This is a genomic window from Anaerostipes faecis (assembly GCF_910574135.1).
In the GTDB taxonomy this organism is placed as follows: domain Bacteria; phylum Bacillota; class Clostridia; order Lachnospirales; family Lachnospiraceae; genus Anaerostipes; species Anaerostipes hominis.
In genome coordinates this window covers 1-56,431 of record NZ_CAJSYK010000017.1, presented here as the reverse complement: position 1 = coordinate 56,431, position 56,431 = coordinate 1, and the positions used below count along the sequence as shown (strand labels likewise).

The window sequence follows — 56,431 nt, the reverse complement described above, 5'->3', positions numbered from 1 at the left end:
AATCGTCTCGCTCTATTTGCTTCCGGATTACTATGGAAATGGATATGGCAGACAGCTTTTGCAGGCGGCAGTTGACGGGCTGGCTGAGCTGGGATATACATATGTCTTTCTCTGGGTTTTAGAAGAAAATATGAGAGCCAGAACCTTCTATGAGAAGTTTGGTTTCCAGAACAGTGGAGACTGTCTCACGGATCATATCGGAGGAAAAGATTTAAGAGAACTGCGTTATATCTATAAAATAAAGTCAGAGGTGTGAATATAATGGGATTTTCAGAAAAAGTTAAGGAAGAAGCAAGGAGAAGATCAGGTTTTAGGTGCGTCATCTGTCAGGAACCATTTGTTGAAGTACATCATATCATTCCTCAGAATGAGGGAGATGAAGATACGATTGAGAATGCTGCGCCCCTTTGCTCCAGATGTCACGATCTATATGGAGACAACCCTGCAAAAAGAAAACAGATCCCTCAGATGAGAGACTATTGGTTTGAAGTCATGGAGAAGAGAAATAAAGAAGGTTTGGATGCGTTAGTACCGATCGCGTCCGATCCCGACAGAGTGAATGCCCTGCGGGACAAGGGGATAGCCATCCAGCATACTGTTTTTGCAGAGAGTAAAGGTATAAAGGAATTTATTCTTTTATTTACGATTTCTTTCTTTTTTCTCACACAATACATTTCTATTTATCTTACAGAAAATTTCCATAACAGCAAATTCATAATGGATCAAAGGGCTGAGAAAAGCCCGCTTTTAGTAAACGCAGCTGCGGCAGGGGTCATTGGCCCGGCGACCGAGGAACTTTTATTCCGCAGATTTCTGTACGAAGGATTAAAACCGATGGGGAAAGAAAAGTCGTCTCTGATTTCCAGTGTTATTTTCGGGCTGTGTCACAGACATGTGATCCAGGGGATCTATGCAGCATTGTGGGGGAACGTCTTTTACTTCGTGTATGAGAAGCATCACAGCTTAAAAGCACCTTTTTCAGCTCATATGATCAGCAATCTGCTGTCCTTTTTACCGATCCTTTGGATCAGCCTGAATCATTGTGAAAAAGAGGTATAAGGGATGCATTCTTCCTGTCTTATTTATGCCCGTATCTGTAAATCACTTCTTTAACATTCGCCAAAGCGTACTCCGGCTGATTCCAAGCCTCTTAGCGGCTCGTTCTTTATTTCCGGCTTCCTCCGTAAGCACCATATGGATGATCTGGTCATTGATCTCATTCAGTGTGCCGGTAAGATCCAGACCGGAAATATCAGCAGAAGGATCGGCGGAGGGTTCGTTGTCCAAAATTTCTTTTACGTTTTCATACGTAATATATGGAGTGCGGGTTATAACCACCAATTCTTTGATTATATGGTGCAATTGATCGAGGTTGTTAGGCCATGAAAAAGCAGTCATCAAATCCATAGCTTCCGCCTCAAAGCCGATAATCTGCTTGCCGGTAGCGACATTCATACGATGAATATAAAGCGTGGCAATGCTCGAAAGATCCTGAATGCGATCTCGAAGCGGCAAAAGCTTCAAAGTCATGCAGGATAATTTGTTCTCGAGATAATTTCGACATATTTCCGTCTGATCCTTTTCTGAGGAATTCAGGATCAGCGAAAAAATCAGCCGGTTCCTTCTGGCGAGCTCTGAATTATCAATATAAGAAAAAAGCTTGTCCAATTGATTTTTCGAAAGCGCTCCCGGATTTTTGATATAGATGTTTGTATTCACATTTGCGAATGGCGAATCTGAATTATTGATCAGGGCATTCCATTTTCGTTCCCCCATAAGTTCACAATTGATGATATATAAAGGGGAAGAATTCCCGGAGCTGTTGGAATATAAAAGCTTTGCAACTTTATCTTTCCCTGTTCCGGATTCTCCTATAATCAGTACCGGCTGTGTGCTCTTTGCATACGCTTCGATAATATCGGCCGTACGTCCCACTTGGTGAGAGCCGTTGTATTCATCGGCGAAATCTTCTGAGTTCGAATCCAAATGATTGTAAATAGTAATTACTGAGTCTTCTTCGGAAAAAACGGCATGTTTCTGTTGGATGGTTATTGCTGTATATTTCTGGTCTTCATAGAATAAATGCCGGTTTGTAAGGATGAAGATTTTATCGCGGATCTGTCTGGTGACTGTCTGACCCGAAACTTTCAAAAAAGCCCGAAGATAAGTCTGTACAAGATTCATAAGGACTGTATTGCTGTCGTTATTTGGAAGACTGGAAAACCATAAGGCTCCGGCTGGATTAAAAATCAGAAATTCCCGGTCTTCATTGGTCAGAAGAGCCTGAAACAGATCTTTCTGTTTGTGAACATGAGCAGAAGACGCCACGAGTTTGACGGCTTCATCAATTGCAGAAGTGATACTTTCGCTTCCGGAAGAAAGAAGGATAGAATTCATCCCCAGCTTCCTGGCTGCATTTAAACCTGTCATATCACAAAGAGCCAATGTACAGCCGTTCTGCTGCGCCTTCCTGATTGCCGGCAGAGCATCCGATTCGTTGGTAAACGTTACAATATCAATATCATACTGCAGTAGGTCGCAGAGCACTTTGGCGCAGTTTGTGATCGAAGAAAATCCGGCGATTATAAACTTGCCAGAATAGCTTTCCACAAGTTTAATTGTGCGGAGCACATCATATACGGAAATCGGGATATCGATTACCGGGAGCTCGACGTTAGAACGTATCAATTCGGCAGTTCCGCCTCTTGAAATAATAACGTCATAATTATTATGTGCCAGTTCGAGGGCGATTTTTTTGCCGTTATCCAAATCGCCTGTCTGTACCGTCATGCGGATATCGTCTCTTGTCTGTGCGATTGCAGATATGGCATCCGCCATTCCTTCATAAGGAGCTACTGCAAGTATCTTGGTTTTCTGCATATGGATTTCCCCTTTGTAAAAAATGGATTTTTATCGTTGAGATATTCGCTTTCATATAGATTCATTATATACTTGAATGTATCAAAATGCAACAAAAATTAAGCTGGATGTTTCAAAATAAAACGATAAAATGAAATTGTGCAATTGAATAACGAGGTTTTAAGAAGTAATATGTTAAACAAGAAAAGCAAAGAAACACAAAATATTTCAAAACGAATCAAAGGAGGAAAGAAAATGAGTTATCAGATTAAAATTCCGTCATATATCTGCGGAGGGGAGGGATGCATTGAAAATGTAGCTGCAATCATCGAAAAAGAACATGCAAAGAAGATTATTGTATTTACAGATAAAGGCATCAGACTTACAGGACTTTTGGATATACTGACGAAAATACTTCATAAAACAACGGCCGAATATCAAGTATTTGACAATTTGACTCCGGAACCGGCATATCAGGATGTAGAAAGAGTCATGGATGAGGTCGCGTGCTACAATGGTGATTTTATTATTGCGATTGGCGGCGGAAGCGTTATGGATGCGGCAAAGCTCTGCAGTATATTAAAAGACGCTTCTTATACGATAAAAGATCTTCTGAGAGATCCTGCAATTGCTGAGAAACAGATTAAGACCCTGATGATTCCTACTACTTGCGGAACCGGATCGGAGGCAACATGCAACGCTATCGTAGCCATTCCGGAAGAGCAGTCAAAGAAAGGAATTGTGAACGATAACATGATTCCGGATTACGTATTTCTGGATCCGCAGATGATCAGAAAGCTTCCAAAATCTATCATTGCAGCAACGGGCGTGGATGCGCTTGCCCATGTAGTAGAGTGCTTTACCTCAAAAAAAGCGACTTCGTTTTCCGATACGTATGCAATGGCCGGTGCAAAACTGATCTTTCATAATATCAGAGAAGCTTACAATGATGCAGATCATATGAAAGCAAAGGGTAATATGATGCTTGGCGCGTTCTATGGCGGAGTCGCTATCACAGGAAGCGGTACAACGGCTGTACATGCGCTGTCATATCCATTGGGCGGAAAATACCATATTGCGCATGGCGTATCCAATGCAATCCTTTTTGCACATGTAATGGAATTCAACAAAGACGCCTGCAGGGAAAGACTTGCGGAATTGTGCGACGGAGTGTTCCCGGAGCTTTTCGAAAAAAATGTGGATGAAAAGGCGGACTATATGATCGAACAGATTGTAGACATTGTAAGAGTGACAAACATTCCAACAGACCTGAATGAATTCGGAGTAAAAATGGAAGACCTTGATTTCCTTGTAAAGGCAGGAAGCGATCAAAAAAGACTTTTGGTAAATAACATGAAAGAATTATCACTGGATGATATCAGGGGTATTTACCTGAGAGTTCTGAAATAAAACAATTATCAAAGAAAGGGCAGTAGAAATGGAAAAGAAACCAATTATCGGAATTACAATGGGAGATCCCTCGGGAAATGGATCTGAAATCTCCGTAAAAGCACTTTCAGACCCGGCTGTGTACGAAAGATGTAAGCCAATCATTATTGGAGATGCGAATTGCATGAAAAACGCAGTGGAGTTTCTTGGGAAAGGCAATGAAATCCGGATCCATGCTGTAGAAAATGTAAAAGATGCGGTATTCCAACACGGAACGATCGACGTCTATGATATGAAACTGGTCGATATGAAAAAGCATATATACGGTAAAGTTTCAAAAATGTGTGGGGAAGCCGCATTCCAGTATGTTGTGAAGGTGATCGAGCTTGCAATGAAAAACGAGATTGATGCAACTGTAACTAATGCGATCTGCAAAGAAGCCATTAACATGGCAGGGCATCATTACTCCGGACATACAGAGATTTACGCAGATTATACACATACCGGCAAATACACCATGATGCTCGCCCATGGCGATCTGAGAGTTGTACATGTGTCCACGCATGTTTCTCTTCGTCAGGCATGCGAGAGGGTAAAAAAAGAACGCGTGCTGGAGTGCATCAGAATTGCCAACGATGCATGTAAAGCGATCAGAATTAAAGAGCCGAAGATTGGCGTGGCAGGCCTGAATCCGCACTGCGGGGAGAACGGAATGTTTGGTACGGAAGAGATTGAAGAGATTCAGCCGGCTATTGATGCGGCGCTGGAAGAAGGGATTCATATTCCGGAGAAGAAGCCGACGCCTCCGGATTCCATTTTCTCTAAAGCAATCGGGGGCTGGTATGATATTGTCGTTGCAATGTATCACGATCAGGGACATATACCGCTTAAGGTAGAAGGATTCAAATATAATAAGGAGCAAAAGAAATGGGACGCCGTATCCGGCGTCAATGTAACGCTTGGCATTCCAATCATACGCGTATCTGTAGATCATGGAACCGGATTTGATCTTGCAGGAACAGGAAAATGTAACGAATTAAGCCTTGTAAATTCTATTGATTATGCGATCCGCCTTGCAGAAAACAAATAATAGCGGGAGGAAAACGACGTGGTAAAACTGTTGATTATAGCCGATGATTTTACTGGTGCTTTGGATACAGGAATCCAGTTTAAAAAACGTGGCATCAGTACACAGGTTTTCACAAAAACAAAGTTGGAGAATAGTGAAATCAGACCAGACACAGAGGTTCTTGTGATCGACAGTGAATCAAGGCCAATGCAGAAAGAAGACGCGTATCTGAAAGTAAAAAAGATTACAGAGTGGGCGATTGCCCGCGAAGTACAGATTATTTTCAAAAAAACAGATTCTGCGCTCAGGGGAAACATAGGGGCCGAGGTAAAAGCTGTCGCCGATGCAGCGGGAAACGGCAAAGTGTTCTTCCTTCCCGGTTATCCGGAAATTCACAGAGTTACAAAGAACGGGACTCATTATATAGACGGTGAATTGCTGGAAAACAGTGTATTTGGAAAGGATCCATTTGAACCGGTAAATATGTCGTACATACCGGATATCATCAAAAAAGAGAGCGATGTTGCCGTAGAGGTGTTAAAGAGAAGCGAGAAGATTCCTGAACTGGCAAAAGACCAACCGGAGATTATCGTATGTGATACGGTCAGTACAGAAGACATTGATAACCGACTGGACGAGCTGATTGAGAAGAACGCTCTCGGGCTGTTGGCGGGGTGCGCAGGACTGGCAGATCGTCTGGTAGAAAAAATATCTTTCAACCGGCAAGGAGAGATGGCATTTCACAAGACTGACGGGATGTATGTAGCATGCGGAAGTCTGAACAAGATTACAGAACAGCAGGTTTCGTATGCGGAAAAGAACGGCGGATTTACAAGAATCCATCTGACAATGCATCAGAAACTGATGCCGGAATATTATGGGACGGCGCAGGGAAGATCATTTACACGCGAAATAGCGGGACTCTGCCAGCGCAGGAAGAAAGTGATTGTTGATACATTTGATTCGGATGACAGCAAAGAACAATTTCTGAAAGACCACAAGATAGAACAGGAATCTGTCAGATTCAGAATCTCAGATTCGCATGGCTGCATTGTCAACGAACTGGTAAACCAGGGGCTGGATCTTACGATCCTGATGACGGGCGGGGATACGCTGATGGGATATATGAAGCAAATTGGATGTACGCAGATCGAACCAATATGCGAAATTGAACAAGGCGTTGTTGTATCAAAAATTAAATGCGGAGGCCATTCCATACAGGTAATATCAAAATCAGGTGGATTCGGAACAGTCGATATCCTGTGCCGAATCGCAGAGAAAGTGCTTCATAAAAATTCAAAATTGAAAGGAGAACGCATCATGAAAAAAGTTGAACTGAAGGGAATTATCACACCAATTTTAACACCGATGAAAGCGGATGAAAGTATGAATACAGAGGAACTCCGCGCACAGATTGAACGTCTGATTGACGGCGGTGTGCATGGTATTTTCCCGTTTGGAACCAACGGGGAAGGTTATATCTTAAGCGAGAATGAGAAGGTTGAAGTGCTTGAAGCAACGATCGATCAGGTAAAAGGACGTGTACCTGTATATGCAGGCTCCGGATGCATTTCCACAGCAGATACCATCCGTATGAGCAGGAAAGCGGAGGAGCTTGGGGCAGACGTGCTTTCCATTATTACGCCAAGTTTTGCGGTCGCATCTCAGAAAGAACTGTATGACCATTATGTAGAAGTTGCAAAACATGTGGACACGCCGATTGTACTTTATAATATTCCGGCACGCACAGGCAACAAACTTCTTCCGCAGACGGTCGCCAGGCTCGCCAGAGACGTAGATATTATTGTCGGGGCAAAGGATTCCAGCGGGGACTGGGAGAACCTGAAAGCATATATTCATCAGACTCAGGATCTTGACAAAGATTTCTTCGTATTATCAGGAAATGATTCCCTGATCCTTCCGGCATTAAAAGAAGGGGGAACTGGCGGGATCGCCGGATGCTCCAATGTATATCCTCATGTACTTTCTTCTATTTACAATCTTTTCAAAGAAGGGAAACTGGAAGATGCGCAGGCGGCGCAGGATTCTATCGCAAGTTTCCGCGCAGTGTTCAAATATGGGAATCCGAACACAGTAGTTAAGAAGGCCGTTGCGATGCTTGGATATCCGGTAGGAGACTGCAGAAGGCCATTCAACTATCTGTGCGATGAAGGCGTAGAAGCGCTTAAGAGGGTTTTAAAAGAGAACGCTGATAAGGGTATGAACTAAATAAAAGATTAGAAAGAAGCGAGGAATAGAAGATGAAATTTGTAATGACACAGGCCGTGTGCCCGGAAGGGCTTCAGATGCTGGACGGAATCGCGGATGTTTATGTTGCAGATAATCAGGATCCAAACAATTATCTGGATGAAATGAAGAATGCAGACGCTCTGATCGTAAGGATTGCAAAATGTGACGGACATGCCATCGAGAACAGCCCGAATCTGAAGGTTATCGGGCGTACAGGCGTAGGATATGATTCCGTAGATGTGAAGACAGCTACAGCGCATGGGATCCCTGTAGTTATCACACCGGGAGCCAATAACAGAAGCGTTGCAGAGCATGCGGTGGCGATGATGTTCGCACTTTCCAAAAATCTGGTGGAAGCTCAGACGGAAATGTGCAAAGGCAACTGGGAAATCCGTGGAGCTAAAAAAGCATTTGAGCTGGAAGGTAAGAACGTTGGGATTCTTGGACTTGGGGCAATCGGACGTGAAACTGCAAAGATCTGTGAAGGATGTGGAATGAAAATAGCAGCCTATGATCCGTTTTTGTCAAAAGAACAGGTAGAAGGTTACGGCGCAGAGTACTATGAGAACTATGAAGAGCTTTTGAAAATCAGTGACGTAGTATCCATTCATGTGCCTCTCACCGAGGAAACCAGAAATATGATTTCCAGAAAGCAGCTCTCAGAAATGAAGAAAACGGCACTGATCATTAACTGCAGCCGCGGCGGAATCATCAACGAAGCAGATCTGACAGAGGCGTTGAAAGCAGGTGAAATTGCAGGGGCAGGAACGGACGTATTCTGCAATGAACCTCCAAAGACAGATGATCCGCTTTTGAATTGCCCAAATCTGATTGTAAGCCCTCATTCGGCGGCACAGACAAGAGAAGCGGTCATTAAAATGGCTCAAATGTGTGTGAAAGGCTGTCTGGCAGTAGCAGAGGGAAAGAAATGGCCATTCGTAGCAGACAGGTCGGTATATGATCATCCGAAGTGGAAAGACGCGGAGTATGCAGAAGTATAAGAAGCCATAATAAAGGGCTGAACTCTTATATATGAGTGTATAAAGTTAAGTTACAAGAAAAACTATGTGGGGAAACGGAGAAAAAACTATGAGTTCAAGTATTATAGCAATTATAATTGCAGCAATTACAATTGTACTGTTCATGTGGAATAAATTGCCAATGAGCGTTGTGGCTATGGGAAGTTCCGTAGCAATGGGAATTCTGATTCCGCAGATGGAACTTTCGGAAGTATATGCCGGATTCAGCGCTCCTGGCTGGGCAATGGTCGTCGGGATGTGTATCGTAAGCGCGGCGCTCTTTGAGACCGGCATGGCTCAGAAAATCGGCGACAGAATTGGAAATTCATTTTTAGCAAAGACGGAACGCAGATTTATCGTAACAGCAAGCGCTGTATGCTGTTTGATGTCAGCGTTTATGAGCAATAACGGAACAGTAGCTATCTGGATGCCTCTGATCGCTGTTGTAGCGGCTGGATCAAACGGACGGATCCGATCTAAGATGGTTATTTTCCCGGCGGGAACTGCAGCAGTCATTGGGGGGGCATGTACGCTGGTCGGGTCTACATCACAGCTTGCGGCGAACGCGGTGCTTCAGGGATATGACGGATATAAAGATGGACTTGGAATGTTTGATATGACAAAAATCATGCTTCCGGCATCTATCGTGCAGGTTGTCTTCTGGGGGACGATCGGATATACTTTGCTGAAGAAAGTTCTGAAACCGGAAAGTCCGGACTTCAATGTGGGAAACATGTATGCAGATGCCCCGGCAGTTGAAGAAAAAAGCACAAATGATCCGGCGGATGGCAAGAAAGGAGCTATTTCAGTATTTACAATGCTTCTGTGCATTTTCTTATTCGTGGCGAGTGGATTTGAACCATTTAAAAGCCATTTTACAATCGGCGTTATCGGTATGTTAGGTGCAGTTATCGTTCTTGGAACAAAATGTATTCCGGTCAAGAAAGCTTATGAAGAGCTTCCTTGGGATGTACTGATTACAATCGGCGGTATCGGCGGACTTGGAGCGGGACTTGATAAATCAGGCGGCGGAGCTTTGATCGCAAACGCAGTACTGAATCTTTTCGGAGGGAAAAACGCTTCCGTAGTAGTTCTTACAATTGTAATTGCAGTTTTAACAAGCGTACTGACGAATTTTATGTCGAACAATGCAACGGCGGCTATGATCAGCCCAATTGCTATCGCAATGGCGCTTGGTCTTGGAATCAGTCCGGTTCCGTGGGTTATCGTAATTGCGGCGTGTTCGAATCTGGCAATTGCAACATCTTACGGAACAGCTGTCAACATGCAGATTTTACCGGCCGGATATAAATTCTCCGACTTTGTCAAGATTGGCGGGCCATTGCTGATCATATTGATCGCAGTAGTTACTGTAAGTTCAGTAGCATTCCTCTTCTAAAGTTAAAAAATAAACCGCATAGTAGGAAGTATAGTGGAATTATAGCAGATGTTATAATGAAACTGTACTTCCTGTTGTGCATTGTTTTCGCGAACAGTACATCATACAAATATACTTGCAGATTATACGGCTGCAGACCACCCCACGGGTCTGCGGCTTGTGCCGGCCAGCAGCCGATGGAATTTATATCAGTAAGGAAAAGTAAAATGTCAATAAAATCAGATTATAAGGATTATGAGGAGCATCGGAACAGAATTGCAGGTAAAAAGACGGGAAAATTTTTTATTAATCAGGAATTGCGCTATGTAAAACCATTTCAAATTTATGGAAATTTATACTATGTTGGTGGTAGCTGGGTCTGCGTGCATATTGTGGACACGGGAGAAGGTCTTCTTATGTTTGATGCTGGGAATTGTGGAGCGCAGGCAGTGCTGATACAGTCAATTTGGGAAATGGGTTTTAATCCGGCAGACGTAAAATGGATTATTTTATCGCATGGCCATGTTGATCACTTTGGCGCTGTAAATTTTTTTAAAAACATGTTCGGAACCAAAATCTACATGGGTGAACCGGATGTAAAAATGTTTCGGGAACATCCGGAATTGACTATGATTCAGGAAAGCGGCAATTGCATGGATACATTATTTCATGTGGACGTTGCAGTCAAAGAAGGGGATATACGGACATTTGGCAATACGACCGTTGAATTTTATCTGGTTCCGGGACACACGAAAGGTTGTATCGTGTGTTTCTTCGATATTACGGACGGAAAAGAGAGAAAACGCGCAGGATATTATGGCGGCTTTGGCTTTAACACCCTTCAGTCGGATTATCTGAACGAAATTGGAGATTCTGGATTTCAAGCGAGAAAAGATTATCTGCACTCGCTGGAGAAGGTAAGGAACCAGAAAGTTGATCTGTTTATGGGAAATCATACGTCTAACGTTGATTTGCTGAATAAACACGAATACATGCTGAAACATCCGGATGAAAATCAATTTCTTGACGACAAAGCATGGAAGAATTATCTCGATCAAAAGAAAAAAGAATTAAAGGAATTGTAACAAAAAACAAAGGGGCTGCAGTTTCACAACACTGACCGGATCTGGAAGGTCTACACGGCGACGTTCGCGAATTCGACGGTTATTGATGAGATCGTGCGGCAGGCCGACGAGGAGGTTATGCTCTTTACGTATCATCCGGTTACGCCGATGCCAGGTCTTGTGAATGGATATGCCGAGATCACGGAAGAATATTTGCAGAAGATGAAGGAGCAAGAGTATTTGAGAAATACGATCAAGAGAGATGTCTTGGAATAGAGAAAATGAGCTGTAATAACAGGGCCTTGAGCATCGGATAAAGAAGATGTTTACGAGGTCTGCTGGTGGCAGCGTGAGAATGAGAAACGAAAGACACCGGGACAATTTATTTTGACAATCGGTAAAAATATCTGCCAAAGAAAGCTGTTTGTATGTTATCATATAGGTGCAACTCCTTTTTTGGTGATATTGCTAATTGTTATTTGACATCTCAATTTTACCATAAATCATTGAGGAGTTGTTTTGTAGCAAAAAGAATGCCGTATTTATGCGGATTCCGGCGTTTCGCAAATGCCTATTTGTTATAATAGAAATAGAGGAGTACAATATGACAAAAGACAAATTAGCGTTGGAGATCATAGAGAGGCTGAAAAAGGAGTATCCTGATGTAGGGTGTACTTTGGATTATGACCAGGCATGGAAACTGCTGGTGAGCGTGCGTCTGGCGGCACAGTGTACAGATGCCAGAGTCAATGTGGTTGTTCAGGATTTATATGAAAAATATCCGGATGTGAATGCTCTGGCAGAAGCAGATCCGGCGGACATAGAGGCGATCGTCAGGCCGTGTGGGCTTGGACGAAGTAAGGCGAGAGATATCAGTGCCTGTATGAAAATATTGAGAGACGAATACGGCGGCGGAATTCCGGATAACTTTAAGGCTCTGATGAAACTTCCGGGGGTAGGACGTAAGAGCGCCAACCTTGTGATGGGCGATGTTTTCGGAGAACCTGCAATCGTCACGGATACTCACTGCATCCGGCTGGTGAACCGCATGGGACTGGTGGATCAGATCAAAGATCCAAAAAAAGTAGAGATGGCACTCTGGGAGATCATACCTCCCGAAGAAGGAAGCGACTTCTGCCACAGGCTGGTATTTCTCGGAAGGGATATCTGTACTGCAAGGACAAAGCCACACTGTGAGGTATGCTGTCTGAAGGATATATGCCCCAAAGAAGGATTATAGTGTCGGGACAGAGGACTGGGAGGAGGAGCCGGCATGAAGAAACAAAAGTTATTCAAAACCAATGCTGCAGAAAGGTGTATCGGGAAGGTCTTGTCAAAAATCAGGTTGCCATGTATGCCTTTTTCCTGTTGGATATTGATAACTTTAAGCAGGCCAACGGCCGGTTCGGCCATGTGTTTAGGGATATGGCTATTAAAGAGTTTATAACAGTTATACGAGGGCATATCCGTGAAAATGATATTCTGGGGCGGAACAGACTTTGTCTCGCTGTATAATCATGCGGATGCGGTTCTCTACAAGACAAAGCAGAGAGGAAAAAACGGATATACAATTTCTGGCCGATCATAAACTGTATGGAGAAGGGAGTAAATCGTACTGTGATTTACTCCCTTATTTTAATGCTTTCTTTTGCTCAGAAGAGAAAGAGGAAATCGTTTCCTGAAAAGGGGAAGGGACTTTAACCCCACGGGTTCTGGTTTCCATCTGGCATAGAGCGTGTAATGCTCCGTGCTTCCATGGGGGATCATATTTATCTGTTTTCCGCCGAATGGATCGTCATACCATCCGAGGAAGGCAAGGCCCGGAAGTTCTTCCGGAGGATTCAGGATGAGATCAGGTGAATCTGTCGTATAAAAAACTGGGTTGGTGTTTGAGGATTCCAACAGGTTCTCATAGCGTATCCTGAAACGGACGGGAGCCAGCAGGACAAAAGTTCGGTCAGGATTTAGACGGAATTCCCAGCCGTTAAACCCGTGGGACGGCATCCGAAATTTTTCGGCGTCCGAAGGCTGAAGACCGAAATATTCGGATAAAGGGGCACAGATGACGATTGGATTTCCTTCCTTGTTTGGAGAAATATATTCGGAATTCTCAAGACGGATACATGCATTGGGATGGAGGGTGTTCTGCAGGTAGAGATGAGTATCCGCATCTTTGAGGAAAAAGCCGTCATATAAATTTGGTCCTTCCTCAAGAATAAGAGAACTGCCGCATTCAAGAGAGATACCGACTCCTGCTTTCTTGGCAAGGTTTTGTGAAAGCCGTGTGGTGCCTCTTAAACTTACAATATTGCCAAAGCCATGGGACAGGATACCGCCGCCGTACCCAAAACGAGCCGTATTGTCCTCGATGATACAGTCATATAGGTTTGCATCCGCAGCGCCTTCTTTGGAATCAAGAAAGATTCCTCCGCCTGATCCTGCCTGATTTTTGATAAACTCTGCCGATGTCAGGGAGAGATTTTTTGCTTTAGATGAAGACTCAGACAGAAAGGCCAGCCCGCCGCCGGATTTTTTTGCGGTGTTTCTGGAAAATGAAGTCTGTGACACATTGACAATGCCGCTGCCGGATGAACTCATGGCAATACCGCCGCCGTCAGAAGAAGAAATATTTTCAAAAATCCTGCTGTCTGTAAGATGAAAGGAAAATTCTCCGCTGCCTGCACTAAAAACAATGCCTCCGCCGCAGGAAGCCGCCCGGTTTCCCTTTATATCAGAATTCATCAGTGCCAGGCGGACAGATTTTTTTGAAGAACGATTAGTGAGTGAAATGCCTCCGCCCTGTCCATCGGCTTTGTTTTTGGAAATAGAACATTCATTTACTGTAACTGAGGCACCTGTTTGGGAAACCAGGCAGAGACCTCCCCCGTTTTCTTTTGCACTGTTTTCAGAGAGGACAGAGTCCTTTTCGATATCCAGCTGATCTTCCTCACTGCAGCCGAAGAAGTAAATACCTCCCCCGTAAGCAGAGGCATTTCCGGAGATCCTCACATTACCTGACACTGTGAGGGAAGAAGGTATTTCAGCATCTTCACGGAAGCCTGAGAAATTGATGCCGCCACCGCATCCCAGGGCAATGTTATCAGTTATGGCTGCCGAGTCAGAAACGGTGAGGATGCTTCCCGCCCGCTTTTCAAAAGAGCGAAGATAGATCCCGGCGCCGTGGGCCGCAGTATTGTGGGTGATCAAAGCGCGTCCCAGGATTGAAAGTTTATCATCGGGATGTTTGACAGCGGCCATAACAGCTCCTCCGCAGAGTCTGGAGGAGCAGCCCGAAATCTGCGAATCTTCGGTCATCAGGAAATTGTTTGGAAGGGAACCGATGCCTGAAAAATAAACGCCTCCCCCTTCTGTATAGGAATGGTTGTTTCGGAGAACTGTACCGTGTTTCAGAATGAGCGTACCGCCCGAAATCAATATTAAGGAACGGTTCATAGGATCTCTGCCGGAATGGAGTTCCTTTTGACCGTCTAACACAATGTTTTGAAGGGTGAGGCTGCCTCCTTCTGAAACATGAAACATAGCAGAGGGAAAGGAAGCATCCTTATAAAGGGAGACCGGACATTCATCGGAACAGCCAGTGAGTGTCAGGGAACAGCGGACAGTGATCTGTTTGGAGACTGTGAAATCTGAGACTGCCTGAATGTGAGTTTCTTTGGAAGCCACAGCGTTCAGAAGCTCAGTTTGATTGGAGACTGGAGTCAAAATATCACCTGCTTTTTTCAGTTCAATCTTATATTTAGTATATGCAGAAATAACAGGCAAGGGGAATGGTCAAACTCGCCCAAATTTTCAGGTAAATATACTTTTAATATTCCAATTTCATCTAAGGCCCCTTCAGGAGCATATGAGATATCTGGTGTAAGGATTGCTGATCAGGCCGGTGATTTAAATCAAAAATGTGTCATAAACAATGGAAATAATAGAATAGACATAAAAGATGCCATGATCAATTTCTCCAACAGCAGCTATACCGCAAAGAAGGCTTTCTTTGATGCAATCAAAGGAAAGGATAAAACTATTGTTTTTTCAAATGATGGTATCCTATCCAGCAGGCTGAATCTCTATTATCCATTGAAGAAACTGAAGGCTAAAAAAGATATTATGTAAAAGTCCGCGCATTGAAAAATATAAAGAAAAATGGTGTGCATAGGAAATGGCCATGCATGTACATGACCATTTCCGGCACTTTATTTTAGATATTTCATCTGTCTACTTGACAAGGGGCTGATCACAAACCTAATATTTTGGATGCCGCTTTTCTTAAATAAATTTACTTAAAACATTTTATCCTGTGGGAACAGAGATTTTACATGATCTATTTCTTCCTGAGTGGCAGGTGCTGCAGGAACATAATACTCACGTTCTCTGGCAAGCTTATAAATCTCTTCCTGAGACATTTCACACTGGTTCCTCATCTGTTTTAATGTCTGCTTTAATTCCTGGTTTTCCGACTGGGCGATCATTCCGCCGTACCTTGTCAGCTCTCCGTTTACGCCGGCAAGCGTATCGGCTACCATTGTCTTATCATCTAACATTTTGCTTCCTCCTTACTTAAGAAACTGCATTAATTTTTGTTTACTGTCCATTGCTGACTGAGCGGATTGCTGAAAGAATTTTTTCAGAGCGGGATCTGTCGCCTGGTCTGCATAAGCCTGCATTTTGCAGTGTGTGGTGTCAAAACCGCCGATTAAGTGACGAAGGTTCTGTAAATCTAACATAGATATATTTGCCATTGTAATGCCTCCTTTAAAATTTATTACCTCTTTAGTATCCCAAACAATTTTTATAGTATGCGAAATGAAAGCAGCTGTATAAATTTGATTGATTTTGTAATAAAATTTAATTAAAAAATGAATGAATTTTTTATGGAGGTTTTATTTTGAGGCATATCTATCAATGGGAAAAGGCAGAAGCAGAAAAATTTTCAAAAATTTATGAACTGATGACAGAGGCTTTTCCGCCAAGTGAAATAAGAAATGAAGAAGGTCAGAGAAACCTTCTCGGCCGTTCGGCGTATCAGCTTTATACAGTGAAACAAGAAAGCGAAATCCATGGCCTTCTCGCCGTGTGGGAGTTTGACACATTCGTTTTTATAGAGCATTTTGCGGTTGATGCATCCTTAAGGGGAAATGGAATCGGGGGAATGCTCCTGAATGATTTTTTGAATAATACGGAAAAAACAGTGTTTTTGGAAGTAGAAGAGCCGGGAACAGACTTGGCAAGGAGAAGGATAGGATTTTACGAAAGAGCCGGGTTCTGCCTCAATGATTTTGATTATATACAGCCGGATCTCCAGCAGGGACAATCCTCTCTGCTGCTGAAAAATATGACATATCCAAAGAAGTCATCGAAAGAAGATTTTGAACGGATGAAACAGCAGATTTTTGAGACAGTGTATGAGATACAAGCTTAAAGATCCCCACAGGGCACACCCTCCGAGTATAAGATTGATTCTTTCTTGTGATACTTTATAGGAGTAGATTTTTAACCTACAGTATATAGGGGGGAATGAATTTATGGAATCAGGAAAACATCGTGTGTTTGGATATGTTAGAGTGTCTGCCAAAGACCAGAATATTGACTGGCAGATGGTGGTGATGGAAAAGCTGAAAATACTCAAAAAAAGTCTGCTTTAATCACCAGGCGTTCTTTACGGACAAAAGTACAGGGAGATACAGAGAATGGGAGGATATAGAAGATGGCAGATCAGGGACTGTTGGATTTTTTAGCAGAGAAAAGCAGATGTGCATATCTTTCGGAACTCAGAGACAGGCAGAAAGACAGAGAAATAAGCCGGATTTTGAATAAAATTGATGCGGAAAGCTTCAGTACAAAGGACTGGCAGGATGCATTGGAATATTTTACATATGTCAAAAAAGAGATTCAGGATAAAAAAGTGCAAAAGCGTATTTGGAAGAATATTTTTCAGGAAAATACAGTAAAAAACTTCACAAAATTATATTTCTGCATAATATAAAAGAAAAAGGAACTGTATAAGCATGAGCTTTTGTGAAAATATATGGGATTCGGATCAGGGAGAAACAATCAATATCCAGGGCGGGACCATTGAAAATATCATGCATTCGGGTGACGCAGATTACGTCAAAACAGTGTGCAGACTTCAGAAAGACAGCAGAATTCAGTCCGTCGTTGTAATGATTGTGGATGAGCATACATTGATCCACTGCAGCGACGGGAAAAGAATTACTTCCAGGGATCTGAAGGAAGGCATGACGGTCGATGCCTGGATCTCAAAGGCTATGACAAAAAGTATTCCACCCCAGGCCAGAGCATACAGGATCATTGTGAAAAGCAATCCCTGCGGGACAGCGGTTACCGACGGGAGAGTGGCAGGGGTTGATCTGCACAACGGTTTCCTGTACACAGGAATACCCGGAAAACCGGAAAGCCAGATCCGTTTTGTAGTCACAGAGAATACTCCGATTCTGGACCGCCAGGGAAGCAGAATACGGCTTAGGGACTTAAAACAGGGCGACCGGGTACGGGTAGAACATGCTGATTTTATGACCGCAAGCATTCCGCCTCAGACGACCGCATTTACGATAAAAAAATATTAGCAAATATTAAGAAGCAGACAGCATTTTTCTGTCTGTTTCTTCTTTTTCCGGGCAAAAATCAAGAATCAGTGTTATAATAAAAAGGCTATGGAAAGGAGGCCCGGGGTATGAGAACAAGAAAAGAAGTGATTGAATTCTGCATGTCACTGAAGCAGGTTTATGAAGACTATCCGTTTCATGACAGCAACTGGACACTCATGAGACATGAGATGAATAAAAAGACATTTGCTTTTATTTTTGAACGGAACGGACATATCTGGGTCAATATAAAGTGTGATCCGGAGTGGATCTTGGTATGGAGAGAGACTTATGATTCTGTTGTGCCGGCCTTTCATATGAACAAAAAATATTGGAATTCCATCATTCTTGACGGTTCAGTGCCGGATGAGGATATCAAACGCATGATCGGGGAGAGCTACGATTTGATTCAAGCAGGCATAAGGAGGCAGAAATGAATACGAGAGAAGCAATCAACATAAGATGTTCCAGAAGGACGTACCTTCCGGAATATATAAGGGAAAAAGATGCAAAGCCGTTGTTTCAGATGATCCGGGAAATCAATAAGGAACAGGGGCTCCATCTGCAGCTCATCACAGATGAGGGCAACATTTCCAAGATTAAAATGAGCTACGGCATGTTTAAAAATGTGCATGGATTCATTGCAATGGCGGGCAGAAAAGACGATCCCGATTTAAAAGAAAAGCTGGGCTATTACGGTGAAAAGCTGGTCCTTTTGGCTGCTGCTACCGGACTCGGCACATGCTGGGTGGGCAGTACATATAAGAAGGACAGCTGTGTGTGCGATTTAGAACAGGGAGAGAGCCTTGAGGCGGTCATTACGGTTGGATATGTAGAGGCGGATAAGAGGACGAAAGAAAAGATGATCTCTTCTTTTGTAAAGAAAAAAGGGAAAAAAGCAGATCAGATGCTCAAGACAGAAGAAAAGATTCCGGACTGGATCATGCAGGGGATGGAAGCAGTTGAGAAGGCCCCGTCTGCCCTGAATGCACAGCCGGTGGAATTTCGGTGGAAGGATGGAAAGTTTACAGCCCATGTGAAGGTCAAAAATGGATTTGAAGAGATTGATATGGGGATCGCAAAGCTTCATTTTGAGCTGGGAGCGGAAAAAACAGGATACTGGGAATTAGGAAACGGAGCAGAATTCCGTTATTGACAGAGAATAAAAACAGGATGGATGATCGATGAGCAAGACAAAATTTTCAACGCTGTGTTATATAGAAAAAGATGAGAAATATTTAATGCTTCACCGGACCGTGAAAAAACACGATGTTAATAAGGACAAGTGGATCGGCGTGGGAGGACATTTTGAATACGGAGAAAGCCCGGAGGACTGCCTGTTAAGAGAGGTAAAAGAAGAGACGGGGCTTAAGCTTACGTCCTGGAAGTTTAGAGGTATTCTTACGTTTCTCTGTGACGACTGGCCGATGGAATACATCAGCCTTTTTACGGCAGACGGATTTAAGGGGGAGTTGACCGCCTGCAATGAAGGGGTCTTAGAATGGGTGGATAAGAAGGATATTTTGGACCTGAACCTTTGGGAGGGGGACAAGATTTTTTTTAAGCTGCTGGCTGAGAATGGACCTTTCTTTTCGCTGAAGCTTGTCTATCAGGGGGACTGCCTTAGACAGGCTTGTCTAAACGGCGAAGATATGGAACTTTTTGATATATTGACTTCGGACGGGAAACCTACAGGGATCGTAAAGGAAAGATCAATTGTGCACACGGGCGGTGATCTCCACGGGACTTCCCATATCTGGCTGGTGCGCAGGAAACAAAACGGATTTGATGTCCTGCTGCAAAAGCGCAGCAAAGAAAAGGACGCATTTCCTGGGTATTATGATGTGTCATCAGCAGGCCACATGGCGGCAGGGGATGATTATCTGAACACTGCGGTGCGGGAACTTTCCGAAGAACTGGGAGTAACGGCAGAGCCGGAAGAATTTAAGTTTATAGGAATGAGAGATTCCGTCGTAAAGGATATCTTTCACGGAAAGCCGTTTCATAACCATGAGCTGAGTGCAGTTTACGTATATGAGACAGATCTTGCGGAAGAACAGTTCCGGCTGCAGAAGGAAGAAGTGGATTCTGTTCTCTGGATGGACTTCGGAGAATTTGAAGAAAAAGCCCGGAACGGTGAGATCAGACACTGTATTTTCGCGGATGAGATCAAGATGCTCGGAGAGTTCATGGGGTGTAAATAATAAGAGGAGCGATACTGACAATGGATGAGTCAGTTCCGCTCCTTTTCTAAGTAATAAAAAACGCTCCGCGGGTTGTACACAGATGCGTAAGGAAATTATTTGCCCGCGGCAAATTGCATCTGGCACGCAAAGTTGTCAAGCCCCTCAAAGAGTGAGGGGTTGGGGCGTTGAAGTGGGCTTGCTCACTTTGTTCTTCTAACAGTTTTTTGATCTGTGCCTCCAGGGCACTCTCTTCCATAGCGCCCCTGGCTCCGGAAACAATTTCTCCGTCCCGGTTGATAAAGTAGGTTGTGGGGAGAGACTCTGCCTGATAGTTATAGGCAGCTTCCTGTTCAGTATCATAGTAAACAGGGAAAGTATAACCCTGCTTTCTGATAAAGGAGGAGGCTTTTTTCTTTGTTTCCCTTGCTCCGTCGGTCATGTTGACCATGGCAAAATTGACTTTGTCGGAATATTTCTTATACATGGCCTCAAAACCGGGCATCTCCTGTTTGCACGGCGGACACCAGCTGGCCCAGAAATTTAACACAATGGGTTTTTTGCCGGTGAGAGAAAAGAAGTTTATGGATTTTCCATCGGCGTTCTCTGCGTTGAAGTCCGGGGCAGTGACAGCTTCCTGTTTTTCTGTAGCATCCCCGGAAGATGTTTCTTTGGAAGCGGTATCTGCCTTATATTTTTTGCTCAGATTCTGGTAGAGGACAAAAGCGCCTGCTAAAAGTGCAATGAGTATGACAATGATCCCTATCAGTTTTGTTTGTTGTTTCATAGATCCCTCCTAAAATGTCAAGAATGATAAAAAGCGGTCCATCATTCCGAACATCATCACGCATCCCACGATAATAAGCAGAATTCCGGAAACTTTTGTGATGATGCCGTAGTGTGACTTGATCCAGCTGAAGGCTCCCATCAGTCGCTCAATGAGCACGGCGCTGAGAATGAACGGAATGCCCAGACCCATTGAGTAGAGAAACAGCATGAGGATGCCTTCTGCCATGGAGCCCTGCTGCGACGCCATCATCAGTGCGGAGCCAAGAAACGCCCCTACACATGGGGTCCAGCCGATGGAAAAAACGATCCCGAATAAGAAAGATGATGCAAGGGAATGTTTTTTCATTTCCATAGAGCTGCGTTTTGTACTGTTTAAAAAGCCTGTGTTAAGCGCTCCGGTAAAATTCAGCCCAAAGATGATGACAATCAGGCCGGTAATTATGTTCACGATCATTTTATGTGAGGTGAGCAGCCCTCCAAGAGTGCCCGCGAAGGCGCCCAGAAAGATAAAAATCAGGGTAAAGCCTGCAACAAACGTTATGGCATTGGGCAAAGCTTTGTGCCTTGGGCGGTCCGTTGTCTCTCCTGCAAAATATGAGATATAGATAGGGAGCATCGGCAGCAGACAGGGGGATATAAAGGTTATGATGCCTTCTAAAAATGAAATTAAATACTGCATAAAGTCTCCTGGATATTAAATAAGTCGTTGAGTGCCTCGCTCATGGTCGGATGGGTGTAGATTGTATCTCTCAGCACAGTATAGGGAAGGTGTGCATCCATGGCGAGTTTGATCAGGTTGATAATTTCGTGGGATTCGGCGCAGAACAGATGAGCACCTAAAATCTCGTTTGTCTTCGTATCGATTACGACTTTTAAAAGCCCGGTTTTTTGTCCGAGAACATTTGCCTTAGGGATGGCAGCAGCGGGGAGTTTTGCAATTTTGAATTCATAACCCTGGTCTCTGGCCTCTGACTCGCTCAGTCCGACTCTGGAAAACGGAGGATCTAAAAAGACACTGTACGGCACGGCGCCCCGGTTATTTACGTTTCGTTTTTTATCTCCCAGAATCTGTGATTTCACAATGCGGAAATCATCCAGGGAAATATATGTGAACTGAAGACCTCCGACCACATCACCCATGGCATAGATGCCCGGAACATTTGTCTGAAGAAATTCATCTGTCCTGACAGCACCGCTGGGAGTCAATTCCACACCGGCAGCTTCCAGATTCAGATCGTTTACATTAGGGCGGCGTCCTGTAGCCACAAGAACGGCATCTGCTGAAATTTTTTCATCGCCCTCCGGTGTTTTCACAGACACAATCGTTTTAGCTTCTTCATCGCGGACAGAGTTTATTTTTGTGGAGAGCAGCAGCTTTACTCCGCGTTCTTTTAAGCTCTCTGCAACAGCATCGGCAATATCCCGGTCCTCCCTCGGAAGGAATACTTCCCCGTCCTGGATGACAGTAACCCTGGAGCCGAAGTTCGTGTAGATAGAAGCAAACTCCATGCCGATATAGCCGCCTCCGATGATGACCAAGTGTTTCGGCAGTTCCTCCAAAGAAAGCATGGTCTCACTGATATACGCACGCCGGCTGTCAGAGAGACCCTCAATCGGAGGGATAAACGGGCGAGCTCCCGTATTTATAAAAATCTGATCTGCTTCCAGTTCCAGTGTCTCATCCTGTAACGCCACGGCCACATGCCTGCTGTCTATAAAAGAAGCGGTTCCGTTATAAACATCTGCATTTTCCAGGTCTGCGACCTTATGGTAGTTTTTATCCCGTAATGTATCTGTCAGCTTTGTCTTTTTTTCAACGGCTTCCCGGTACAGCCTTGCCTTTTCTTCAAAAGAAGAATCAAGCTTTGCAGAAAAAGCTGCACTCGCAACAAATGATTTGGATGGGATACATCCAACGTTGATGCAGGTTCCTCCGTACATGTTAGAATCCTTTTCAATAAGAGCGACTTTCCTTCCATTTGTGGCAAGCGTGCCTGCCAGAGTCTTTGCGCCTTTTCCAAAACCAATGATTACTGCGTCATATTTTTTCATTTTTCATTCTCCTTTAATTTGGATGAACCGAAGATCTTTTGATCGATGGTCTGAATGGTTACCTGTTTTAAATAATCTTTGCATAACTGATCCAGGCTGCCGTAAATGTCATCCATAATGCCTGCCATTCCGGAAGCCACCAGACAGGGCAGATCGCTGTTGCCGCTCCGCCAGGAAGACGAGACAAACGGAACATTCAGGGCACTGCTGATATCATAAAGGGTTACCTTGGATGGCTCCAGGTCAAACAGATATCCTCCTACTACCCCTTCTTTTGTAGAAATCAGTCCCTTTTTCTTGAGTTTCCCCATGATCTTCCGGACTCTTGCCGGGTTTGTGCAGATATTAGCGGCCAGCTTGTCGCTGGATACGCTTTCTCCTTTATGGTTTAAAAAAACGAGTGCGTGGACTGCTATCGTAAATTCACTGTTCATAAGTTGATTTCCCCTCTGACTTATTCTATATGTAATAACTTAAGTTACAGTTTATGCTGTAATCGTATCAGTTACATTTGTGAATGTCAAGAAGAAAATATGGAATCTGCTGAAAAACCGTGGTACAATGAACCCAGTGAAAGAACCAGCGATAATGAATGTGACAGGGAGACTGCTTATGATATTGAGTGTCAGCAGAAGGACAGATGTTCCGGCTTTTTATGGTGAATGGTTCATAAACCGGCTTCGGGACGGCTCCGTGCTCGTGAGGAATCCGGTGAATCCAAAACAAGTCAGCAAAATTCTGCTTTCCAGAGAAAATATTGACTGTATCGTGTTCTGGACAAAGAACCCTGAAAATTTCATGAAGTATTTAGGAGAGCTGAAAGAGTATCCGTTTTATTTTCAATTTACACTCAATGGATACGGAAAGGATATAGAGCCGGGAATGCCCGATAAGAAAAAAGAATTGATTCCCCTGTTTCAGGAGCTGTCCGGAAAGATCGGGAAAGAGAGGGTTATATGGCGCTATGATCCTGTGCTGATCAGCAAAGACTATTCTATAGAGTGGCATATTCATACATTTGAGTCCATGGCAGAAGCCCTGGAGGGATATACAAAACAGGCAGTGATCAGTTTTTTAGATATATACCGGAAAATAAAAAGACAGATGGCCCAGGCGGGAATCCGCCGGCCTGCAGAGGAAGAAGTCTTTCAATTTGCACAGAGAGCAGGGACCTCTGCGAGAAATCACGGTATGACCACGGTGACCTGTGCAGAAGGTTATGACCTTTCATGTTTTGGCATCAGGAAGGGCTGCTGTATCGACAGAGAACTTGTGGAAAAGCTCATTGGAATGAAGATTTCTGTGGACAAAGATAAAAATCAAAGGCCGGAGTGTGGATGTGCAAAGAGTTTTGACATCGGAAGTTATGATACCTGCCCGGCAGGCTGTCTTTATTGTTATGCCAGCCACAGCAGAGAAACTGTAAATCAAACTGCGGCACAGTACCGGCCGGATACCACGATGCTCTGCGGAGAGCCGGATCAATTCGATAAGATAACGGAAAGAAAAGCCGAATCCTGTGCCATTGCACAGCTGAGTTTTTTTGAGGAAAGCCTGGCGGACAAATGAGGTGAGTTTCATGGATGCATCGGAAAAAACAAAATATAAACTGGCAGGTGCCGTCAGGGAGCTGATGGCTTTTACGCCTGTGGACCGGATTACGGTAAAGCAGATCGTAGAGCGGTGTGATGTGACAAGACAGACGTTTTACAGGAATTTTAAGGACAAGTATGATCTAATCAACTGGTATTTTGATAAGCTTGCCATTGTATCCTTCCGGCAGATGGGCGTGAGCCTTACACTCAGGGAAGGACTGATCAAGAAATTTGAATTTATCAAAGGAGAACGGTGCTTCTTCACGGCAGCCTTTAAATCTGAGGATCACAATTCACTGCTCCAGCATGATTTTGATTTTATCTATGAATTTTACACCGACATTATAAAAAAGAAATATCAGAGAGAGATTCCGCCGGATATCGAGTTTCTTCTGGAAATGTACTGCCGGGGGTCCATTGCCATGACTGTACAGTGGGTAACCGGTGGGATGAAGCGGAGCACGGAGGATATGGCAGAACTGCTGGTCAGGGCCCTGCCTCCGGAACTTGCAGAGCTTTTGAACGACTTTAAAAAGTGACACTTTTAAGGAAGTGTCACTTTTTTGACATTATGGGAAATGTGTCACTTGTCTGCCTGTTCCGCCGGGAGGTAAACTGATAATGAAAGAATCACGATAAATCAAAGGTATCTCAAGGAGGTTGTTATGGCAAAGCGTATTGTATTGAATGAAACGTCCTATCACGGAAAAGGTGCGGTCCGGGAAATCGCAGCAGAAGTGGGAGCAAGAGGCTTCAAAAAGGCATTCATCTGTTCGGACCCTGACCTGGTAAAGTTCGGCGTTACGAAGAAGGTAACAGATGTATTGGACGAGGCGGGATATGAATATGAGGTTTACTCTAACATTAAACCAAATCCTACTATTGAAAATGTTCAGACAGGTGTCGCTGCATTTAAGGAGTCAGGTGCAGATTATCTGATTGCCATTGGAGGCGGATCTTCTATGGATACTTCCAAGGCTGTCGGAATCATCATTGCAAATCCGGAATTTGAAGATGTGCGGAGTCTGGAAGGCGTGGCGCCGACAAAGAATCCGTCTGTTCCGATCATCGCAGTTCCGACGACCGCGGGAACAGCAGCCGAGGTTACGATCAACTACGTTATCACAGATGTAGAAAAAAGGCGGAAATTCGTCTGTGTAGACACCCATGATATTCCGGTCATTGCCGTTATCGATCCGGACATGATGTCCTCTATGCCGAAGGGCCTGACTGCCGCAACCGGAATGGATGCCCTTACCCATGCGATCGAAGGATATACTACAAAAGATGCATGGGAAATGACAGATATGTTTCATCTGAAGGCGATTGAACTGATCGCACAGAATTTGCGGGGCGCAGTGGAAAACACAGAAGAGGGCAGAGAGGGAATGGCTCTCGGACAGTATGTGGCAGGAATGGGATTCTCAAATGTAGGACTGGGAATCGTACACTCCATGGCTCATTCACTGGGAGCAGTCTATGACACACCTCACGGTGTTGCAAATGCCATTCTTCTTCCGGCTGTCATGGAATATAATGCTGATGCCACAGGGGATAAATATAAGTACATCGCCAAGGCCATGGGTGTGGAAGGCACAAAAGACATGAGTCAGGAAGAATATAGGAAGGCTGCCGTGGACGCGGTGAGACAGCTTTCCATCGATGTGGGAATTCCACAGGATCTGAAAGAAATCGTCAAAGAAGAGGATATTCAGTTCCTTTCAGAGTCAGCGGCGGCAGATGCGTGTGCACCTGGAAATCCAAAAGACGCAGGTTTAGAAGATATTATTGCAATCTATAAATCTTTACTTTAAGAATTTACGTAAACGAAATGAAAGGACTGGCGCACGAAAAAAGTGCGGCAGTCCTTTTTGCAAGATTATTTTCCGTTTTGAATTTTATCAAAGAAATCTTTTGTCTTCAGAGAAAAAGAACATTTTTCTACCTCGGCATTTGTCAGAAAATCTGTATAAACCCCATAGACACCGAGTTTCATATATTCTTTGGCTTCATATACACTGTTGACAGTATGTGTGAAAGAATACAGGCCTGCGTCATTTAGCAGCTTCATCCGGTAATCATTGACACTGCTCACAGGGACAGTGACAGCTTCAATGCCGTTGGCAGTGCAGAACCTGATCATCCTGCTGAATGCCACATCTGTCTGCTGATAAGTGGTATAAAGGAAGTGACGGAACGGATGAACCTGTTTTATGGCATGATACATTGGCTGATTGTAAATCTGTACGATTAACCGGTCCAGAAGGTATTCTTTCTTCATTTCTTTTGCTGTCTTTACAATGACAGAGAAGTCATTTTTTGCGGCTGCGGCATCACTGTCTTTGGTGTCCGTCATAATATATGTATCAGGATATTTGTCCATCAGTTCAAAGAGTTCTTTTAGTGAGACAGGAGTGTATTTGCCGTACAGCTTAATATTTTTAAACTTGGCATAGGAAACAGGTTTGCCTCCCTTGCTCTTCGGATCACTCAAGTCTTTTCCCCAATAATGCCTTGCGACCATGACATGATCCGCAGTCTGCATCAGGTCAGCTTCAAAAACCCTGAAACCATTTTGATAGGAATTTAAAAACGCATCTTTAGAGTTGGTATACTCCTTACCATCGATCTCTCCAAGAGCATGGGCAACCGCGCGGTGTTCATACCACTGCTGTGGTTTCTTCTTTTCCTGCCCGGAATCTTTTTTCTGAGCAGACTGATGTTTGGCTTCATTTGCGGCATTCACTTTTTTCTGCCGATCCTGGTAAAAATGAAACCCAGTAAAAATCATAATCCCAAGAAAGCAAAGAAAAGACAGACGCAGTGTGATTCGTTCAAATACTGCACGGATATATCTCGGTTGATGCTTTGCTTTTTTAACGGCGTTTTTGACAGATTTTGTCTTTATCTTTATCTTGTTCAGCATGAAACCTTCCTTTGTAAAAAAGATGTAATATAATTGTAATAATTATGTTAAAAGTATTATACCATAGGAAGACCAAAAAATCAAAAGTATATCAGCAGTATGCGTGACAAAGTTTTAACATTCAGAGGTGGATTTCCGGCAGAGCTTCATGGTATAGTAAATGTATCGATGCTAGTTAACCTTTCAAATGATTCAGAAGAATCAAAGGATTCAAGGAGGAAATCACTATGGCAAGTATTATCGCAAGTCCAAGCCGTTATATCCAGGGAAAAGGTGAGATGGAAAACCTTTGTACATATGCGGAAAACTATGGAACCAACCTTTTTGTTCTGACAAGTCCGTCCGGAAGAAAAAGAGTGGAGCCTTCCATAGCAAAAGGGCAAAAAGATGCCAAGATTACATATGAAGCTTTTAACGGCGAGTGCTGTATGACAGAGATCAACCGTGTCATGGACATTTGTGAAAAGGCCGGAAGCGAAGTCATCGTCGGAATCGGCGGAGGAAAGATCCATGATACCGCAAAGGCAGTGGCTTATTACATGAAAAAGCCAGTCATCATTGTGCCGACCATTGCGTCTACCGATGCGCCTTGCAGTGCACTGTCTGTGATCTATACGGATGACGGTGTCTTTGAAAAGTACCTGTTTCTGCCGGCAAGCCCGAACATGGTGCTGGTGGACACCGACATTGTCAGCAAAGCTCCGGAACGCCTTTTAGTAGCCGGTATGGGAGATGCTCTGGCAACCTATTTTGAAGCGAGAGCCTGCAAACAGTCTGACGCATCCAACTGTGTGGGAGGAAAGATCACACGCGCGGCCATGGCACTGGCTGAACTTTGCTATGAAACTTTGATTGATGAGGGGATTGATGCGAAACTTGCTGTCCGTGAAAATATCTGCACGAAGGCAGTAGAACATATCATAGAGGCAAATACTTATCTTTCCGGAATCGGATTTGAGAGCGGCGGTCTGGCAGGGGCACATGCGATCCATAACGGCTTAACTGCAATTCCGGAAACCCATGAATTATACCATGGAGAAAAAGTAGCCTTCGGAACGCTGGTACAGCTGGTTCTGGAAGGAGCGGATCAGGATGAGATTCAGGAAGTCCTCGGATTCTGTCAGGAAGCAGAACTCCCGACTACCCTTGCAGACTTGGGAATCAAGGAAGTAAAAGAAGAACAGATCATGGAAGTAGCGCGCCTCGCATGCTCTCCGGATGACACTCTCGGCAACATGCCGTTTGAAGTGACACCGGAGGATGTATATGCGGCCATCATTGCGGCGGACGCGCTGGGAAGATATTATTAAGCTTCCTGCCTTTGGCACAGATGTCTTCCTGCGAGGAAGCAGACGGCACATAACAGAATAAGGACTGCGGCCATCAGCAGGGCGCAGTGAAGAAAGAAGGCATCCGGCAGGATGGTGATGACAGGGTCGAAAGCCTCATCGAAGATCCAGTAATCATTGGAGAAGGCCAGCTCGTGAAAAGTCACGAAGGCCTTGTCCCATCCGGCCGCCCAGACCAGAGCTCCCAAAAGGAGCGGAAGCACGGCGGCAGAGACGGATGCCTTTTTTAAGAAATGGAAATCCTTTTTTTCCCGCTTCCATAAAAGGCCTGCAGGGATTATGATAAATGAGATGATACAGGCGTATTGGAGGCCAGAGAAAATACGCTTTACATCCTGAAAGTGAATCTTTCCTTCCTCAGACATGGGAAGAGAGGGAAACTTCAGGTCTTTTTTATACAATACAGAATTATAATCAATGAGCCGGTCATAGTTTTCTCTGATCTGTTTTTCAGAGAGTCCGGATTCCCGGCTGATATGAAGAAGCTTTATATCGGCATAGTAAAGGGGCCGGAAATTCAGTGTAAATACGACCGAAAATGATATCAGGAAAATAGATAAAGAAACTGTAAGCAGAAATTGTTTCATGATGCACCGCCTTTCATGAAACCCATTATAACACAAGGAAGTACCATGATAGCGATTATTTCACCTGCAAAAAACATGAAAGTCAGGAAAGAAAAACAGCGAAAGCTGACAGAGCCTGTATTTTCAGAAAAGACAGGACAGATTTATGAAGAATTGAAAAAACTGAAGCCGTGGGAGATTGAATCTTTGATGAAGGTAAATGAAAAGATTGCAATTCAGGCTTTTTTAGATATACAGAATTTTGAAAATGGGGACGGAAGTGCGGCCCTCATGACTTATGACGGCCTGGTATTCCAGAACGTGGGCGCAGGAGATTTTACCGGGTGGGATATGAAATATGCCCAGAAGCATGTGAGAATCTTAAGCGGAATGTATGGAGTGCTGAAGCCTTTAGATGCGATTCATCCGTACCGTCTGGAGATGGGATGCAAAGTAGAAACAGCGGGACAGGGTCTGTACCGGTTTTGGGGAGATGCGATATATAAGGAGCTTTATAGAGAACAGGATCTGATCCTTAATCTGGCTTCTGAAGAGTATGCCAAAACTGTGAAAAAATATCTGGATGGGCCGGATCGTTTTGTGGACGTGGAGTTTCTCACCATGAGAGGCGGAAAACTCCGGACCATCGTGGCATGGGCCAAGATGGCCAGAGGGCAGATGGTCCGTCATATTGTAAAGAACAGGATTGACCGGCCGGAGGATATCAAAGAGTTTGACTGGGACGGATACGAGTATGAACCTTCCCTGTCTTCTGAAGCCAAGTATGTATTTATCCGGCGGGAGACTAAGCTTTAGTTGACGATCAGGAATCCAAGGTTTAAAAGCGCCGCAAACAAGCACCAGACAATGTACGGGATCAGAAGAAAAGCAGATTTTTTGCTGTACTTTCGGAATACATAGAACATTAGTGCATTGAGCAGATTCAGAGCCAGAATCCAGACAAAGGAGAAAAAGACCAGTCCGTATTCAAAGAAAATGATGGGCCAGAAGAACAAAAAGAAGGACACGGCGAGAAAAAGCTTGATTCCCTGTTTTTTCTCCTGCTCTGTGATGTCCGAGGTCAGCAGGGTGTAAAGGCTCAGTCCTAGTAAAATATCGAGGATCAGCCATACGACGGAAAAGATCCACGGGGCAGGAACGAATGGAGGCTTATTCAGCTGACGGAAAATCTCATCCATCCGGGGTGTCAGGAGTCTGGAGAGCAGACTGACCAAAATGGGAAAAATGATGCAGAGTTTTAAAAGCTGCTTCGTTGATAATTGTTTCATAACACACACCTGGGGCTTTTTACATAGTCTATGCAGCAAGGGTTGTATATCTTGACAAAAAAAGATATTATAATGAGAAAAGGAGTGATGTGAGATGGAATTAAAGTGTCCTAAAATATATAGAGACGGAAAATATCTGGCTTACGGCGGCAACCAGGAATGGTTTCCAGGCACTTTCCAGCGCCGTGCGGGATGCGGAAGCGTCACCGGCACGAATATCGCCGTCTGTGAAGGTTTATTTTCGGAAGAAGTAGAAAATTCAGAGTTGATACCCCATGAATCATATTTAGAACTTATGGAAGGCATGTATCAGTATATGACGCCCGGCTTCATGGGCTATCCGCTGATCGGAAAGTTTAAAAAAGATTTTTTAAGCTTTGCATCCGACAGGGGAAAAGAATTAAAGGCAAGGAGCATGTTTCTGCCCAGGAATAGGCAGGACTGTCTCGATTTTATTAAGGAAGGGTTATATCACGGGCACCCCACAGCACTGCTGATCTGGCGTCATTCCAGGAAAGAATTCAGAGAAGACAACTGGCACTGGGTGACTATCACAGGATATGATGAGGAACGGGAAATCCTGATCTGGTCCAACTGTGGGGAAAGGGAAGAAATCCCTGTGAAAGTATTGCTGGATGACTCGGCCAGATACTATATCGGCCTGGTCCGGTTTGAAGAAAATAATTAACGAGTTCCGATTTTTACAATTCATATGAAAAGAAAGAGAGTAAACTGTAACCCATCAGCAAGAAACGAAGTAAATAAGAGAGATGGGAACAAAGGCGTTCACCGGATATCCGGGGACGCCTTTCTTTTATGAAAAGGAGTGATATGTATGGAGAATACGAAAAAGTTGGGACTCGGAAGTGCGGTATCTGTCTGTGTAGGGCTGATTGTGGCCACCAGCTGCCTGCTTTCCCTTGGGCAGGGTATGGGCCTTGCAGGCAAAAGTTTTATTATCGCACTGTTTGTCGTATTGATACTGAATGGGTTTTTGGCGTTAAGCTTTCAAGAACTGCATTCCATGATGCCGAAAGCGGAAGGAGGCCTGGGACAGTATACCCTGGTGGGACTGGGGCCAGTGGCTTCCATGGTATCGACCTTGTCCGCCTATGTGATTGTTGATATTCTATCCGGTTCCGTGGAAATCGCCATGTGCGGAACGGTACTGAATCAGATCTTTCTGCCTCAGGTTCCGGCACCGTTGATCAGTGTGATCGTATTGGGAGTTTTATCCTATGTAAACTATAAAGGGGTTGATTTTTTCGCCCGAATCCAGAACATTGTCGTATTCCTTCTGCTGGCATCTTTTCTGCTCATGGGAATCATAAGTTTTTTTCATCTGGGCACCGGCGAGATAGTGACGGCTGCTCAGCAGACGAAGCCGCAGGTTACCGGGATTGGAGGAATCGTTTCTTTATCAGCATTGGCATTCTGGCTGTTTATCGGAATTGAATTCGTAATCCCGGTGTCAAAGGATCTTAAGAATCCCAAAAGAGACGTACTTTTGGCTATGATCATTGGCATCGTCGTCCTGTTCGGAGTGCAGGCGCTGCTCGGTGTGGGGATGACACAGTATGTCACACTGCAGGAACTGGCGTCGAATCCAATGCCCCATATGCTGTTTGCAGAACGGTGCATGGGCCAGGCCGGAGTTTACTGGATGGGCATCGTGACACTGCTGGCGGGAATCAGTACAGTCAATACCGTCCTCGGAGGCATTCCGAATATTTTAAGCGGTATGGCAGAAAATCAGCTGTTTCCGAAGGCCTTTCAACAGAAAAACAAGTATGGGGTTCCGGCAGCAGGAATCGGCCTGCTGAGCGGAGGAATCACGGCATTGATCGTTACCGGATTTACCCAGTCTTCAGGGCTTACAAATATAATCCTTGCGGCGTCCTGCTTCTGGCTGACTTCTTATATTATGGTTAATATCACAGTCCTTGCGCTGAGAAGAAGGTATCCGGATGCCGAGGGCAGAAACAAGAAGCTGGTTCTTCTCGGTATCCCTCAGGTGATCTGCATTATCGGTGACATTTATATGATCTTTAACATTGCCGAGGGTGATGCCAGAATCCTGATTTATAAAATATTCGCGACTCTGCTGCTGGCACTGATCGCATTCTCAGTGATCTGGGTAAAGGGAATAAAGAAAATGGGTACGGTCGAATGTCCGGAAATGCAAACGGTGAATACTTTGGCATGAGTTTTTCATCACTATTTCCGTCACGCTTTGAAATGCGTTCCTCCAATAGTGATAAAAAACTATCGTAAAATGTCTCACTCCAATTATGCAGAAAAGAGAAGGCATTGAAAGACTAAAATGAGCACAAAAATAAAATATTTATTATCTGATACAGGAGGTTTTAATAATGAGTAATTCAAGGGTTGATTTTTTATATTTAAACGAAGAGGAAATGGTGAAGCTCGGGGTTACGGATATGAAGGGCTGTGTGGAGAGTATGGAAGAGATGTTCCGGCTTTTGAGCAGAGGGGATTATGCTATGGGAGGTTCTAATGGAAATTCTCATGGGTGCATGGTTTCTTTTCCGGATATATCACCTTTTCCGAATATGCCGGTGAATGGGCCGGACCGCAGATTTATGGCGATGCCCGCCTACCTGGGCGGAGAATATGACATGGCTGGGATGAAGTGGTATGGTTCCAATGTGGAAAACAAAGACAAAGGACTTCCGAGATCCATTCTGATGCTTATGTTGAATGACAAAGAGACAGGAGCTCCAAGATCCTTAATGTCTGCAAACTTACTGAGTGCTTACCGTACAGGGGCAGTGCCGGGAGTCGGTGCAAAGCATTTGGCGAGAAGGGATTCCAAAGTGCTTGGGATCTATGGACCCGGTGTCATGAACAAAACGGCTCTGGAAGCGTTTGTCTGCACTTGTCCGGAACTTGATACCATTAAGATCAAAGGCAGAAGCCGGGGTTCTATTGAGAGCTTCATTGAATATGTGAAAGTGAAATTTCCTCAGTTTAAGACAATTGAGTTGACAGATACATTGGAAGATCTGGTCCGGGATTCGGACGTTATCAGCATGGCTACCTCATGCCCGGAAGGATCAGAAAATTACCCTATGGTCAAAGAGGAATGGATCAAGCCGGGAGCATTTTTCAGTCTTCCTGCATGTGCAAACTTTGAAGACGATTTTCTCTTGAACAGGGCAAAGACAGTGGTAGACAACTTTGGGTTATATGAGGCGTGGACCGAAGAATATCCTCATCCTTCTTTTGAGACCGTACCAATTATAGGAACAAAATTTGTAGATATGTATCACGATGGAATCATGCCGAGGAAGAAAATCGAAGACATCGGAGATATCATCAACGGAAAAGTACCCGGACGGAAAAACGATGACGAGATCATCCTGTTCTCTATCGGAGGAATGCCGGTGGAAGATGTGGCATGGGGAACAGAATTGTATCGAAAAGCACTGGATCAGGGAATTGGGACGAAATTGAACTTGTGGGATTCCCCAAGAATGGCGTAGTTTTTTATCACTATTTCCGTCGCGCTTTTGAAATGTGCTCCTCCAATAGTGATAAAAAACTATCGCAGGATGGCACCTTTTGGTTGAAAAATACTGAATGATAGTTGTGGAAAGAGAAGGCATTTTTCGCTGCGGATAAATTAAGAAAAGATATGGCAGGAGGGTTTTGGCTATGAGAATTGAAGAGCATCCGATTTTGGGCAGGACGGAGAAAGGGAAGGAGGTTTCTTTCTTTTATGATGGCAAACCTGTGACGGGTTTTGAGGGTGAGCCAATTGCTGCGGCTTTGAAAGCCGCCGGGGTGATGGTACACCGGCATACGAAAAAATACGGAAAGCCCAGGGGTATTTTTTGTGCCATCGGGCGCTGCACGGACTGTGTCATGGTGGTGGACGGCAGGCCCAATGTGAGAACTTGTGTGACACCTTTGAAAGAAGGGATGAGGGTTCAGACTCAGTATGGAGTCAGCGCAGAAAAAACTAAGATGAAGGGATGATAACGATATGAAACGGTATGATTTGATCGTCGTAGGAGCAGGGCCGTCCGGCCTGTCTGCGGCCATAGAAGCGGCAAAAAAAGGGATGAATGTCATTGTCTTTGACGAAAACGCAAAACCGGGCGGACAGCTGTTTAAGCAGATACATAAATTTTTCGGTTCCAAAGAACACAAAGCAAAGATCCGCGGATTTAAGATTGGAGAAGATCTGTTAAAAGAGGCAGAGGATGCGGGAGTGCAGGTCGTATTGAATGCCACTGTCATAGGGCTTTATCTGGACAAAGAAATCACTGTGCGGATCGGAGATGAGATCCGGCATTATAAGGGAGATGCCATCATTGTGGCAACCGGGGCTTCAGAGAATATGGTTACCTTTGACGGGTGGACGCTGCCGGGAGTGATCGGAGCGGGAGCCGCCCAGACGATGATGAACCTGCATGGTGTACAGCCGGGGAAAAAGGTTCTGATGCTTGGAAGCGGAAACGTAGGACTGGTAGTAAGTTATCAGCTGATGCAGGCCGGATGTGAGGTTGCAGCTTTGGTAGACGCGGCGCCAAGAATCGGCGGCTATGGAGTCCATGCGGCCAAGCTGGCAAGATGCGGCGTACCGTTTTATTTATCCCACACGATTGTGAAAGCGGAAGGAGAAGACCGGGTCACCGGAGTGACCATTGCAAAGGTGGATCAAAACTGGCAGACCGTGCCCGGATCAGAGAAACATTTCGATGCAGATACTATCTGCCTTGCCGTGGGACTGTCTCCAATGTCCCAGCTTTTAAAAATGGCCGGATGTGAAATGGAAGATAACCCAAAGAAAGGCGGACAGGTGCCGCTCTGTGATGAATACGGAGAGACTTCCGTCAAAGGAATTTTTGTGGCGGGAGATGTGTCAGGAATTGAGGAAGCCAGTTCTGCCATGATCGAAGGAAGGATGGCAGGTACCGCCGCTGCATGTGAACTTGGATTTATGAATGAGAAAGAACGGGATGAGAAGCTTGCCGCACTGGAAGAAGCCCTGGAAAGTCTGAGGCAGGGAATGTTCGGGCCTGAAAATAAAGGGAAGCTTCTAAAGAAGACAGATGAGGGCTGTGATATTTCTATGAACCTGCTTGAAAATGGTTATTTAGGCGAAGAAGAAGTAAAACAGTACCCGGGGGTTACGAAAACCATAGGAATCCATCCGGTGATGGAGTGTACCCAGAACATCCCGTGTAATCCGTGTCAGGATGCGTGTCCTAAGAAGTGTATCAAGATCGGAGAAAATATCACTTCCCTGCCGGCAGTAGATCCGGACGCTCAGTGCATCGGATGCGGCATGTGTGTGGCTGCTTGTTCCGGACAGGCGATTTTCCTCGTGAATGAGCAGTTTGAGAGAGATTATGCAAGCGTAACTCTTCCGTATGAATTCCTTCCGCTGCCGGAAAAAGGGGCAGAGGGAAAAGCCCTTGACCGGAGCGGAAACGAGGTATGCCGGGCAGAAGTGGTAGAAATAAAGACATCCAAAGCATTTGATCACACCAATCTTCTGACCATCAAGGTGCCTGTGGACATGGCAATGAAGGCAAGGTTTTTCCGGGCCTCTTAAAGCCTGAGTATAAAAGATGGAGGAAAGAACTGTGAATACGATAAATGACAGATCAAAAATATTAAAGGAATTTGTTCCGGCCAACGATGATGATATGATCATCTGCCGGTGTGAGGAAATTACGAAAGGAGAAATCCGGAGAGCCGTCCACGACGGGATGTTCACCCTCACAGAAATCCGGAGATACTTAAGAACCGGCATGGGACTCTGTCAGGGACAGACCTGTTCTAAATTGGTCAGGGGAATCGTGGCAAGGGAACTGGGAGTTTCTCCGGCAGAACTGGAACCGGCTACGTCCAGGGCGCCGATGCGTCCTACGGAAATGAGAGTGCTTGGAAAGGAGGTACGGTAATATGGGAAATCGTTGTGCAGATGTGATCGTGATCGGAGGAGGAATCATCGGAAATGCAGCGGCTTATTATCTCGCAAAAAGAGGCTGTTCCGTTATCGTACTGGAAAAGAGCGATCACCTGGGAGACGGAGGGTCCAGCAGAAACGGAGGAGGCGTCCGCCAGTCCGGCCGAGACAAACGGGAACTTCCCCTTGCCATGTATGGAATAAAGAACCTCTGGCCGACCCTTTCGGAGGAGCTGGAAACAGATGTGGAATACTGTCAGGATGGAAACCTGCGGCTTGGCAAGACAGAAGAACACATGAAAATTTTAAGCGGACTGGCTGAAAATGCTCAATCATGCGGCCTGGATGTGCGGATGATTTCAGGTGAGGAAGTCCGGGATATCTGTCCATATCTGTCCGATGAAGTCATAGGAGCCAGCTGGTGTCCCACCGACGGTCATGCAAACCCGATGCTGGCAACGCTTGCATTTTATAAGAAAGCCAGAGAACTTGGGGTCCGGTTCATTACTGGGGAAGAAGTGACTGCGATCCGGAAGATCAGGGGAAAAGCAAGACAGGTCATCACAAAAGAAAACGTGTATGAAGGAGAGAATATCATACTGGCAGCGGGGCTTAAAAGCAGAGAGATTGCGGGTACAGTGGGCGTGGATATCCCTATGCAGCCTGCACTGCTGGAATGTCTGGTGACAGAGGCAGAACCGGAAATGTTCGGACAAATGCTGGGGACGGCGGAAGCGGATTTTTACGGACATCAGACAAAACACGGCTCTTTTGTCTTCGGCGGTTCCTCAAACTTTGAAGGCTTTAATAAGGACAACGGCACTCCGGTTAATTCAAGCATCACGGCATCCTGCATTTGCCGGGGCATCATGAAATACTTCCCATCCCTTTCGGATGCAAAGATCGTTCGCACCTGGGCCGGATGGATGGATCTGTGTGCCGACAAAGTTCCTGTCATCAGCAAAGTGGAGGAAGTACCCGGTCTGATCCTGGCCTGCGGATTTTCCGGCCATGGCTTTGGGATTGCCCCGGCTGTGGGCGAACAGCTCTCTGAGATGGTGGTGGACGGCAGTACAGCACTGGACTTAACAGCCTTAAGATATGACCGTTTCCAGGCTAAAATTTAATTACAAAATAAAATATACAGGGATTCTGTACAATACAGCGATGAAGTATTATAGTAGAAGCAAATAGAGAGCAGGGAAGAGATATGGAGCCAATACACCCAAAAAAACTTATCGTGCCCAAACAGCCGTCATTGGTCATGACAACATCCCATTACTATAAGGCTGTGATGATGGCTTACGGAATTTCACATTTTTATGCATTTGAAGTCGAAGAGGACGTCCACGACATCCTGTCCATTGTACCGGACGGATGTGTGGACTTTCTGTTTTATTGCAGCAAAAATTACCCTTATGCCAGCATCATAGGCACCAGGCTGAAGGCTTCCCCGATGATCGGAAAGCCGGGAGATTATTTTTTCGGCATCCGGTTCATGCCGGGAAAGGTGATACTGCCCGACACGGTGAATCCGAATGAATTAGTCGAAGGGGAAGCAGCGCTGATGGAATTTATGAAGGATGAAGAGGTATTTGATAAGATCATTCAAAGCCGTGACTTCCGGGCACAGATACAGACTTTTTTAAATTTTTATGTGAACTGTAATCAGGAAAAGCTGGAGCATTTAGAGGACAGAAATCTTGGAAATTACCTGATAGACGAGATCACCAGGCGGGACGGAAATGTAAAGATAGAAGAACTGGGTGAATTGACGGGATACTCTGTCCGCTATGTAAATAAAGTGTTTAAAGAGAATATGGGAATTTCACCGAAAACGTATTGTAAGATCGCCCGGTTTCAGACGATTTTAAACAGCCTGAAATGGGAAGAGGATGAAAAGGACCTGCTGGCCATTGCCATGAATGCCGGATATTATGACCAGTCCCATATGATGAAGGATTTTCGGAAATATACGAATATGACACCGGTACGGTATATAAAAAGCCTGGAAGAAGCGGAATATAAGAATAGACTGATTATTTTAGGGTGAAGCATATGGAGGAAAATACTATGAAATTGACAAGAATAAACTACTCATCAGGAGCACCGTTGGAAGAGGAAGCAGGATACAGCAGAGTCGTCAAGGCAGGACCATTTGTTTATGTGGGAGACGCCTATGCGCAGGCCAAATATGTGCTGGATAAACAGGTAAAGCTGTTAAAAGAGGCAGGGGCAAAGCCTGAGGAAGTGGTGAATGTGAATATTTAAAAAGAGCTGATGAGTGAAAACATCGGCTCTTATTTTAAATAGGCATATTTATTGTTTTCTAAAACATAATTTTCCGTCTTTCGGGTCTTCCACGATTGCAAGAGACTCTAAATGTACACCTTTATCGCGGATGATCTGTCCGCCGTCCTGGAAACCTTTCTCGATCACGATACCGCATCCAATCAGATTAGCGCCGGAGCCGTTGACAAGATCGATCAATCCGTTTAATGCCTGGCCATTGGCAAGGAAGTCGTCAATGATCAGAATATTGTCATCCGGGGACAGAAACTTCTTTTCTACGAAAATATCAAATTCCAGTCCTTTTGTATAAGAAATTACCTTAGAGGTCAGCAGGTCTCCGTCCAGATTTTTGGACATGGATTTCTTTGCAAATACAACCGGGATATTGTCAAAATACTGTGCTGCAATCGTCGCGATTCCAATCCCTGAGGCTTCAATGGTCAAGATTCTGGTGATGTTTTCCGGAAACAGTCTTCTGAATTCTTTTCCTATTTCCTGAAGCAGCCCGATGTCCATCTGGTGGTTTAAGAAACTGTCAACTTTAAGGATTCCCCCATCCTTTAATACTCCATCCTTTAAAATGCGTTCCTCTAATAATTTCATAAAATTCTCCATTTCATTCGACTTTTTTATCATTCTAGCACCAAAAGCTGTCAAAATCAATGAGATCAGGGAAGAATTGAGTTGTAAAAACACCATGCCTACCTTATAATATATAAGAATATAGGTTATTTTATAAAGTTATATAGGAATATAGGAGGAACGCCCGTGAACCACGAGAAATTTCTTGTCCTTGATTTCGGGGGACAATATAATCAGTTAATCGCAAGGAGAGTCAGAGAATGCAGCGTTTACTGCGAAATCAAACCTTACACTGCCTCACTTGAAGAAATAAAAAAATACAATCCAAAAGGAATCATTTTCACTGGAGGACCGAACAGCGTTTACGGAGAAGATTCCGCGACATACGAAAAAGCAATTTTTGAACTGGGAATCCCGATTCTGGGTATCTGCTATGGTTCCCAGCTGATGGCCCATGTCCTCGGCGGCAAGGTGGAGACTGCACCTGTCAGCGAGTACGGCCGCACAGAAGTGGAGCTGGACAATTCATCCAAGCTCTTTGACGGTGTGGGTGATAAAACAGTCTGCTGGATGAGCCATACCGACTACATCGCCGAAGCACCGGAAGGCTTCAAGATCACGGCGACAACCCCGGTATGCCCGGTGGCAGCCATGGAAAATGCAGACAAGAAGCTTTACGCAACCCAGTTCCATCCAGAAGTTATGCATACAGAACAGGGAAAAGAAATGATCTATAATTTCTTATACAAAGTATGTGGCTGCAAGGGCGACTGGAATATGGACTCTTTTGTGGATGACATGATCAAATCCATTCGTGAAAAAGTTGGAGACGGAAAAGTGCTCTGTGCATTGTCCGGAGGTGTGGACTCCTCTGTGGCAGCCGTTATGCTGGCGAAAGCAGTCGGAAAACAGCTGACCTGTGTCTTTGTAGATCATGGACTGCTCCGCAAAAATGAAGGTGATGAAGTAGAAGCAGTCTTCGGACCGGAAGGACCGTATGACTTAAACTTTATCCGAGTGAACGTTCAGGACAGATTTTATGAGAAATTAGCGGGAGTGGAAGAACCGGAACAGAAAAGAAAGATCATCGGTGAAGAATTCATCCGTGTATTTGAAGAAGAAGCAAAGAAGATCGGAACTGTGGACTTCCTTGTTCAGGGAACCATTTATCCGGATGTGGTTGAGAGCGGTGTCGGTAAATCTGCCACCATCAAATCCCATCATAATGTGGGAGGACTTCCTGACTATGTAGATTTCAAGGAAATCATCGAGCCTCTCCGCGACCTGTTCAAAGATGAAGTAAGACAGGCCGGAAGAGAACTTGGTATTCCGGAATATCTTGTCATGAGACAGCCATTCCCGGGACCGGGACTTGGAATCCGTATCATCGGGGAAGTGACAGCGGAAAAGGTTAAGATCGTGCAGGATGCCGATGCAATTTACAGAGAAGAAATTGCAAAAGCTGGAGTGGATAAAGGACTGGGACAGTACTTTGCAGCATTGACAAATATGAGGTCAGTGGGAGTTATGGGGGATGGAAGAACCTATGACTATGCTATTGCGCTGAGAGCTGTTAATACATCAGACTTTATGACTGCAGATGCGGCACAGATCCCTTGGGAAGTACTTGGAAAAGTGACTACCAGGATCGTGAATGAAGTGGAACATGTCAATCGAGTGATGTATGACTGTACGGGGAAACCACCGGCTACGATTGAGTTTGAATAGACACCACATCTCTGGGAAGCCTTATTTTACAGGCTTTCCAGAGATTTTTCTCTTTTATTGGCTACAAATTGGCTACACCTGCCATTTGGCTACCATTCGGAACTGTCGTTCCGTTCATCACATTTTCAAGCTGGGCAGCTACTTCTGCCTGCTTATTCGGATACAGATGACTGTAAGTATTTAAGGTCGTCTGTATTTTTTCATGTCCGAGCCGGTCTGCAATGAGGAGAGGCTGGCAGCCCATTTCGATCAGGAGACTTGCATGGGAGTGGCGGAGATCGTGTACCCGGATCTTTTTAACTCCTGACTTCTTACATCCACGGAGCATTTCATGGTTCAGAAAACTTTTTGTGTAAGGAAACAGTCTGTCATCCGGCTGGATCTCATAGCACTTATCCATATACTCTTTCAGACAGTTGGCAAGGGTCTGTGGAATGGTAACAACCCGGTTGCTTTTTGGCGTCTTTGGCGGCCAAATTACATCTCTGCCGTTAATACGCTGAAAGGTCTTATTAATCATGATTGTATGGCCTACCAGATCCCACATCTGCAGGCGTTAATGCACATAACTCTCCTACACGCATTCCGGTATAATACAGAGTCATAAATGCGGTATAGGAGGCTGGTTTATCCTGTACTGCAACTATAAACTGCTCAAACTCTGCTTTTGTCCAGAAGTTCATTTCTTCCGCATGACTTTTTCCCATACTTCCGGCTTTGGTGCATGGATTCTCATGTAGGTCATAATACTTCACTGCATAATTGAACATAGCCGTCAGCTGGTTGTTGATCGCTTTTAAATAAGTCTGGGAGTAAGGTTTTCCATTTTCATCCCGATAGGCAGTTAAATTGTTCTGCCATTTGCGGATATCTTTCGGCGTAATCTCATTGATAGGGATTTTTCCGAATACCGGAAGAATCTTTTTGTCCACCATATAATGTTTACTGATGATGGTAGACTCTTTCAGCCTGTGGCTCATATCTTCAAAATACAGTTCTACGAAATCCTGAAACAGCATTCCCATATTGGCTGTTGCTTTGTTCAGAAAATCCCGTTCCCATTCTAAAGCTTCTTTTTTGGTTGCAAACCCACGTTTCTTTTTATGGATGACTTTTCCGGTGTAATCCTTGACACGGATCTGGGACATCCATTTTCCTGAAGTATCCTTTGTTACTGACAAATCTGATCATTCCTTTCTTAGAGTTATCAAAACCCTATGTTGGGAGATTATTCGCCAGAAAGGAGAGTAGCTCTTCTTTTTATACGCTCGTCCTCATCAAGCTCTTCTAATTCAGACATTTCTACACCTTGTGAAGCATAATAAGCCAGTGTCTTATCTTTCCATGCCTCATAGGCGTATTTTTATTGCACAGAACAATAGATATCAATCAAAGGAGGGAACAAGATGCAGATTAAGGTTTCTTATATTACTGCAAACGAGATCATGGAGATTCTCGGAATTGGCAGAAGTAAGGCATATGACATTGTAAGGGAAATGAATCAGGAACTGGAAAACGCCGGATATAACGTAATCAAGGGAAAAGTTCCGGTCAGATACTTTCAGAAAAAATATTATGGATGTGAGCTGAACGTAGAATGAGTATTTTTCAAAGTGTTAAGGAATCTGTGACTGCCAGGCAGGCTGCCGAGCAGTATGGGTTGAAAGTAAACAGAAATGGAATGGTGTGCTGTCCTTTTCATAAGGACAGGCATCCCAGCATGAAAGTGGAAAAAGGATTCTACTGTTTTGCCTGCGGTGCAAAAGGAGATGTCATTACTTTTGTATCAGAATTCTTTCACCTGGTGCCGCTTGAGGCGGCAAAAAAACTGGCAGAGGACTTTCAGATTTCCATCAAGGATAGCGGAACACAAAAGAAACGCAAACGGAAAAGAACGTCCGAAACGCGAAGTCTGTATGAAACAGAGGGGAAAATGGAGCAGTGGGAACAGGAATGTATCAGAATTTTATCCGAATATCTCCGGCTTTTAGAAGGATGGAAAAGGGTATATGCACCGAAAGATCCGGGAGACGAGTGGGCGGAAAAATTTGTAGAAGCATGCCGGCAGAAAGAAAAGGCAGAGTATTATCTGGACATTCTTCTGGAAGGAGATTTACAGGACAGAATTGATTTTTTGTTAGATAAGGGAAAGGAAGTGAAAGAACTTGAGAAACGACTGGGATAACATCGATGAAAATACAAAGAAAAGGTTGAATGAAGCACTGGATCAAAGAGAAACAGAACCGAAGATGAATATTCCGATCTGGTATGCGGAAGGCCAGGTTGATGAAGTTATATTCTGCGAAAGCTTTCTACAGAAAATACCACTCAAATGTATTAATGGAATTTTCTTCGGTCTGGATGGACTGGTGCCGGATACAGTGGTGGAAAAAGAAATCTATGCAATGGTAAAACCGGTACTGACAAAGGGAATTTCAAAGAAAGTAAAACAGCTGCTGGAGGTTCTTCGGCTAGAAGCACATTCCGAGGAACTGCCGATACAGCTTGACAGGATTCATGTGAAAAACGGTACATATTTCCTCAATGGTAATTTTAGCAGTGAAAAAGAATTCTGCCTGAACCGATTACCGGTGTCTTATGAAAAACGAAATTCCAAGCCATCGCGATGGATGAAATTTTTATCAGAACTGTTGGAAGAAGAGGATATTCCAACTCTGCAGGAATATGTGGGGTACTGCCTCATCCCATCAAATAAAGCACAGAAGCTGATGATCATTTTGGGGAAAGGAGGGGAAGGGAAGTCAAGGATCGGCCTGATCATGCGGAGTATTTTGGGAATCAACATGAATGTAAGCAGTATTCAGAAGGTGGAGCATAATCGATTCGCAAGGGCAGATCTGGAACATAAACTTCTTATGGTAGATGATGATATGAAATTGGAAGCACTGAAAGATACCAATTATATCAAATCGATTGTTACTCTGGAGGACAAGATGGATCTGGAGAGAAAATCCAAGCAGAGTGTGCAGGGGAGTCTATATGTGAGGTTCCTTTGTTTTGGAAATGGAAGCCTCAGTGCGCTGCATGACCGGTCTTATGGATTTTATCGGAGATAGATCATTCTGACGGTCAAGGATATTCCGGCGGGAAGAGTGAATGATCCATATTTGATCGAGAAATTACGAGAGGAAGCAGATGATATTTTCCTCTGGTGTCTGGAAGGACTGGAGCGTTTGTTGAAAAATGATTACCGCTTTACCTTGAGTGAGAAAGCAAAGAAAAATCTTCATGAGGCGATGGAATCCGGAAATAACATCATTTCCTTTATGGAATCAACAGGATATATTCGACTGGAAGAAAATACAACAGCGACTTCCAGAAATCTGTATGAGGCATATTGCAGATGGTGTGAAGATAATGCAGAGAAGCCAATGAGCGCCAGAAGTTTTTCCGGGTATCTGAAGGAGAATGAAAAGAAATACAATATTCGGTATTCTACAAATATTTCTTCGGACAACGGAAAAAATGCGAGAGGGTTTCAGGGAATTCATACGCAGATACGCTGTGAGAGTTATCGATGATACCGAAAAATACAGAAAAGGTAAAGTGAAGAGAAAAGCGTATATGCGTATAGTTGCAGGGGAATGAAGAAAATTGAGAATTCAAAATGTATAAAATATACGCTTATACGTTTATACGGATAAAAGGGAATATGAAATTATTTTCAAATCTGGGATGGGTTATATGACGGTAAAAGATTAAATAGGTACCCGGATACGGGTAAAACAAATGGGCAGATATGCCCAATATGAAAAAACGAAAATCATCAAGTGGTAATACAACAAATTTGTTAAACAGCCCTCGGCGATTGAGAGCGAAATACACCCATCGCACAAACTTCGTTTATGCTCTGTGTATTTCGCTCTGCGAGGCTGATGCCGGTCACGGCAATAAGTTCGTAAACAGGTGCCTATGCACCTACTCACAGGAAAGAATGCAGCTATTAAAAAGAAGGGGGAAATGCATTGAAGCGAGAGAACTGATCATAGCACTTCCTGAAAGCTTTGTAGAGTATGAGCCGTATCATCTTCTGAAATTATTTACAGAACATTTCAAGAAGAATTACGAGGTGGAATGCATTTCTGCATTGCATCATAATAAGAGAAAAACGAACTATCATATTCACCTGATTTTTTCAGAACGTCAATTATTAAAAGAGCCGATTATAAAGATTGCGTCCAGAAATATGTTTTATGATGAAAAGGGAAAACATGTTAGAACGAAAAAAGAGATTCTCGGTGAGTCTGGGGAAATAAGACCAGGTTGTCATATTATTAAAAAAGGTGAAGTATATGAAAAAAAGATCTTTACTAAAAAGGATGAAAGGTTTAAAAGTGAAAGATTTTTGGATGAAGTAAAGCATTCTTTTACAGATCTTATGAATGTATATGTTCGTAGTGATGAAGAAAAGTTAAATGTGTTTCAGCATGGCAGTGTTTATCTTCCTACGAAAAAAATCGGTAAGAACAACCCTAAAGGAGCAGAAATCCGGGCAGATAATGCAATCAGGCAGAAGTGGAACCGGGCGGTCGATGTGGCTCTGGTGGAAGGAGTACCGGAAGAAAAGATTTTAAAAATCATAAAAGAAGAAATTTCAACTAAAATAGCACAATCTATATCTCGTCAGGGATTCCAACCAAGAGTGTTTCGAGAGATACTGTTGGCAGCACTACAGATCTTGCGGGCATATATAAGAAAATTAAGGCTTCCATCAAAACCGAAGTTGGGAATTGACATTAAAGAATTTTATGAAATGGAAAATCTGAAGAGCAAGTTGGATCAAAAGTTAAGAGTAATACGCCAGGCAGAACAAGTAGAACTTCCAAGATTAGAAAAAGATGTGAAAGATATTACCGGGTTTTTCAAAGGAAAAGAGAAAAAAGAAGCGCAGAACAAAATTGAACAATGTAAAGAGAGAATAAGAAAACAGAAGGATGAACTCCATATTCTTGTTAAAAAGAGCGGTTATCCAAACGTTCAGAAATTTATGGATGGATACCGCACAGCGTATAAGATCGTGGAGCAATATAAGAAAGAACTGGAGGTCTGGAAACAGAAGACCGGACAAAATGATATTCAGCCTGACAAGAAAAAGAGTGTTCTGGAGCGATTGAAAGAAAATGAAAAACGTGTGAAAGAAAGAGAACGACCAAAATCCGTAAACAAACAGAAAAAACACGATTGGTTGGATCGGTAATAAAAAATATTCATGCATAAAATAATCCCAGGCAACAGAAGAAAATTTGTTGTCTGGGATTATTTGTCATGTGTCAGACCGTTGAAAATAGTGTTGAAATCTGTATGGAAAATTTCCGCAAGAGCAATCAGTTCGCTGATACGGATATTGTAAGTTCCGGCCTCAATCTGGGAATAAACACTTCTAGATGTAGGAAGATTACGCAGCTGCAATTGTGCTACGACCTGCTCCTGAGTAAGATTGGCAGCATTTCTCAGTTTTCGAAGATTATCTCCGATGGAAATATCATTAATTTGCTTTAATTTTTGAGCCATAAAGATTTCACCTCTTTCCATTCATACGAATTCCTTGCCATTGATTTTAGTATAAAATTCTCATACAATTGCAATGTATAGTGAACCATAGTCAAGTAAGTAGACACATATATTAGAAAAATCTTTCTGGAAAGAGGGACTATGCCTGATTCCAGAAGAGTTCTTCTTTTTCGTTAGGTGTTAACATTCCAAGAGAGCTATGTGGCCTTCTTGAGTTGTAGTATCCTTCAATATATTTAAACACAGAGAGTTGTAATTCCTGTAAAGAGTGATAAGTTCTCCGGTTGGTTTCTTCTTTTTTGAGATATTTGAAGAAACATTCGCAGCAAGCATTGTCGAAAGGGTATCCTTTCTTTGAGAATGATTGCACGACATTAAGAGAATCCAATAGCTGCCTAAATGAGAAAGCAGTATATTGAGATCCTTGATCAGAATGAAACATAAGTCCGGAGGGACAGTTTCTTTTAGAATAAGCTTTTTTGAACGCATTCATAACAAGTTTAACATCAGGTTTTCCAGAGATGTTCCAGGAAATGACTTTGCGCGAAAATAAATCCATTACAATACAGAGGTAATACCATTTACCAGAAACCTTGATATAAGTAAAATCACTTGCCCAAACAATGTTTGGTGCCTTTTGATTGAAGTCCTGATGAAGGTGATCGGGACAGTCGCCATTGTCTTTGTGGCGGTAATTACGATAAGGCTTATCGGTGGACATGCGTGGTAATTGAAGAGTTCTCATCAGGCGGTACACTCGTCCGACACTGATGTGAATGCCATAATCGCGCTGAAGAACATATGTGATTTTGTAAGCACCAAGACGCTTATTGTAATCAGCATAAATCTGAAGAATAAGTTTGGCTATTTTCTGATTTTCCTTGGTGCGATTAGCAGGCTCTGAATTGTAATGCTTATAATAAGTGCTTCTGTTGACACCTAAGACTTTGCAGAGAATCTTGATATCATGCTGGAAGCGAAGCTTATGAACGGCGTCTAATCGTTGTTCGAGTGTGGCGTGAAGATGGCAATCGCTTTTTTTAGTATCATAAGTTCTTCTTCAAGTTGAGCGTTACGTTTTTGAAGTTCTTTGACTTGTTTTGCGGTAAGAATTTCGCCATCATCCGTTTCAACGGTTGAATATTGTTTGATCCAACGGCCAAGAGCTGTAATAGAGACTCCGTATTCTTTACAAAGAGCAGCTTGGGATTTTCCGCCGGATTGATACAGGTTGACGAGAGTACGTTTGAAATCTTCGTCATACCTATTTCCAGTTTTACCAGTGGACATGAGTAAATACCTCCTTTTTGGTGTCTACTTTATTGTAATGTATTGTTACTTTCCGTGTCCACTTATTTAATATAGATCCACTGTTTATATAGATTATAATTTAGACTTAAAAACACAAGAAAAATTGTTGAAATTATTCATGAATTTTGAGAGAAAAAAATAGAAAGACAAAAAAATATATAAAAAGTAAAAAAAAACTTGAAAAAATAATACAATAATGCTAAAATCTAAAATAACACAAAGTACTTTGTAAAACAAAATAGTTTTGAGACAATTGTATGGCGAATGATGAATGCAATTAAAGGATTTAGAGAAACTGAATCCTTTAATTGCATTTTTTTTGTCAGAAATATCTCGAGCGGATAAGAGAAAGGAGCTTAAAATGGCAATATTTAATACGATTATAAATATGGGTTCAACTGTTATAATGCCAATTATATTTTTTATCGTAGGCATTATTTTCCGAGTAAAACCAGGAAAAGCGTTTAAAGCAGGTATGACGGTAGGAATCGGATTTACCGGTATTAATATGGTAGTCAATCTTCTGCTAAACAGTCTGGGACCGGCAACTCAGGACATGGTGGAAAGATTTGGGCTGAATCTTACGGTAATTGATGCAGGATGGGCGACAGGTTCTGCCATAGGCTGGGCATCTCCGCTGATTCCGTTTGTTGTGGTAGGGGCAATCGCATTAAATATAATTCTTTTAGCGATAAATAAAACAAAAATCATCAATATTGATATATTCAATTATTGGCTGATCTCTTTGGTAGGAACATTGGTTTATCATGTCACAGGCAGTATTCCGTTGGGAGTTGCAGGCGCCCTGCTTCTGTATTTGATTGCATTTATTATTGGAGACCTTACAGCAAAACCTATTCAGGAAATGTACAAGATCAAAGGTGTGGCGTTTGTACACGCAACATGCGGCGTATATGTTCCCCTCGGTATCGCAGTTGACTGGGTTATCGGACATATACCGGGTCTGAAGAAAATCGACATGAATCCTGAAAAGATTACGAAGACTCTGGGAATTTTCGGAGAGCCTGTAACTCTGGCAACAATCCTTGGTGTAGGTCTTGGACTGTTGGCAGGATGGCCGCTGGATGAAGTGCTTCCGCTGGCGGTTAATGTGGCGGCAGTTATGATTCTTCTCCCGAAGATGGTAGATGTAACAGTCGAGGGAGTAATGGTTATCAGGGATGCAGCAGAAGAGTACATGAAGAAATTGTTCCCGAACAGAGAGTTCTATTTTGGTATGGATACCGCACTTCTGATCGGAGAGCCTTGTATAATCGCAACATCATTACTGCTGATCCCGGCATCATTGATCCTTGCCATGATACTTCCTGGAAACAAGATGCTTCCGTTTACGGATCTGGCGTCCATTGTATTCCTAATTTCTATGGTGGCTCCGTTTTGCAAGAGGAATATGTTCCGTATTTTCGTTACAGGTCTGTTGATTATAACAATCCAGCTTTATGCAGGAACAAGTCTGGCACCAAACTTCACAGCAGCTGCCGAAGAGGCAAACGTAGAAGTGAATTCAGAAGGCGACCAGGAAATCGGTAGTTTAGTGGCACCTTATAATACACCTGTAGGCTGGGCAATTGTTGAGTTGGGAAAGATTATTGGAGGGAAATAGCTGTAGCTGATATATTTAGGAGTGCTTTTCGTTAAGAAAGGAAGATGATTAATATGAAAATTGTAGGTATTGGAGATTTATTAATTCCAGAGAACTTTATCAAAAGCGGATTTTTGGGGTTGGAAAAAATGGGGCATCAGATAGAGACTGTTCAGTGGAAACTGGAAAATTATGAAGAACTTCAGAATATCAATCTGCTGGTTGAGACTCATGGGAGTGAGGCGTACGAACCGTCTAATGATGTTTTGCAGGCTGTACAGGATGCCGATGTAATTATAACACAATTCTGTCCGATAACAAAAAGAGTGATTGATTCCTGTAAGAACCTGAAAATGATTGGAGTTCTTAGGGGAGGATATGAAAATATTAATGTTAAATATGCAACAGAGAAAGAAATCATCGTATGTAATACACCGGGAAGGAATGCGGATGCGGTAGCTGATTTTGCAGTTGGGATGATCCTAAGCGAATGTAGGAACATTGCAAAGAGCCATCGAAACCTGAAAGAGGGAAAATGGGTAAGGGATTACAGTAACGCTGCGACTGTGCCGGACCTTCCGGGAAATAAAGCGGGTATTATCGGATTGGGAGCGATTGGGCGCAAAGTAGCTCAGAGGCTGCGTGGATTTGATATGGAAATTATGGCATACGATCCATATGTTAAGGAAGTACCGGACTATGTAGAGTTGGTTTCGCTGGAGAAATTGATGAGAGAGTGCCTTATTGTAACTTTGCACACAAGGCTGAGTGCTAGCACGGAGCATATGATAAATGCAGAAGTGCTTCGAATGATGCGCCCGGATGCATATCTGATTAACACGGCACGTTCTGGACTGGTAGATGAAAAGGCGTTATATGAAGTGTTAAAGGCAGGAAAGATTGCAGGAGCCGCGTTAGATGTGTTTGATGTGGAGCCTCCGTTAGCAGACTATCCTTTGATTACACTTCCCAATGTGACAGTAACACCTCATCTTGCAGGAGGTACAGTAGATGCGTTTACGCGATCGCCGAAACTGCTTGCAAAGGAAATGGAAACTCTGATTACGGAAAAAGACTCAAGATTTGTGGTTAATAAGGAAATTTTTTCAAAAGTAATAGAACAGATATAATTTGCTGACAATAGGAGAACGACAGATGGAACTGGGATTAAAAGGAAAAAATGTACTGATTACCGGAAGCACCAACGGTCTTGGAAAAGCAATTGCACAGCTTATGGCACAGGAAGGTGCAAATGTGGTTATTAATGGGAGAAACAAGGAAAAAGCAAATAAACTGGCGGAAGATATCAGAAACACATATAAGACTGAAATAGCTGTTGTCCCTGCAGATTTGTCAGAGGAAAATGCGGCAGAGGATTTATTTAGGAAAAGTGTAAAAGCTCTGGGGAAAATAGATGTATTAGTCAATAACGCAGGTATATGGCCGACGGCCTATGTGCGTGATATGGAAAAGAAAGAGTTTGAGCGTACCATATACATGGATTTGGAAGTGCCTTATATCCTGAGCAGGATGATGGTTAATCATCTGATCTCACGGGAAGAAAAGGGCAAAATTATCAATGTAGTCTCACAGGCGGCATTCCATGGTTCAACTACGGGACATGCACATTATGCGGCAGCAAAGAGCGGATTGGTGACGTTTATGATTTCTCTCGCAAGAGAAGTTGCCAAATACGGAATAACAGTGAATGCAGTTGCTCCGGGAATTATGAAAACAGAAATGATCCGGGAGTCATTGGAGAAGAATTCAGATTATTATAACAGCCGGATTCCGCTGGGGCGTGCTGCATTGCCTGAAGAAGTCGCATATTCAGTTGTATTTCTGGCCTCCAATAAAGCGGATTATCTGACAGGAATAACAATTGACGCAACAGGCGGAATGCTGATGCGATAGCAGTTGTTGAGATGGATTGAAAGGAGAAAGTTACAATGGCATTAGTTTCAATAAAAGATATGTTAAATAAAGCAAGGAAAGAGAAATATTGTGTGGGGGCGTTTGATGCCAGTACATTGGAGATGGCGCAGAAAATTATAGAGGCAGCAGAAGAAAAAAAGTCTCCTGTGATTATTATGGGATTAACACCAGATCTGCAGGGAGATATGCTTGATTATTGGATTACTTGTTTAAGAAGAATGGCCGAAAGAGCAAGCGTTCCTGTATGCCTTCATTTGGACCATGCAACAGACATGGCTTTTCTGAAAAAATGTGTGGACTTTGGATTTACATCAGTTATGTATGATGCGTCTGTATATCCATTGGAGGAAAATATCCGTCTGACGAAAGAGGCTGTTGAATATGCCCATGCACATGGGGTAACGGTGGAAGCAGAGTTGGGACATGTGGGAGACGGTATTGTATCCGGAGAATTAAAGGCGGATGAGGATTATGATAATCCGGATGACTACCTGACAAATCCTGATGAGATGAAACAATTTATTGACGAGACCGGTGTAGATTGTCTTGCTGTAGCTGTGGGAACATCACATGGGGTTTATGTACATACGCCGAAACTCCACTTTGACCGTTTGGATGAATTAAACAGGATTTCAAGTATACCGATGGTAATGCATGGAGGGTCAGGAACTCCGGATGACCAGATAAAAGAAGCAATCCAGAGGGGAATCTGCAAGCTGAACATTTATTCGGAAATGTTGAGTGCATATTACGGAGAATTAAAGAAGAAACTGGAAGAGTCAGGAACACTTGCAATTTGGGTGAGCAAGGCGAACGAGAAATCTCTTGCAGCTCTCAAACAAGTCGTACTGGAAAAGATTGACTTAGTAGGATCAGCCAATAAGGCGTGAAGGCAATAGCAGATGGAGGTATAAGTATGGCAGAATATTTAATAGGGATTGATGCCGGATGTACGTCTAGTAAGGCAGTAATTTTCGATACAGATGGCAGGATTATAGCATCAGCAGCGACTCCGAGTATGAGGTTTAAGAAACGCAGGGCTGATTTTGAAGAGTTTGACGTTAATGAACTATGGAATCTTGTTTCTGGAACAATTAAAGAGTCAATACAGAAAGCAAAGATTGATCCGTCATTAATCAGAGGAATCGGGGTGACTTCGTTCGGAAATGGTGTAGTATTTTTGGACAAAGACGGAAATTCTATTGCTCCGGGATGTTTTTCACAGGATTACAGAGCAAATGAAATTCTTGAAAAGTACAAAAAAGAAGGAACTTATGATAAAATTAATAATATTATTAAAGGTACACTCTGGGCTGGTCAGCCGGCACCGATTCTTCGCTGGTATAAAGAAAATGACAGAGAGACCTACGATAAGATCGGTGGATTTTTTACATTCAAAGATTACCTTATGTATCGTTTGACGGGCGTGTTTGCGACGGATCTGGATTGTATTGGGGGATCAGCCCTTCTTGATATGGAGACAATGGAATATTCCAGGGAACTTATGGAACTCTTTGGGATTCCTGAATTGTACGACGTCCTTCCTAAGTTAGCAGAGCCGACAGAGATTATCGGTTGCGTGACAGAGGAAGCCGCAAAGCTGACAGGGCTTAAAGTGGGGACGCCTGTTGTAGCGGGAATGATGGATATTCTGGCTTGTCTTGTAGGCGCTGGAGCTACAGGAGGGGGTGTATACACAGCCGTAGCGGGCAGTTGGTGTATTAATGAGACACACTCGGAGCGGATTATTCCCGGTGCTTCGGCGAATATGCCGTATCTGCACAAAGGAGAATATCTTAATTGCTCTTATACAGGAGCTTCGGGATCGAATTATGAATGGTTTATCCATACACTGGGGGATAAAGCGAAGGTTGAAGCAGAGAAAAGGGACGTATCTATATTTGATGTACTAAATGAACTGATATCAGAAGTCCGCCCTGAAGACGCAAAAGTTATCTTCAGTCCGTTCGTTGCACAGCCAAGCATCCATCCGAACGCAAAGGCAAACTTTATTGGGATCGATCAGAATACAAGTTATGCCGAGATCTGCTATTCAGTAGCAGAGGGTGTTGCGTATATCCATAAATATCATGTGGATTTTCTGAAGAATGCAGGACTTCCGCTGGACACAATACGTCTGACGGGAGGGATAGCAAGGAGTAAAGTGTGGAAACAGATTTTTGCAGATGTTTTACAGGTGCCGATTGTCGGAGTAGACTGTGAGGAAACCGGGGCGTTGGGCTCGGCAATCGTTGCGGGAATTGGTGCAGGCGTGTATAGTAATTATGAAGAGGCATTTAACAGAGCGGTGAAGACAAAGGCTCCGGTTATGCCTCGGCTGGAAAAGTATCCTTGTTATGAAAAACGTTATGCAGAGTGGACTAACATAAATGAAATGATGAAAGAGTACTGGAATTATAAATAATATAGGCAGGAGAGAATACGAATTGGCTAAACAGGAAAAGTTATTTGGAGATTGCAAATTCCATATTATTCCTTCTATCCGGGAATTAAAATATCTTAAAAAAGCACTGGAAGGACGAGAAGAATGGATATTATTAAGCTGCTGTCATATAGGTAATTTGAGAGAAAATGTTGATATATGCCATAGGGCAGGAAAGAAAGTTATTATCAATCACGAGCTTGTAGGCGGACTCGGGGCAGATAGAATGGCATTTCAATTGTTAAAAAATATGTATCACATTGATGGAGTCATGGGAACAGGAAATACAAAGATAGGTCTGATATCAAGAGAAAAGATGAAGTCAATCCGCCGTATTGTGCTCAGCGATTCGTTATCGGTAGAACAGGTGTTACGGAGTATGGGAGATATGGATTATGACGGGATAGAATTAAGGCCGGCGTATTATGCAGTACAATATTATAATAAATTTCGTGCAATATGTAATTGTTCATTTGTAGTTGGTGGGTTTGTAAATTCAGAAGAAATCCTGGAAAAAGTGTATCAGGCAGGGTTTTCAGGAACTATGACAAGTTGTGTGGAATTATGGAACCACCCACTTGGAGGAAAAGAAATCCTATGACGTCACAGGGCGGGGGATTTTGTTCCACCCTGTGATGTTCTAAAACGGTAGAACTGAAATAAATAAAGAAACAGTATCAGAAGAGAGACGCCACGGACTGGTGGTCAACGATCTTGACATCTGTTTCTATAGTTGAGGGCGGGCATCGATCCATCATCTAATTTGATAATTTTGCGACAATCTCAAGAGAGATGTTTTCGATTGTTATGAGGTGTTTATGGTTTGCAACGCGTCTGCAACAAATTACTATGAAACCCTTGATTTTCTCGCTGTTTTCGGTTATGTAAACGAGAACTCGTAAACCAGCGGATAAAATTTATTTAGAGTAAAAAAGTCCGGAAATGTTAAACAATTTTAATGAGGTGAATAAAAATAGCGTGGCTACATTTTGGCTACGAAAATATTATGAACGAAACGAATCATGCATATAAAATAACATAAAATGCACAAAAAGCGAATCCATAATACATATTATTTATGATTGGACAAATATAAAAGTGGAGTTCGAATAATGAAAAAATCTGGAAACCCTTATAAACAGGGCATTCCCGGGCATTAGAGGTTCTATTTGATAACAAAATGATAACACTGGAGATTTTGGTATTATTTATTATCAATCCGATGGTTATCAGGTAATATGTGTGAAACCAACAAAAAAGGTCTTCCTGAATTGAGAGAAATCAATTTGGTAAGGCCTTTTTTCTTCGGCTTTTATTTTGTATTTTTCGGGTAATTGTACCGTCACTGATCATATTCTTCCTTGGTGATTTTCCTGGATTTAAGTTTTTCTTCCTGTTTCTGCCATGCATGGAACATATCAAACATAGAAAGGTAGGTGGTTCCTTTGGATTTATCTAACCGGAGGCAGAGTTCTCTGTCAATTTCTCCGATATGAAGCCCATAAAGGTCTTCTAATGCAAATAAGGTGTGCATCAGTCCTACATAACTAGTGCATTCAGATAGTTTTCCTTTGGACTGCGAGAGCTTTTTTCGTACTGTGCAATGCGGACATCAGCCTGCAATTCACTGAATCCCAACTGCTGACCTAAATATTTCAGCAGCATTATCAACATCCGGCGATTTTGCCATGGCAGCAACAATTCCAGCGGATATTGCACAGTACTATGGTTATATGCTACGAGTGACACAAAATTTTTGTATTTGTATGGATTCCCGGAAATTGACGTTACAGAAAAAGGGAAAAAGTTTGACACGGAGACACTGAATATCTTGACTCTTTGCCTGGGAGTAATGTATGGTGTTGCAGGTGCCAATAATGCATTGAAAGCATCTTTACAGGATACGCTTTTGTGTAATCCGGATTATGATATAACAGCAGAGGAGAATGCTTTTGATATTGAAGCTGCTGAAATCAAAAAGTACAGTGAGGAAGGCGGAGAATAATTATAATTAAGTGCTGTAAAATTTTAAGTTGAATTTTACAGCACTTTTGCGTATAATAAGTATAGAAATAATAATGATAAATCACGGAGGACGGTCTATATGCCAAATATTTTACCAGTATCTGATTTGAGAAATTATAATGAAGTTTTAAAAAATTGCCGGACGGGAGAACCAGTATTTTTGACAAAGAATGGAAGAGGACGTTTTGTAGTGCTTGATATAGAAGATTATGAGAGGGATCGTGCAGAAAAAAAACTATTAATGAAGCTACAGGAGGCAGAGGAGGCAGTTAAAGACGGAGAAGGATGGCTCAGTTTGGATGAATTAAAAGCACTTATGGGGGATTAGACTATGCTGAAATTACGAATTAACCCATTAGTTGCAGCGGATTTAAAAGAGATTTGTGATTATATTGCCGAGGATAATGCAGAATATGCTGCAAAGACGATCAAAGAAATCTATAGTAAATTTGAGAATATTCAACTGTTTCCCGAGATGGGGGCAGATCTTTCCAAAAGAGTCAGTTTCCGAACAAATTATGGTGTGGTATAAAAAAAGTTGACAGTTTATTCTCAAGGATTTCATAATAAAACCAAGAGAATAAGGAGGTATTCAAAGTGGCACGTAAATATGACCATGAATACAAAGTACAGGCAGTAAAA

General features: G+C 43.3%; 58 protein-coding genes and 5 pseudogenes (1 of these 63 cut by a window edge). 47 read left to right on the top strand and 16 right to left on the bottom strand.

Annotated elements, in window-relative coordinates; genetic code table 11:
• Positions 1-256 carry the 3' portion of a GNAT family N-acetyltransferase gene (locus tag QGT46_RS11980; RefSeq protein WP_006567923.1) on the top strand. 248 nt of this gene lie to the left of the window's left edge, so 256 of the gene's 504 nt are visible here — the last part of the coding sequence; the start codon falls outside the window, past its left edge; it ends in the stop codon at positions 254-256.
• A 5-nt stretch (positions 257-261) separates the two neighbouring features.
• On the top strand, positions 262-1,059 hold the full coding sequence (locus QGT46_RS11975) for a type II CAAX prenyl endopeptidase Rce1 family protein (RefSeq protein ID WP_148459571.1): 798 nt from the start codon (positions 262-264) through the stop codon (positions 1,057-1,059).
• 42 nt (positions 1,060-1,101) lie between these two features.
• Here QGT46_RS11975 and QGT46_RS11970 read toward each other — a convergent pair whose 3' ends face one another.
• Entirely contained in the window at positions 1,102-2,880 is a 1,779-nt protein-coding gene (locus tag QGT46_RS11970; protein ID WP_006567920.1) for a sigma-54-dependent Fis family transcriptional regulator, read from the bottom strand.
• A gap of 234 nt (positions 2,881-3,114) precedes the next feature.
• Between QGT46_RS11970 and QGT46_RS11965 the strand changes: the two genes are divergently transcribed.
• The 10 genes and pseudogenes from QGT46_RS11965 (at position 3,115) to QGT46_RS17315 (ending at position 12,543) form a co-directional block, all read left to right on the top strand.
• Positions 3,115-4,269 (top strand): iron-containing alcohol dehydrogenase, encoded by a 1,155-nt coding sequence (locus QGT46_RS11965; protein ID WP_039946816.1) that lies wholly within the window; start codon positions 3,115-3,117, stop codon positions 4,267-4,269.
• Between the two features lie 28 nt (positions 4,270-4,297).
• The gene (gene pdxA / locus QGT46_RS11960) at positions 4,298-5,338 is read left to right on the top strand and encodes a 4-hydroxythreonine-4-phosphate dehydrogenase PdxA (RefSeq protein ID WP_006567917.1); all 1,041 of its coding nucleotides are present in this window, start codon (positions 4,298-4,300) and stop codon (positions 5,336-5,338) included.
• Between the two features lie 18 nt (positions 5,339-5,356).
• Positions 5,357-6,568 (top strand): annotated as a pseudogene (locus tag QGT46_RS17325) (four-carbon acid sugar kinase family protein); the annotation flags it as partial.
• A 69-nt stretch (positions 6,569-6,637) separates the two neighbouring features.
• Complete coding sequence (gene dapA / locus QGT46_RS17320) at positions 6,638-7,546, top strand: 4-hydroxy-tetrahydrodipicolinate synthase (RefSeq protein ID WP_039946856.1); 909 nt, start codon at positions 6,638-6,640, stop codon at positions 7,544-7,546.
• Between the two features lie 32 nt (positions 7,547-7,578).
• The gene (locus QGT46_RS11945; protein ID WP_006567915.1) at positions 7,579-8,568 is read left to right on the top strand and encodes a hydroxyacid dehydrogenase; all 990 of its coding nucleotides are present in this window, start codon (positions 7,579-7,581) and stop codon (positions 8,566-8,568) included.
• 88 nt (positions 8,569-8,656) lie between these two features.
• Entirely contained in the window at positions 8,657-9,985 is a 1,329-nt protein-coding gene (locus tag QGT46_RS11940) for an SLC13 family permease (RefSeq protein ID WP_148459570.1), read from the top strand.
• Positions 9,986-10,191: 206 nt separating this feature from the next.
• Complete coding sequence (locus QGT46_RS11935; protein WP_039946812.1) at positions 10,192-11,049, top strand: MBL fold metallo-hydrolase; 858 nt, start codon at positions 10,192-10,194, stop codon at positions 11,047-11,049.
• A gap of 117 nt (positions 11,050-11,166) precedes the next feature.
• Positions 11,167-11,304: a hypothetical protein gene (locus tag QGT46_RS17545; RefSeq protein ID WP_182483064.1), complete on the top strand. Its 138-nt coding sequence runs from the start codon at positions 11,167-11,169 to the stop codon at positions 11,302-11,304.
• Positions 11,305-11,632: 328 nt separating this feature from the next.
• Entirely contained in the window at positions 11,633-12,268 is a 636-nt protein-coding gene (locus QGT46_RS11925; protein ID WP_024728899.1) for an endonuclease III domain-containing protein, read from the top strand.
• Positions 12,229-12,543: a diguanylate cyclase domain-containing protein gene (locus QGT46_RS17315; protein WP_334300624.1), complete on the top strand. Its 315-nt coding sequence runs from the start codon at positions 12,229-12,231 to the stop codon at positions 12,541-12,543. The genes QGT46_RS11925 and QGT46_RS17315 overlap by 40 nt, the downstream gene beginning before the upstream one ends.
• Before the next feature lie 120 nt (positions 12,544-12,663).
• Here the strand turns inward: QGT46_RS17315 and QGT46_RS11915 are convergent, their stop codons facing one another.
• Positions 12,664-14,751, bottom strand: coding sequence for a right-handed parallel beta-helix repeat-containing protein (locus QGT46_RS11915; RefSeq protein ID WP_148459569.1), 2,088 nt, complete (start codon positions 14,749-14,751; stop codon positions 12,664-12,666).
• Between QGT46_RS11915 and QGT46_RS11910 the strand changes: the two genes are divergently transcribed.
• On the top strand, positions 14,731-15,156 hold the full coding sequence (locus tag QGT46_RS11910) for a hypothetical protein (RefSeq protein WP_148459568.1): 426 nt from the start codon (positions 14,731-14,733) through the stop codon (positions 15,154-15,156). The genes QGT46_RS11915 and QGT46_RS11910 overlap by 21 nt on opposite strands.
• A gap of 167 nt (positions 15,157-15,323) precedes the next feature.
• On the opposite strand, the gene QGT46_RS11905 is transcribed toward QGT46_RS11910, so the two are convergent.
• Both QGT46_RS11905 and QGT46_RS11900 read right to left on the bottom strand, forming a co-directional pair.
• Positions 15,324-15,584 (bottom strand): spore coat protein, encoded by a 261-nt coding sequence (locus tag QGT46_RS11905; RefSeq protein ID WP_006567907.1) that lies wholly within the window; start codon positions 15,582-15,584, stop codon positions 15,324-15,326.
• A 12-nt stretch (positions 15,585-15,596) separates the two neighbouring features.
• Positions 15,597-15,782 carry a hypothetical protein gene (locus QGT46_RS11900; RefSeq protein ID WP_006567906.1) on the bottom strand — a complete coding sequence of 62 codons (186 nt, stop codon included), beginning with the start codon at positions 15,780-15,782 and terminating at the stop codon, positions 15,597-15,599.
• A 146-nt stretch (positions 15,783-15,928) separates the two neighbouring features.
• Here QGT46_RS11900 and QGT46_RS11895 point away from each other — a divergent pair, with 146 nt between their 5' ends.
• The 6 genes from QGT46_RS11895 (at position 15,929) to QGT46_RS11870 (ending at position 19,849) form a co-directional block, all read left to right on the top strand.
• Entirely contained in the window at positions 15,929-16,462 is a 534-nt protein-coding gene (locus QGT46_RS11895) for a GNAT family N-acetyltransferase (protein ID WP_006567905.1), read from the top strand.
• 285 nt (positions 16,463-16,747) lie between these two features.
• Entirely contained in the window at positions 16,748-17,026 is a 279-nt protein-coding gene (locus QGT46_RS11890; protein WP_148459567.1) for a hypothetical protein, read from the top strand.
• Positions 17,027-17,048: 22 nt separating this feature from the next.
• Positions 17,049-17,627, top strand: a complete 579-nt coding sequence (locus QGT46_RS11885) for a hypothetical protein (RefSeq protein WP_006567902.1) — start codon at positions 17,049-17,051, stop codon at positions 17,625-17,627.
• Between the two features lie 107 nt (positions 17,628-17,734).
• On the top strand, positions 17,735-18,082 hold the full coding sequence (locus tag QGT46_RS11880) for an MmcQ/YjbR family DNA-binding protein (protein WP_006567901.1): 348 nt from the start codon (positions 17,735-17,737) through the stop codon (positions 18,080-18,082).
• Positions 18,079-18,801, top strand: coding sequence for a nitroreductase family protein (locus tag QGT46_RS11875; protein WP_006567900.1), 723 nt, complete (start codon positions 18,079-18,081; stop codon positions 18,799-18,801). Before QGT46_RS11880 ends, QGT46_RS11875 begins: the two co-directional genes overlap by 4 nt.
• Positions 18,802-18,829: 28 nt before the next feature.
• A complete protein-coding gene (locus QGT46_RS11870) occupies positions 18,830-19,849 on the top strand; it encodes an NUDIX domain-containing protein (protein WP_148459566.1) in 1,020 nt (339 codons plus the stop codon).
• Positions 19,850-19,895: 46 nt separating this feature from the next.
• Here QGT46_RS11870 and QGT46_RS11865 read toward each other — a convergent pair whose 3' ends face one another.
• From QGT46_RS11865 to QGT46_RS11850, 4 genes are read right to left on the bottom strand one after another with little or no spacing between them, the layout of a single operon-like run.
• The gene (locus QGT46_RS11865; protein WP_148459565.1) at positions 19,896-20,615 is read right to left on the bottom strand and encodes a TlpA family protein disulfide reductase; all 720 of its coding nucleotides are present in this window, start codon (positions 20,613-20,615) and stop codon (positions 19,896-19,898) included.
• Positions 20,616-20,624: 9 nt separating this feature from the next.
• The gene (locus QGT46_RS11860; RefSeq protein WP_148459564.1) at positions 20,625-21,296 is read right to left on the bottom strand and encodes a cytochrome c biogenesis CcdA family protein; all 672 of its coding nucleotides are present in this window, start codon (positions 21,294-21,296) and stop codon (positions 20,625-20,627) included.
• Positions 21,284-22,669, bottom strand: coding sequence for an FAD-dependent oxidoreductase (locus tag QGT46_RS11855; protein ID WP_148459563.1), 1,386 nt, complete (start codon positions 22,667-22,669; stop codon positions 21,284-21,286). Before QGT46_RS11855 ends, QGT46_RS11860 begins: the two co-directional genes overlap by 13 nt.
• Positions 22,666-23,103 carry an RrF2 family transcriptional regulator gene (locus QGT46_RS11850; protein ID WP_148459562.1) on the bottom strand — a complete coding sequence of 146 codons (438 nt, stop codon included), beginning with the start codon at positions 23,101-23,103 and terminating at the stop codon, positions 22,666-22,668. The genes QGT46_RS11855 and QGT46_RS11850 overlap by 4 nt, the downstream gene beginning before the upstream one ends.
• Before the next feature lie 178 nt (positions 23,104-23,281).
• Here QGT46_RS11850 and QGT46_RS11845 point away from each other — a divergent pair, with 178 nt between their 5' ends.
• The 3 genes from QGT46_RS11845 (at position 23,282) to fucO (ending at position 26,078) form a co-directional block, all read left to right on the top strand.
• Positions 23,282-24,238 (top strand): DUF1848 domain-containing protein, encoded by a 957-nt coding sequence (locus QGT46_RS11845; protein ID WP_270430421.1) that lies wholly within the window; start codon positions 23,282-23,284, stop codon positions 24,236-24,238.
• A 10-nt stretch (positions 24,239-24,248) separates the two neighbouring features.
• The gene (locus tag QGT46_RS11840; protein WP_034550381.1) at positions 24,249-24,803 is read left to right on the top strand and encodes a TetR/AcrR family transcriptional regulator C-terminal domain-containing protein; all 555 of its coding nucleotides are present in this window, start codon (positions 24,249-24,251) and stop codon (positions 24,801-24,803) included.
• A gap of 126 nt (positions 24,804-24,929) precedes the next feature.
• Positions 24,930-26,078 carry a lactaldehyde reductase gene (gene fucO, locus QGT46_RS11835; protein ID WP_148459561.1) on the top strand — a complete coding sequence of 383 codons (1,149 nt, stop codon included), beginning with the start codon at positions 24,930-24,932 and terminating at the stop codon, positions 26,076-26,078.
• Positions 26,079-26,143: 65 nt separating this feature from the next.
• Here the strand turns inward: fucO and QGT46_RS11830 are convergent, their stop codons facing one another.
• Complete coding sequence (locus tag QGT46_RS11830) at positions 26,144-27,190, bottom strand: phosphatidylinositol-specific phospholipase C/glycerophosphodiester phosphodiesterase family protein (RefSeq protein WP_148459560.1); 1,047 nt, start codon at positions 27,188-27,190, stop codon at positions 26,144-26,146.
• A 227-nt stretch (positions 27,191-27,417) separates the two neighbouring features.
• Here QGT46_RS11830 and QGT46_RS11825 point away from each other — a divergent pair, with 227 nt between their 5' ends.
• Entirely contained in the window at positions 27,418-28,500 is a 1,083-nt protein-coding gene (locus tag QGT46_RS11825; protein WP_024728882.1) for a glycerol dehydrogenase, read from the top strand.
• Here QGT46_RS11825 and QGT46_RS11820 read toward each other — a convergent pair.
• Positions 28,497-29,126, bottom strand: coding sequence for a TIGR01906 family membrane protein (locus QGT46_RS11820; protein WP_024728881.1), 630 nt, complete (start codon positions 29,124-29,126; stop codon positions 28,497-28,499). The genes QGT46_RS11825 and QGT46_RS11820 overlap by 4 nt on opposite strands.
• A 45-nt stretch (positions 29,127-29,171) precedes the next feature.
• Here QGT46_RS11820 and yaaA point away from each other — a divergent pair, with 45 nt between their 5' ends.
• Positions 29,172-29,921, top strand: coding sequence for a peroxide stress protein YaaA (gene yaaA / locus QGT46_RS11815; RefSeq protein ID WP_301590959.1), 750 nt, complete (start codon positions 29,172-29,174; stop codon positions 29,919-29,921).
• Here yaaA and QGT46_RS11810 read toward each other — a convergent pair.
• On the bottom strand, positions 29,918-30,394 hold the full coding sequence (locus tag QGT46_RS11810) for a TspO/MBR family protein (RefSeq protein WP_024728879.1): 477 nt from the start codon (positions 30,392-30,394) through the stop codon (positions 29,918-29,920). The genes yaaA and QGT46_RS11810 overlap by 4 nt on opposite strands.
• A 94-nt stretch (positions 30,395-30,488) precedes the next feature.
• Between QGT46_RS11810 and QGT46_RS11805 the strand changes: the two genes are divergently transcribed.
• From QGT46_RS11805 to QGT46_RS11765, 9 genes are all read left to right on the top strand, one after another.
• Positions 30,489-31,082 carry a hypothetical protein gene (locus QGT46_RS11805; protein ID WP_148459558.1) on the top strand — a complete coding sequence of 198 codons (594 nt, stop codon included), beginning with the start codon at positions 30,489-30,491 and terminating at the stop codon, positions 31,080-31,082.
• A gap of 147 nt (positions 31,083-31,229) precedes the next feature.
• Positions 31,230-32,600, top strand: coding sequence for an APC family permease (locus QGT46_RS11800; RefSeq protein WP_148459557.1), 1,371 nt, complete (start codon positions 31,230-31,232; stop codon positions 32,598-32,600).
• A 166-nt stretch (positions 32,601-32,766) separates the two neighbouring features.
• The gene (locus QGT46_RS11795) at positions 32,767-33,900 is read left to right on the top strand and encodes a tyramine oxidase subunit B (protein ID WP_148459556.1); all 1,134 of its coding nucleotides are present in this window, start codon (positions 32,767-32,769) and stop codon (positions 33,898-33,900) included.
• 172 nt (positions 33,901-34,072) lie between these two features.
• The gene (locus QGT46_RS11790) at positions 34,073-34,396 is read left to right on the top strand and encodes a (2Fe-2S)-binding protein (protein ID WP_148459555.1); all 324 of its coding nucleotides are present in this window, start codon (positions 34,073-34,075) and stop codon (positions 34,394-34,396) included.
• Positions 34,397-34,403: 7 nt separating this feature from the next.
• Positions 34,404-35,981: an FAD-dependent oxidoreductase gene (locus QGT46_RS11785; RefSeq protein WP_148459554.1), complete on the top strand. Its 1,578-nt coding sequence runs from the start codon at positions 34,404-34,406 to the stop codon at positions 35,979-35,981.
• 31 nt (positions 35,982-36,012) lie between these two features.
• On the top strand, positions 36,013-36,333 hold the full coding sequence (locus QGT46_RS11780) for a (2Fe-2S)-binding protein (RefSeq protein WP_024728873.1): 321 nt from the start codon (positions 36,013-36,015) through the stop codon (positions 36,331-36,333).
• Between the two features lies 1 nt (position 36,334).
• Positions 36,335-37,465: an NAD(P)/FAD-dependent oxidoreductase gene (locus QGT46_RS11775; RefSeq protein ID WP_148459553.1), complete on the top strand. Its 1,131-nt coding sequence runs from the start codon at positions 36,335-36,337 to the stop codon at positions 37,463-37,465.
• 83 nt (positions 37,466-37,548) lie between these two features.
• Positions 37,549-38,391: a helix-turn-helix domain-containing protein gene (locus tag QGT46_RS11770; RefSeq protein ID WP_148459552.1), complete on the top strand. Its 843-nt coding sequence runs from the start codon at positions 37,549-37,551 to the stop codon at positions 38,389-38,391.
• A gap of 20 nt (positions 38,392-38,411) precedes the next feature.
• Positions 38,412-38,609: a hypothetical protein gene (locus QGT46_RS11765; RefSeq protein WP_148459551.1), complete on the top strand. Its 198-nt coding sequence runs from the start codon at positions 38,412-38,414 to the stop codon at positions 38,607-38,609.
• A 48-nt stretch (positions 38,610-38,657) separates the two neighbouring features.
• Here the strand turns inward: QGT46_RS11765 and QGT46_RS11760 are convergent, their stop codons facing one another.
• Entirely contained in the window at positions 38,658-39,233 is a 576-nt protein-coding gene (locus QGT46_RS11760; protein ID WP_024728869.1) for a xanthine phosphoribosyltransferase, read from the bottom strand.
• 165 nt (positions 39,234-39,398) lie between these two features.
• On the opposite strand from QGT46_RS11760, the gene guaA reads away from it, so the two are divergent.
• Positions 39,399-40,940 carry a glutamine-hydrolyzing GMP synthase gene (gene guaA, locus QGT46_RS11755; protein WP_024728868.1) on the top strand — a complete coding sequence of 514 codons (1,542 nt, stop codon included), beginning with the start codon at positions 39,399-39,401 and terminating at the stop codon, positions 40,938-40,940.
• Positions 40,941-41,001: 61 nt separating this feature from the next.
• On the opposite strand, the pseudogene QGT46_RS17310 reads toward guaA, so the two are convergent.
• Positions 41,002-42,121, bottom strand: a pseudogene (locus QGT46_RS17310) (tyrosine-type recombinase/integrase).
• Between the two features lie 225 nt (positions 42,122-42,346).
• Here QGT46_RS17310 and QGT46_RS11745 point away from each other — a divergent pair.
• From QGT46_RS11745 to QGT46_RS11730, 4 genes and pseudogenes are all read left to right on the top strand, one after another.
• Complete coding sequence (locus tag QGT46_RS11745) at positions 42,347-42,541, top strand: YNR034W-A-like family protein (protein WP_148459549.1); 195 nt, start codon at positions 42,347-42,349, stop codon at positions 42,539-42,541.
• Entirely contained in the window at positions 42,538-43,125 is a 588-nt protein-coding gene (locus tag QGT46_RS11740) for a CHC2 zinc finger domain-containing protein (protein WP_270430428.1), read from the top strand. Before QGT46_RS11745 ends, QGT46_RS11740 begins: the two co-directional genes overlap by 4 nt.
• A 64-nt stretch (positions 43,126-43,189) precedes the next feature.
• Positions 43,190-44,482, top strand: a pseudogene (locus tag QGT46_RS17540) (DNA primase family protein).
• A 218-nt stretch (positions 44,483-44,700) separates the two neighbouring features.
• The gene (locus QGT46_RS11730; RefSeq protein WP_330655841.1) at positions 44,701-46,158 is read left to right on the top strand and encodes a MobA/MobL family protein; all 1,458 of its coding nucleotides are present in this window, start codon (positions 44,701-44,703) and stop codon (positions 46,156-46,158) included.
• 59 nt (positions 46,159-46,217) lie between these two features.
• Here QGT46_RS11730 and QGT46_RS11725 read toward each other — a convergent pair whose 3' ends face one another.
• Positions 46,218-46,472 (bottom strand): helix-turn-helix domain-containing protein, encoded by a 255-nt coding sequence (locus QGT46_RS11725; protein ID WP_148459546.1) that lies wholly within the window; start codon positions 46,470-46,472, stop codon positions 46,218-46,220.
• Positions 46,473-46,611: 139 nt separating this feature from the next.
• Positions 46,612-47,762, bottom strand: a protein-coding gene (locus QGT46_RS11720) for an IS3 family transposase (protein WP_270430430.1) whose coding sequence is annotated in 2 segments (ribosomal slippage) — positions 46,612-47,504 and positions 47,504-47,762 — 1,152 coding nt in all. Because the reading frame shifts where the segments join, the coding sequence is not laid out codon by codon here.
• A 382-nt stretch (positions 47,763-48,144) separates the two neighbouring features.
• Between QGT46_RS11720 and QGT46_RS11715 the strand changes: the two genes are divergently transcribed.
• The 6 genes from QGT46_RS11715 to QGT46_RS11690 are packed head-to-tail and all read left to right on the top strand — an operon-like array spanning position 48,145 to position 54,365.
• On the top strand, positions 48,145-49,407 hold the full coding sequence (locus QGT46_RS11715) for a PTS galactitol transporter subunit IIC (protein WP_148459545.1): 1,263 nt from the start codon (positions 48,145-48,147) through the stop codon (positions 49,405-49,407).
• Positions 49,408-49,460: 53 nt separating this feature from the next.
• Positions 49,461-50,516 carry a 2-hydroxyacid dehydrogenase gene (locus QGT46_RS11710; RefSeq protein ID WP_148459544.1) on the top strand — a complete coding sequence of 352 codons (1,056 nt, stop codon included), beginning with the start codon at positions 49,461-49,463 and terminating at the stop codon, positions 50,514-50,516.
• A gap of 25 nt (positions 50,517-50,541) precedes the next feature.
• Positions 50,542-51,300, top strand: a complete 759-nt coding sequence (locus tag QGT46_RS11705) for an SDR family NAD(P)-dependent oxidoreductase (protein WP_024728855.1) — start codon at positions 50,542-50,544, stop codon at positions 51,298-51,300.
• Between the two features lie 35 nt (positions 51,301-51,335).
• Positions 51,336-52,211, top strand: a complete 876-nt coding sequence (locus tag QGT46_RS11700; RefSeq protein WP_024728854.1) for a class II fructose-bisphosphate aldolase — start codon at positions 51,336-51,338, stop codon at positions 52,209-52,211.
• A gap of 26 nt (positions 52,212-52,237) precedes the next feature.
• Positions 52,238-53,746, top strand: a complete 1,509-nt coding sequence (locus QGT46_RS11695; RefSeq protein ID WP_095142953.1) for an FGGY-family carbohydrate kinase — start codon at positions 52,238-52,240, stop codon at positions 53,744-53,746.
• Between the two features lie 22 nt (positions 53,747-53,768).
• Positions 53,769-54,365: a glycerol-3-phosphate responsive antiterminator gene (locus QGT46_RS11690; protein WP_024728853.1), complete on the top strand. Its 597-nt coding sequence runs from the start codon at positions 53,769-53,771 to the stop codon at positions 54,363-54,365.
• A gap of 744 nt (positions 54,366-55,109) precedes the next feature.
• On the opposite strand, the pseudogene QGT46_RS17535 reads toward QGT46_RS11690, so the two are convergent.
• Positions 55,110-55,438 (bottom strand): annotated as a pseudogene (locus QGT46_RS17535) (XRE family transcriptional regulator); the annotation flags it as partial.
• An 82-nt stretch (positions 55,439-55,520) separates the two neighbouring features.
• Here QGT46_RS17535 and QGT46_RS11680 point away from each other — a divergent pair.
• The 3 genes and pseudogenes from QGT46_RS11680 to QGT46_RS11670 form a co-directional block, all read left to right on the top strand.
• Positions 55,521-55,769, top strand: a complete 249-nt coding sequence (locus QGT46_RS11680; protein ID WP_270430431.1) for a hypothetical protein — start codon at positions 55,521-55,523, stop codon at positions 55,767-55,769.
• A 99-nt stretch (positions 55,770-55,868) separates the two neighbouring features.
• Positions 55,869-56,117: a type II toxin-antitoxin system prevent-host-death family antitoxin gene (locus QGT46_RS11675; protein ID WP_148459542.1), complete on the top strand. Its 249-nt coding sequence runs from the start codon at positions 55,869-55,871 to the stop codon at positions 56,115-56,117.
• 3 nt (positions 56,118-56,120) lie between these two features.
• Positions 56,121-56,309 (top strand): annotated as a pseudogene (locus QGT46_RS11670) (type II toxin-antitoxin system RelE/ParE family toxin); the annotation flags it as partial.
• Positions 56,310-56,431: the final 122 nt, after the last annotated feature.

Coding starts and splice junctions, on each gene's coding strand:
- QGT46_RS11805 (WP_148459558.1), top strand. CDS start 30,489: ATGGAATTAAAGTGTCCTAAAATATATAGAGACGGAAAATATCTGGCT.
- QGT46_RS11785 (WP_148459554.1), top strand. CDS start 34,404: ATGAAACGGTATGATTTGATCGTCGTAGGAGCAGGGCCGTCCGGCCTG.
- QGT46_RS11840 (WP_034550381.1), top strand. CDS start 24,249: ATGGATGCATCGGAAAAAACAAAATATAAACTGGCAGGTGCCGTCAGG.
- QGT46_RS11870 (WP_148459566.1), top strand. CDS start 18,830: ATGAGCAAGACAAAATTTTCAACGCTGTGTTATATAGAAAAAGATGAG.
- pdxA (WP_006567917.1), top strand. CDS start 4,298: ATGGAAAAGAAACCAATTATCGGAATTACAATGGGAGATCCCTCGGGA.
- QGT46_RS11940 (WP_148459570.1), top strand. CDS start 8,657: ATGAGTTCAAGTATTATAGCAATTATAATTGCAGCAATTACAATTGTA.
- QGT46_RS11975 (WP_148459571.1), top strand. CDS start 262: ATGGGATTTTCAGAAAAAGTTAAGGAAGAAGCAAGGAGAAGATCAGGT.
- QGT46_RS11775 (WP_148459553.1), top strand. CDS start 36,335: ATGGGAAATCGTTGTGCAGATGTGATCGTGATCGGAGGAGGAATCATC.
- QGT46_RS11745 (WP_148459549.1), top strand. CDS start 42,347: ATGCAGATTAAGGTTTCTTATATTACTGCAAACGAGATCATGGAGATT.
- QGT46_RS11875 (WP_006567900.1), top strand. CDS start 18,079: ATGAATACGAGAGAAGCAATCAACATAAGATGTTCCAGAAGGACGTAC.
- QGT46_RS11865 (WP_148459565.1), bottom strand. CDS start 20,615: ATGAAACAACAAACAAAACTGATAGGGATCATTGTCATACTCATTGCA.
- QGT46_RS17545 (WP_182483064.1), top strand. CDS start 11,167: ATGCTCTTTACGTATCATCCGGTTACGCCGATGCCAGGTCTTGTGAAT.
- QGT46_RS11925 (WP_024728899.1), top strand. CDS start 11,633: ATGACAAAAGACAAATTAGCGTTGGAGATCATAGAGAGGCTGAAAAAG.
- QGT46_RS11700 (WP_024728854.1), top strand. CDS start 51,336: ATGGCATTAGTTTCAATAAAAGATATGTTAAATAAAGCAAGGAAAGAG.
- QGT46_RS11830 (WP_148459560.1), bottom strand. CDS start 27,190: ATGCTGAACAAGATAAAGATAAAGACAAAATCTGTCAAAAACGCCGTT.
- QGT46_RS17315 (WP_334300624.1), top strand. CDS start 12,229: ATGCTGTCTGAAGGATATATGCCCCAAAGAAGGATTATAGTGTCGGGA.
- QGT46_RS11860 (WP_148459564.1), bottom strand. CDS start 21,296: ATGCAGTATTTAATTTCATTTTTAGAAGGCATCATAACCTTTATATCC.
- QGT46_RS11705 (WP_024728855.1), top strand. CDS start 50,542: ATGGAACTGGGATTAAAAGGAAAAAATGTACTGATTACCGGAAGCACC.
- QGT46_RS11710 (WP_148459544.1), top strand. CDS start 49,461: ATGAAAATTGTAGGTATTGGAGATTTATTAATTCCAGAGAACTTTATC.
- QGT46_RS11900 (WP_006567906.1), bottom strand. CDS start 15,782: ATGGCAAATATATCTATGTTAGATTTACAGAACCTTCGTCACTTAATC.
- QGT46_RS11675 (WP_148459542.1), top strand. CDS start 55,869: ATGCCAAATATTTTACCAGTATCTGATTTGAGAAATTATAATGAAGTT.
- QGT46_RS11880 (WP_006567901.1), top strand. CDS start 17,735: ATGAGAACAAGAAAAGAAGTGATTGAATTCTGCATGTCACTGAAGCAG.
- QGT46_RS11730 (WP_330655841.1), top strand. CDS start 44,701: ATGCCCAATATGAAAAAACGAAAATCATCAAGTGGTAATACAACAAAT.
- QGT46_RS11820 (WP_024728881.1), bottom strand. CDS start 29,126: ATGAAACAATTTCTGCTTACAGTTTCTTTATCTATTTTCCTGATATCA.
- QGT46_RS11890 (WP_148459567.1), top strand. CDS start 16,748: ATGGCAGATCAGGGACTGTTGGATTTTTTAGCAGAGAAAAGCAGATGT.
- QGT46_RS11790 (WP_148459555.1), top strand. CDS start 34,073: ATGAGAATTGAAGAGCATCCGATTTTGGGCAGGACGGAGAAAGGGAAG.
- QGT46_RS11800 (WP_148459557.1), top strand. CDS start 31,230: ATGGAGAATACGAAAAAGTTGGGACTCGGAAGTGCGGTATCTGTCTGT.
- QGT46_RS11795 (WP_148459556.1), top strand. CDS start 32,767: ATGAGTAATTCAAGGGTTGATTTTTTATATTTAAACGAAGAGGAAATG.
- QGT46_RS11715 (WP_148459545.1), top strand. CDS start 48,145: ATGGCAATATTTAATACGATTATAAATATGGGTTCAACTGTTATAATG.
- QGT46_RS11810 (WP_024728879.1), bottom strand. CDS start 30,394: ATGAAACAATTATCAACGAAGCAGCTTTTAAAACTCTGCATCATTTTT.
- QGT46_RS11765 (WP_148459551.1), top strand. CDS start 38,412: ATGAAATTGACAAGAATAAACTACTCATCAGGAGCACCGTTGGAAGAG.
- QGT46_RS11770 (WP_148459552.1), top strand. CDS start 37,549: ATGGAGCCAATACACCCAAAAAAACTTATCGTGCCCAAACAGCCGTCA.
- QGT46_RS11760 (WP_024728869.1), bottom strand. CDS start 39,233: ATGAAATTATTAGAGGAACGCATTTTAAAGGATGGAGTATTAAAGGAT.
- fucO (WP_148459561.1), top strand. CDS start 24,930: ATGGCAAAGCGTATTGTATTGAATGAAACGTCCTATCACGGAAAAGGT.
- dapA (WP_039946856.1), top strand. CDS start 6,638: ATGAAAAAAGTTGAACTGAAGGGAATTATCACACCAATTTTAACACCG.
- QGT46_RS11945 (WP_006567915.1), top strand. CDS start 7,579: ATGAAATTTGTAATGACACAGGCCGTGTGCCCGGAAGGGCTTCAGATG.
- QGT46_RS11885 (WP_006567902.1), top strand. CDS start 17,049: ATGAGCTTTTGTGAAAATATATGGGATTCGGATCAGGGAGAAACAATC.
- QGT46_RS11905 (WP_006567907.1), bottom strand. CDS start 15,584: ATGTTAGATGATAAGACAATGGTAGCCGATACGCTTGCCGGCGTAAAC.
- QGT46_RS11825 (WP_024728882.1), top strand. CDS start 27,418: ATGGCAAGTATTATCGCAAGTCCAAGCCGTTATATCCAGGGAAAAGGT.
- yaaA (WP_301590959.1), top strand. CDS start 29,172: ATGATAGCGATTATTTCACCTGCAAAAAACATGAAAGTCAGGAAAGAA.
- QGT46_RS11725 (WP_148459546.1), bottom strand. CDS start 46,472: ATGGCTCAAAAATTAAAGCAAATTAATGATATTTCCATCGGAGATAAT.
- QGT46_RS11850 (WP_148459562.1), bottom strand. CDS start 23,103: ATGAACAGTGAATTTACGATAGCAGTCCACGCACTCGTTTTTTTAAAC.
- QGT46_RS11965 (WP_039946816.1), top strand. CDS start 3,115: ATGAGTTATCAGATTAAAATTCCGTCATATATCTGCGGAGGGGAGGGA.
- QGT46_RS11695 (WP_095142953.1), top strand. CDS start 52,238: ATGGCAGAATATTTAATAGGGATTGATGCCGGATGTACGTCTAGTAAG.
- QGT46_RS11845 (WP_270430421.1), top strand. CDS start 23,282: ATGATATTGAGTGTCAGCAGAAGGACAGATGTTCCGGCTTTTTATGGT.
- QGT46_RS11740 (WP_270430428.1), top strand. CDS start 42,538: ATGAGTATTTTTCAAAGTGTTAAGGAATCTGTGACTGCCAGGCAGGCT.
- QGT46_RS11970 (WP_006567920.1), bottom strand. CDS start 2,880: ATGCAGAAAACCAAGATACTTGCAGTAGCTCCTTATGAAGGAATGGCG.
- QGT46_RS11935 (WP_039946812.1), top strand. CDS start 10,192: ATGTCAATAAAATCAGATTATAAGGATTATGAGGAGCATCGGAACAGA.
- QGT46_RS11855 (WP_148459563.1), bottom strand. CDS start 22,669: ATGAAAAAATATGACGCAGTAATCATTGGTTTTGGAAAAGGCGCAAAG.